The organism is Thalassobacillus cyri, from assembly GCF_900107755.1.
GTDB classification, from domain to species: Bacteria; Bacillota; Bacilli; order Bacillales; family Halobacillaceae; genus Thalassobacillus; species Thalassobacillus cyri.
In genome coordinates this window covers 1-57,671 of record NZ_FNQR01000009.1, presented here as the reverse complement: position 1 = coordinate 57,671, position 57,671 = coordinate 1, and the positions used below count along the sequence as shown (strand labels likewise).

General features: G+C 43.2%; 48 protein-coding genes, 10 tRNA genes and 1 rRNA gene (1 of these 59 running past the window's edge). 14 read left to right on the top strand and 45 right to left on the bottom strand.

The window, feature by feature from the left end; all coding sequences use genetic code 11:
• A protein-coding gene (gene uvsE / locus BLV00_RS11860) for a UV DNA damage repair endonuclease UvsE (protein WP_093045194.1) crosses the window boundary here: on the bottom strand, positions 1 to 701 show its 5' portion. The gene continues 256 nt to the left of window position 1, outside the view; 701 of the gene's 957 nt are visible here — the first part of the coding sequence; the start codon lies at positions 699 to 701; its stop codon lies beyond the left edge, outside the window.
• A 253-nt stretch (positions 702 to 954) separates the two neighbouring features.
• On the opposite strand from uvsE, the gene BLV00_RS11855 reads away from it, so the two are divergent.
• Positions 955 to 2,334, top strand: a complete 1,380-nt coding sequence (locus tag BLV00_RS11855; RefSeq protein WP_093045193.1) for an LVIVD repeat-containing protein — start codon at positions 955 to 957, stop codon at positions 2,332 to 2,334.
• Positions 2,335 to 2,488: 154 nt separating this feature from the next.
• Entirely contained in the window at positions 2,489 to 3,868 is a 1,380-nt protein-coding gene (locus BLV00_RS11850) for a Glu/Leu/Phe/Val family dehydrogenase (protein ID WP_093045192.1), read from the top strand.
• A gap of 173 nt (positions 3,869 to 4,041) precedes the next feature.
• Here BLV00_RS11850 and BLV00_RS11845 read toward each other — a convergent pair whose 3' ends face one another.
• On the bottom strand, positions 4,042 to 5,523 hold the full coding sequence (locus BLV00_RS11845) for a flotillin lipid rafts scaffold protein FloT (RefSeq protein ID WP_281243020.1): 1,482 nt from the start codon (positions 5,521 to 5,523) through the stop codon (positions 4,042 to 4,044).
• Entirely contained in the window at positions 5,507 to 6,031 is a 525-nt protein-coding gene (locus BLV00_RS11840; protein WP_093045190.1) for an NfeD family membrane protein, read from the bottom strand. The genes BLV00_RS11845 and BLV00_RS11840 overlap by 17 nt, the downstream gene beginning before the upstream one ends.
• A 246-nt stretch (positions 6,032 to 6,277) precedes the next feature.
• Here BLV00_RS11840 and BLV00_RS11835 point away from each other — a divergent pair, with 246 nt between their 5' ends.
• From BLV00_RS11835 to BLV00_RS11820, 4 genes are all read left to right on the top strand, one after another.
• Positions 6,278 to 7,927, top strand: a complete 1,650-nt coding sequence (locus BLV00_RS11835; protein ID WP_093045189.1) for an SLC13 family permease — start codon at positions 6,278 to 6,280, stop codon at positions 7,925 to 7,927.
• Between the two features lie 94 nt (positions 7,928 to 8,021).
• Positions 8,022 to 9,416, top strand: a complete 1,395-nt coding sequence (locus BLV00_RS11830) for a tetratricopeptide repeat protein (RefSeq protein ID WP_093045188.1) — start codon at positions 8,022 to 8,024, stop codon at positions 9,414 to 9,416.
• 175 nt (positions 9,417 to 9,591) lie between these two features.
• Complete coding sequence (locus BLV00_RS11825; RefSeq protein WP_093045187.1) at positions 9,592 to 10,512, top strand: c-type cytochrome; 921 nt, start codon at positions 9,592 to 9,594, stop codon at positions 10,510 to 10,512.
• Between the two features lie 150 nt (positions 10,513 to 10,662).
• Positions 10,663 to 11,556: a c-type cytochrome gene (locus BLV00_RS11820; RefSeq protein WP_176791489.1), complete on the top strand. Its 894-nt coding sequence runs from the start codon at positions 10,663 to 10,665 to the stop codon at positions 11,554 to 11,556.
• Positions 11,557 to 11,753: 197 nt separating this feature from the next.
• Here BLV00_RS11820 and BLV00_RS11815 read toward each other — a convergent pair whose 3' ends face one another.
• The 15 genes from BLV00_RS11815 to BLV00_RS11750 all read right to left on the bottom strand — a co-directional run bounded on the left by BLV00_RS11815 (position 11,754) and on the right by BLV00_RS11750 (position 25,122).
• On the bottom strand, positions 11,754 to 12,539 hold the full coding sequence (locus BLV00_RS11815) for a type II secretion system F family protein (RefSeq protein WP_245728955.1): 786 nt from the start codon (positions 12,537 to 12,539) through the stop codon (positions 11,754 to 11,756).
• 135 nt (positions 12,540 to 12,674) lie between these two features.
• Positions 12,675 to 13,604 (bottom strand): type II secretion system F family protein, encoded by a 930-nt coding sequence (locus tag BLV00_RS11810; RefSeq protein WP_245728954.1) that lies wholly within the window; start codon positions 13,602 to 13,604, stop codon positions 12,675 to 12,677.
• Between the two features lie 3 nt (positions 13,605 to 13,607).
• Complete coding sequence (locus BLV00_RS11805; RefSeq protein ID WP_218131900.1) at positions 13,608 to 15,050, bottom strand: TadA family conjugal transfer-associated ATPase; 1,443 nt, start codon at positions 15,048 to 15,050, stop codon at positions 13,608 to 13,610.
• On the bottom strand, positions 15,013 to 15,879 hold the full coding sequence (locus tag BLV00_RS11800; RefSeq protein ID WP_176791487.1) for a CpaE/TadZ family protein: 867 nt from the start codon (positions 15,877 to 15,879) through the stop codon (positions 15,013 to 15,015). Before BLV00_RS11800 ends, BLV00_RS11805 begins: the two co-directional genes overlap by 38 nt.
• A gap of 18 nt (positions 15,880 to 15,897) precedes the next feature.
• The gene (cpaB, locus tag BLV00_RS11795; protein WP_093045183.1) at positions 15,898 to 16,806 is read right to left on the bottom strand and encodes a Flp pilus assembly protein CpaB; all 909 of its coding nucleotides are present in this window, start codon (positions 16,804 to 16,806) and stop codon (positions 15,898 to 15,900) included.
• Positions 16,807 to 16,816: 10 nt separating this feature from the next.
• Complete coding sequence (locus BLV00_RS11790) at positions 16,817 to 17,734, bottom strand: pilus assembly protein TadG-related protein (protein WP_093045182.1); 918 nt, start codon at positions 17,732 to 17,734, stop codon at positions 16,817 to 16,819.
• A 10-nt stretch (positions 17,735 to 17,744) separates the two neighbouring features.
• Positions 17,745 to 18,110: a TadE/TadG family type IV pilus assembly protein gene (locus BLV00_RS11785; RefSeq protein WP_245728965.1), complete on the bottom strand. Its 366-nt coding sequence runs from the start codon at positions 18,108 to 18,110 to the stop codon at positions 17,745 to 17,747.
• A gap of 23 nt (positions 18,111 to 18,133) precedes the next feature.
• Entirely contained in the window at positions 18,134 to 18,643 is a 510-nt protein-coding gene (locus tag BLV00_RS11780) for an A24 family peptidase (RefSeq protein ID WP_093045180.1), read from the bottom strand.
• 79 nt (positions 18,644 to 18,722) lie between these two features.
• Positions 18,723 to 18,914 (bottom strand): Flp family type IVb pilin, encoded by a 192-nt coding sequence (locus BLV00_RS11775; RefSeq protein WP_093045179.1) that lies wholly within the window; start codon positions 18,912 to 18,914, stop codon positions 18,723 to 18,725.
• Positions 18,915 to 18,953: 39 nt separating this feature from the next.
• Complete coding sequence (locus BLV00_RS11770) at positions 18,954 to 19,331, bottom strand: DUF192 domain-containing protein (protein WP_093045178.1); 378 nt, start codon at positions 19,329 to 19,331, stop codon at positions 18,954 to 18,956.
• A gap of 210 nt (positions 19,332 to 19,541) precedes the next feature.
• Positions 19,542 to 21,674 carry a LuxR C-terminal-related transcriptional regulator gene (locus tag BLV00_RS22155; RefSeq protein ID WP_218131899.1) on the bottom strand — a complete coding sequence of 711 codons (2,133 nt, stop codon included), beginning with the start codon at positions 21,672 to 21,674 and terminating at the stop codon, positions 19,542 to 19,544.
• Complete coding sequence (locus BLV00_RS11760) at positions 21,671 to 21,928, bottom strand: hypothetical protein (protein WP_093045177.1); 258 nt, start codon at positions 21,926 to 21,928, stop codon at positions 21,671 to 21,673. Before BLV00_RS11760 ends, BLV00_RS22155 begins: the two co-directional genes overlap by 4 nt.
• A gap of 13 nt (positions 21,929 to 21,941) precedes the next feature.
• Complete coding sequence (locus BLV00_RS11755; RefSeq protein WP_093045176.1) at positions 21,942 to 23,372, bottom strand: ATPase domain-containing protein; 1,431 nt, start codon at positions 23,370 to 23,372, stop codon at positions 21,942 to 21,944.
• Between the two features lie 347 nt (positions 23,373 to 23,719).
• Positions 23,720 to 23,857 carry a hypothetical protein gene (locus tag BLV00_RS21980; RefSeq protein WP_176791485.1) on the bottom strand — a complete coding sequence of 46 codons (138 nt, stop codon included), beginning with the start codon at positions 23,855 to 23,857 and terminating at the stop codon, positions 23,720 to 23,722.
• Complete coding sequence (locus BLV00_RS11750; RefSeq protein ID WP_093045175.1) at positions 23,854 to 25,122, bottom strand: tetratricopeptide repeat protein; 1,269 nt, start codon at positions 25,120 to 25,122, stop codon at positions 23,854 to 23,856. The genes BLV00_RS21980 and BLV00_RS11750 overlap by 4 nt, the downstream gene beginning before the upstream one ends.
• A 277-nt stretch (positions 25,123 to 25,399) precedes the next feature.
• Between BLV00_RS11750 and BLV00_RS11745 the strand changes: the two genes are divergently transcribed.
• Both BLV00_RS11745 and BLV00_RS11740 read left to right on the top strand, forming a co-directional pair.
• Positions 25,400 to 26,608 carry a S8 family peptidase gene (locus BLV00_RS11745; RefSeq protein WP_093045174.1) on the top strand — a complete coding sequence of 403 codons (1,209 nt, stop codon included), beginning with the start codon at positions 25,400 to 25,402 and terminating at the stop codon, positions 26,606 to 26,608.
• Positions 26,609 to 26,742: 134 nt separating this feature from the next.
• Positions 26,743 to 26,970, top strand: coding sequence for a hypothetical protein (locus BLV00_RS11740; RefSeq protein WP_093045173.1), 228 nt, complete (start codon positions 26,743 to 26,745; stop codon positions 26,968 to 26,970).
• A 1-nt stretch (position 26,971) separates the two neighbouring features.
• On the opposite strand, the gene BLV00_RS11735 is transcribed toward BLV00_RS11740, so the two are convergent.
• From BLV00_RS11735 to BLV00_RS11725, 3 genes are all read right to left on the bottom strand, one after another.
• A complete protein-coding gene (locus BLV00_RS11735; RefSeq protein ID WP_093045172.1) occupies positions 26,972 to 27,874 on the bottom strand; it encodes a Gfo/Idh/MocA family protein in 903 nt (300 codons plus the stop codon).
• Positions 27,875 to 28,197: 323 nt separating this feature from the next.
• Positions 28,198 to 29,913, bottom strand: coding sequence for a gamma-glutamyltransferase (ggt, locus tag BLV00_RS11730; protein ID WP_093045319.1), 1,716 nt, complete (start codon positions 29,911 to 29,913; stop codon positions 28,198 to 28,200).
• A gap of 206 nt (positions 29,914 to 30,119) precedes the next feature.
• Positions 30,120 to 31,568: an alanine/glycine:cation symporter family protein gene (locus BLV00_RS11725; protein WP_425441679.1), complete on the bottom strand. Its 1,449-nt coding sequence runs from the start codon at positions 31,566 to 31,568 to the stop codon at positions 30,120 to 30,122.
• Between the two features lie 244 nt (positions 31,569 to 31,812).
• Here BLV00_RS11725 and BLV00_RS11720 point away from each other — a divergent pair, with 244 nt between their 5' ends.
• The 3 genes from BLV00_RS11720 to BLV00_RS11710 all read left to right on the top strand — a co-directional run bounded on the left by BLV00_RS11720 (position 31,813) and on the right by BLV00_RS11710 (position 35,486).
• Positions 31,813 to 32,919, top strand: coding sequence for an oxidoreductase (locus BLV00_RS11720; protein ID WP_093045171.1), 1,107 nt, complete (start codon positions 31,813 to 31,815; stop codon positions 32,917 to 32,919).
• Between the two features lie 209 nt (positions 32,920 to 33,128).
• Positions 33,129 to 33,971 (top strand): glycerophosphodiester phosphodiesterase, encoded by an 843-nt coding sequence (locus tag BLV00_RS11715; RefSeq protein WP_093045170.1) that lies wholly within the window; start codon positions 33,129 to 33,131, stop codon positions 33,969 to 33,971.
• A gap of 453 nt (positions 33,972 to 34,424) precedes the next feature.
• Positions 34,425 to 35,486 carry an NAD(P)/FAD-dependent oxidoreductase gene (locus BLV00_RS11710; protein ID WP_093045169.1) on the top strand — a complete coding sequence of 354 codons (1,062 nt, stop codon included), beginning with the start codon at positions 34,425 to 34,427 and terminating at the stop codon, positions 35,484 to 35,486.
• Positions 35,487 to 35,878: 392 nt separating this feature from the next.
• Here the strand turns inward: BLV00_RS11710 and nadA are convergent, their stop codons facing one another.
• Genes nadA through nadB form a run of 3 tightly spaced genes read right to left on the bottom strand, consistent with a single transcriptional unit; the run spans position 35,879 to position 39,367 of the window.
• Positions 35,879 to 36,985, bottom strand: coding sequence for a quinolinate synthase NadA (gene nadA, locus BLV00_RS11705; RefSeq protein ID WP_093045168.1), 1,107 nt, complete (start codon positions 36,983 to 36,985; stop codon positions 35,879 to 35,881).
• Positions 36,982 to 37,836 carry a carboxylating nicotinate-nucleotide diphosphorylase gene (gene nadC / locus BLV00_RS11700; protein WP_093045167.1) on the bottom strand — a complete coding sequence of 285 codons (855 nt, stop codon included), beginning with the start codon at positions 37,834 to 37,836 and terminating at the stop codon, positions 36,982 to 36,984. The genes nadA and nadC overlap by 4 nt, the downstream gene beginning before the upstream one ends.
• Positions 37,805 to 39,367 (bottom strand): L-aspartate oxidase, encoded by a 1,563-nt coding sequence (nadB, locus tag BLV00_RS11695; protein WP_093045166.1) that lies wholly within the window; start codon positions 39,365 to 39,367, stop codon positions 37,805 to 37,807. The genes nadC and nadB overlap by 32 nt, the downstream gene beginning before the upstream one ends.
• Before the next feature lie 108 nt (positions 39,368 to 39,475).
• Here nadB and BLV00_RS11690 point away from each other — a divergent pair, with 108 nt between their 5' ends.
• Positions 39,476 to 40,618, top strand: coding sequence for an IscS subfamily cysteine desulfurase (locus BLV00_RS11690; RefSeq protein ID WP_093045165.1), 1,143 nt, complete (start codon positions 39,476 to 39,478; stop codon positions 40,616 to 40,618).
• A gap of 56 nt (positions 40,619 to 40,674) precedes the next feature.
• On the top strand, positions 40,675 to 41,637 hold the full coding sequence (locus tag BLV00_RS11685; RefSeq protein ID WP_093045164.1) for a threonine ammonia-lyase: 963 nt from the start codon (positions 40,675 to 40,677) through the stop codon (positions 41,635 to 41,637).
• 333 nt (positions 41,638 to 41,970) lie between these two features.
• On the opposite strand, the gene BLV00_RS11680 is transcribed toward BLV00_RS11685, so the two are convergent.
• From BLV00_RS11680 to sigW, 8 genes are all read right to left on the bottom strand, one after another.
• Positions 41,971 to 42,228: a hypothetical protein gene (locus tag BLV00_RS11680; protein ID WP_093045163.1), complete on the bottom strand. Its 258-nt coding sequence runs from the start codon at positions 42,226 to 42,228 to the stop codon at positions 41,971 to 41,973.
• Between the two features lie 24 nt (positions 42,229 to 42,252).
• Entirely contained in the window at positions 42,253 to 44,058 is a 1,806-nt protein-coding gene (glmS, locus tag BLV00_RS11675; protein WP_093045162.1) for a glutamine--fructose-6-phosphate transaminase (isomerizing), read from the bottom strand.
• 96 nt (positions 44,059 to 44,154) lie between these two features.
• Positions 44,155 to 44,283 (bottom strand): hypothetical protein, encoded by a 129-nt coding sequence (locus tag BLV00_RS22550; protein WP_281243018.1) that lies wholly within the window; start codon positions 44,281 to 44,283, stop codon positions 44,155 to 44,157.
• A gap of 278 nt (positions 44,284 to 44,561) precedes the next feature.
• The gene (gene glmM / locus BLV00_RS11670) at positions 44,562 to 45,911 is read right to left on the bottom strand and encodes a phosphoglucosamine mutase (protein ID WP_093045161.1); all 1,350 of its coding nucleotides are present in this window, start codon (positions 45,909 to 45,911) and stop codon (positions 44,562 to 44,564) included.
• A 41-nt stretch (positions 45,912 to 45,952) separates the two neighbouring features.
• Positions 45,953 to 47,191, bottom strand: a complete 1,239-nt coding sequence (locus BLV00_RS11665; protein ID WP_176791483.1) for a CdaR family protein — start codon at positions 47,189 to 47,191, stop codon at positions 45,953 to 45,955.
• Entirely contained in the window at positions 47,184 to 48,002 is an 819-nt protein-coding gene (gene cdaA, locus BLV00_RS11660; protein ID WP_093045160.1) for a diadenylate cyclase CdaA, read from the bottom strand. Before cdaA ends, BLV00_RS11665 begins: the two co-directional genes overlap by 8 nt.
• A gap of 138 nt (positions 48,003 to 48,140) precedes the next feature.
• The gene (locus tag BLV00_RS11655) at positions 48,141 to 48,794 is read right to left on the bottom strand and encodes an anti-sigma factor family protein (RefSeq protein WP_093045159.1); all 654 of its coding nucleotides are present in this window, start codon (positions 48,792 to 48,794) and stop codon (positions 48,141 to 48,143) included.
• Positions 48,795 to 48,808: 14 nt separating this feature from the next.
• Positions 48,809 to 49,372, bottom strand: coding sequence for an RNA polymerase sigma factor SigW (sigW, locus tag BLV00_RS11650; protein WP_093045158.1), 564 nt, complete (start codon positions 49,370 to 49,372; stop codon positions 48,809 to 48,811).
• A gap of 148 nt (positions 49,373 to 49,520) precedes the next feature.
• On the opposite strand from sigW, the gene BLV00_RS11645 reads away from it, so the two are divergent.
• Positions 49,521 to 49,712, top strand: a complete 192-nt coding sequence (locus tag BLV00_RS11645) for a Spo0E family sporulation regulatory protein-aspartic acid phosphatase (protein ID WP_093045157.1) — start codon at positions 49,521 to 49,523, stop codon at positions 49,710 to 49,712.
• A gap of 50 nt (positions 49,713 to 49,762) precedes the next feature.
• On the opposite strand, the gene rocF is transcribed toward BLV00_RS11645, so the two are convergent.
• The 13 genes from rocF to rrf form a co-directional block, all read right to left on the bottom strand.
• On the bottom strand, positions 49,763 to 50,662 hold the full coding sequence (gene rocF, locus BLV00_RS11640) for an arginase (protein ID WP_093045156.1): 900 nt from the start codon (positions 50,660 to 50,662) through the stop codon (positions 49,763 to 49,765).
• Positions 50,663 to 50,845: 183 nt separating this feature from the next.
• A tRNA-Ala gene (locus BLV00_RS11635) sits at positions 50,846 to 50,921 on the bottom strand.
• A gap of 87 nt (positions 50,922 to 51,008) precedes the next feature.
• Positions 51,009 to 51,083 (bottom strand) — tRNA-Gly (locus BLV00_RS11630).
• Positions 51,084 to 51,099: 16 nt separating this feature from the next.
• Positions 51,100 to 51,172 (bottom strand) — tRNA-Lys (locus BLV00_RS11625).
• Positions 51,173 to 51,216: 44 nt separating this feature from the next.
• Positions 51,217 to 51,291: transfer RNA gene (locus tag BLV00_RS11620), tRNA-Gln, on the bottom strand.
• Between the two features lie 73 nt (positions 51,292 to 51,364).
• Positions 51,365 to 51,450 (bottom strand) — tRNA-Tyr (locus BLV00_RS11615).
• Positions 51,451 to 51,676: 226 nt separating this feature from the next.
• Positions 51,677 to 51,752: transfer RNA gene (locus BLV00_RS11610), tRNA-Thr, on the bottom strand.
• A 298-nt stretch (positions 51,753 to 52,050) separates the two neighbouring features.
• Positions 52,051 to 52,126, bottom strand: a tRNA-Val gene (locus BLV00_RS11605).
• 8 nt (positions 52,127 to 52,134) lie between these two features.
• Positions 52,135 to 52,209: transfer RNA gene (locus BLV00_RS11600), tRNA-Glu, on the bottom strand.
• Between the two features lie 267 nt (positions 52,210 to 52,476).
• Complete coding sequence (locus BLV00_RS11595; protein ID WP_093045155.1) at positions 52,477 to 56,826, bottom strand: S8 family serine peptidase; 4,350 nt, start codon at positions 56,824 to 56,826, stop codon at positions 52,477 to 52,479.
• Between the two features lie 249 nt (positions 56,827 to 57,075).
• Positions 57,076 to 57,147, bottom strand: a tRNA-Thr gene (locus BLV00_RS11590).
• Positions 57,148 to 57,151: 4 nt separating this feature from the next.
• A tRNA-Asn gene (locus BLV00_RS11585) sits at positions 57,152 to 57,226 on the bottom strand.
• A gap of 304 nt (positions 57,227 to 57,530) precedes the next feature.
• Positions 57,531 to 57,644 (bottom strand): 5S ribosomal RNA (gene rrf / locus BLV00_RS11580).
• Positions 57,645 to 57,671 lie beyond the last annotated feature (27 nt).

Genomic DNA, 57,671 nt, shown 5'->3' with positions numbered 1-57,671 from the left:
TCCATAAATTGAAAAAGAATATCATCCAGGATTTCTCCCTCTTCCCGGTTCGCAACGTAATGGTGATAATCGAACATCATCGGTATTCCTTCTTCTTCACAAATAGCCAACGTTTCGCTCGCTGTATAAGTTTTGTCATCATTTTCTAACGTCATTTGCTTTTTGATGTATTCCGGAAGCTGGCGAAGGTTATCATGAAACCTTTTGACAGCTTCTTTTTTATTGCCATAAGCGCCGCCTACATGGATGTTGATTAGTAACTCTTCTTCCAGTCCCATGGCTTCAGCAATCGCGTAATGATACTCCATGTCCCGGACTGCGTTCCGGGTCACGTGAGGTTTATCACTTGTAAACAAGGTAAACTGGTTCGGATGAAAGCTTGACCGAACTCCATGCTTCTTCACAAGTGCCCCTATTTCCTGGTAAAGATCCCTGAATGGGGTTATGTAATCCCATGGTACTTCTTCATGGGTAGCCAGTGGAACGATCGAAGAAGAAAAACGGTATAGTTTGATTTCATGGGCAACATTATAGTGTAGTGCCCGCAAAGTATGAAGCAGATTTTTTCTGGTTATTTCATGAAGCTTGTTAACCCGTTCATTCTCCCCCAGCTGCTTCCACCGGGTGAATGTCATCGTTTTTTGTGGAGAAGCATCCCATAAATTCAATGCGTGGGCAACATACCCAAAGCGAATAATCAAATTCCTCACCTATTCTGTTATTTATTAACCTTTCTGGGTTCAGTTTTCCACTATTATCCCCGGCTAAACACGTGCCCCCCCGTAAACCGTACTATCTTTCATTATATGATTAGGAACATCTGCTTATTTATGCAGGATAATTTTACTGAAAATTCATAATTTATTGTTAATAATATCCAGCTACGCTATACTGAATCTGGAAAAGCCCTCCAACCCGGGAATGGAGATCAATAACATTTGGGAGGTTTCCATCTTGAAGAAGAAGCGATTATTAAACATGACCTTAGCTGGCGCACTCACATTTTCATTGGTTCCAGCCACTGCATTCGCCCACGATGAATTAGGCGGTGGAGGTGAGAAAGGCGAAAACCTGGCAGGTGAAGAATTGTCAGTACCTTTATTAGAAGGTACTAAAAATATGGATCACTGGAAAGAAGTAGCGGCTGTCCAATTGCAGGAAGTAAAAGAAGGAGTGTCCAATACTACCGCTGACGTCTATAGCCATAAAGGCTATGCTTATCTTGGAACACATGCGGCTAATGGTGGCGAAGGCGGTGTCCGTGTGTTCGATATGAAGGATCCCGCTAACCCGAAAGAAGTTACTTCCTTCGCCCACCACGAAGGAACCTGGCAGGAAAAAGTGATTGTAAAATCCGTAAATACACCAAGTTTCAAAGGTGACCTGGCTGCTGTAAGTGTGCAAAAGCTGGACAGGGGGTCTGATGCTACAGGCGGGTTTTTATTATACGATGTAACCAACCCTGAGAATCCAGAAAAATTAGGCTTCTGGGAAGATACCTCTGGTGCACGGGGTACACATGAATTATACCTATTTGTTCAAGACGGTAAACCTTATGTGCTGACAGCCAATAATTATGCGGATTATTATTCCGATGGAGAAAAGATGGATGTACATTTGGTTGATGTCAGTGACCCGTCAGCTCCAGAGTCGATCTATCAATTCAATCCAAGGGATTACATCGATGAGGTTAGTGATGAAAACTATGATGGATATAATTGGACAGACGAAGACGGAGTTAGAAGAGCCTCATTCGCCCATAGTGTTAGGACTGATAAAAATGGTGACACTGCTTACCTTTCTTATTGGGATCTTGGAACCATCATCCTTGATATTCAAAACCCAGAAAACCCTGTCTATTTAGGAAGGACAGACTTTGCCCCGACCGTCCAGGGTGCAGCCCACTCTTCCACTCTTGCAAAGGGCGGGAACATTCTTATTGAAACCAGGGAAGTATTCGGGCCAGTCCGTGAGGGCTTCGAGTCCGCTTACGGTTATACCATGATTTATGATATCCAGGATAAAACAAACCCTAAGCTTCTAAGCTCATTTAAAACAGACTTTACGGAAACTATTCCAGGTGGTGCGACAGTTCATGACCCGAAAGTAAGAGGAAATACCCTTTACTTGTCCCATTACTCAGGAGGCGTACGTGCAGTAGATATTACCGACCCGGCAAACCCTGTGGAAGTTGGAGCTTACATTCCGAGCCAATCTAACATTTGGGGAGTTTATGTAGACCGGAATTATGTACTTGCTTCCGATATGGGCCAAGGGCTTAAGGTGTTGCAAAAAAATCCGAATAATGAGGAAGCACCTCATGAAGATGAATAGAGTATAAAAAGGCGGCCTTAGGGCCGCTTTTTTTGGTATGTTTTTATCTATATTTCATACGACCGTTACCCTAATGTAACTTTAAGATTACTTATTTGTAATAAAGGGGAAGGATAAATATAGCATCTATTTTTTCTGCAGGAGGGTATCTTTTATGGAAAAGAAAACAGAAGATATTATTGAATCATCTTTGAACGCTTTAGCAGAAGACGACTCGTTTTTACCAGACCTGCGAGATGAGTCGAGGCAACAGGCGTTCAAGTCATTAGTATCAATACTTTCAACCCCCAATCATGTTAATAAGTCCTTTCTCAGGATTGCTTTAGAAAATGGCACAGTAGTCCGTATTCCCGCCTTCCGGGTTCAGCACAATAAAACGTTAGGTCCCTATAAAGGCGGAATCCGATTCCATGAATCTGTGAATGAAGATGAAGTTTCTAACCTGGCTAAATTGATGACTTTGAAAAATGCGCTCCACGACGTGCCATTTGGAGGTGCCAAAGGCGGGGTCATTATCGATCCTAGAGAATATACAGACAAGGAATTAAACTTGATTTGCAAAAAATATGTCCAGTATTTCAGTGATATTTTAGGGACGGAAAAAGATATCCCTGCTCCCGATGTAGGCACTAGCGCAAGGGAAATGGATTGGATGATGGCTGAGTACAAAACGATTCATCCAGGTCAGCCCTATCGGGGAAGTTTCACGGGTAAAAGCGTAATTAATGGAGGCTCCCTTGGCAGAAGAGCTGCAACGGGAAAAGGGGTATATTTTACGTTTCGCTATATGATGCATAACTTTATGAAAGAGAATATCACGTGGATGAAAGATAGTGACAATAGATTTGCCAGAACTGCCATAGAGCACTATGACCGTCCATTGACAATTGCCATTCAAGGGTTTGGAAATGTAGGATCTGTCGCAGCCCTTCAAGCTTATCAATGCAACTATCTCCAAAATAAAGTGGTTGCTGTCAGTGACCGTAATGTCACCTTATACAATTCAGACGGTCTCGATATCCACGCTCTTATCAAATATGGTAAAAAACACAAAGGCGACCTGCCAGTTGATGACAAGACGTTAGCCGAATATGAAATCAAGGCAACGGTTCTTAACAGGGACGATTTATTAGAAATGGAAGTCGATGCCTTATTCCTGGCTGCCCTGGAAGACCAAATCCACACTGGAAATTTGGAAAATATAAAAGCCCGCTTAATTGTGGAAGGGGCTAATGCTCCAGTAACAGAAGACGCCGATCAATACTTGAGTGATCAAGGTGTGCTTATTGTGCCTGATATTCTAGCTAACGCAGGCGGTGTAATCGTTTCATACTTTGAATGGATGCAAGGAAGAGAAACACAGTTTGATACGGAGGATCAGATCTATGAAAAGTTATATGATAAAATGCAGGAAACATTAGATACCATTTTACCGCAATTCTTCAAAGATCCTTTCCCATTGCGGCAAAACTGCTATATCCATTCTGTCACAAAACTATCTACCGTGTTATACCGTCAGGGAAAGCTCTATTAACAAAAGCGTAAGCGCCTTGCTAGTAATGACGTTCGACTAAATAAGGCACGTCCTGTGCAGCGAAGCTGGATGCAGCCCACTACAAAAGGTTATCACTCGTAATTAATTTTAAAATTCCCAGATAGGAACAAAGCAGGCCGTCGATTTGGATTTCGACGGCCTGCTTTTTCTTATTATTCAGTTTCAACTGGCTGTTTTTCTTTTTGAGAAAAGCTCTCGTTGATTTTCTTTTCACTGTTGGCAGCTACGTTGTCGAGCATCCCCTTCATATCAAATCCAGAGACATCCTTTAATGTTTCTGGCAATTGACTCATCAAGTTAGTTACATAATGACTCATTCGTGTTGCTCCATCTCCATTTCCTGTGCCATTTCCATTATCCACAATTGTGACTTTATCAATAGAGCTTACTGGTTCCGCAATTTTTCCCGCAAATTCAGGAAGCATTTTTATGATCATTTCCAGGATAGCCGCTTCACCATATTTCTCCATAGCATCTGCCAATTTCTCTTTGGCGGCCGCTTCGGCCAGACCTTTTTGCCTGATAGCAGCAGCTTCTGCTTCCCCGTCCAGTCGGATTTGTTCTGCTTTTGCTTCAGCACGTTTTACCTGCGTCAGCTTATCTGCTTCCGCCTTTTGCTCTGCGGCATAACGTTCCGCTTCTGCTTTTCTGGATATTTCCGCTTCATACTGCCGTTCTTTTCGTCTGACTTCCCGTTCTTCCAAATCTATCAACTTATTTTTCTCGACTAATTGTACTTGCATTTCTTCTTCTTTTATTTGCTGCTGAGACTTCGCTTCCTGTAATTGATAAGCCATGTCTGCTTCTGCTTTGGATGTATCTTGTTCGCGCTTATATGCAGCAATTTTCAACTCTTTATTTTTAGTAGATTCTGCAATTTGTGTTTCACTTTCCAGTTCAGCACGCTTACTTTCCCTTTCGGCACTGGCTTTTTGAATGCGAGCGTCCCGCATCGCATTGGCTTCAGCTATTTGCGCATCACGTTTTACTTCAGCGATACGCGGTTTACCTAAAGCTTCTAAGTAACCATTTTCATCCTGAACATCCTTGATCGTAAAGGATACGATCTGCAACCCCATCTTCTTGAGATCGACAGCTGCCTGGGTTTGTACTTCTTGAGCAAAACGTTCCCGGTTTTTATAAATTTCCTCAACCGTCATTGTTCCTAAAATGGCACGCAGATGCCCTTCCAATACCTCTTGTGCTTCCTTGCGAAGTTCAGAATCATCCTTGCCAAGGAATTGTTCCCCGGCTGTAGCGATTCCCTCGGTTGTGCTTTGAACTTTAATAATCGCAGTGCCATCAGCCATTACTGGGACACCGTTTTCAGTATAAACATTAGGAGTAGAAATATCCAGGCTGTGAGATCGCAAACTGATGAATTCAGCCTGCTGGAAAACCGGCAGTATAAACGCCCCTCCGCCTCTGACAATTTTTATCCCACTGCCATCATCTGCTTTATGTACATTCTTATTTCCTAAAAAACTCCCTGTGATTATCATTGCATCGTCAGCACCAACGGTCTTATAACGGGCAGCGAATAATATCCCGAATGCTACCAATACCGCTATAATGACACCAATTACAACTAAGAAATCCATGCTCAACCCCAACCCCTTAATTAAATTCTTCATTCATTGACGAAACATAAACTATCTGCTCTTTCACCTCTACAACAACGACTTTTTCCCCCTGCTTGATCTCTTCATAATCGAAGCTCTTCGCAATTTCATTTCGACTGCCGTGAGTAGATTCAATAAAGACCTCTCCCATCCCCTCTGCTGGAATGGTAGTAATGACTTCTGCCAGCTTTCCTTCAAGATCCATGACAGATTTCGAAGTAGATGATTCAGCATTAGACATAGGAACAATCATAAAGTGATAGATAAGAAAATAAGCACCAGTCCCTATAAGCAAGCTTGCCAATAAGACATAAACCGCAATCCAATCCGTGTATTTTGTAAGTAATACACCAGCTCCACCTATCACAGAAAGGGTACCAAACAACAAGAGCGGGCTTAAAAATTCATCCAGTCCCTCAAACAGCCCCTCTATTATATCCCCAAAGAAAGTTGCGAGAACAGCTGCCCCAAGGCTGCCCCAGAGAATCCACCAATAAATATCGACTATTTCTATCACCATCACATCCTTTCCCTAGAATTTTCATGGAGCTTAACCGTTAGTAATATGTACGTAATGGTATGTAAAAAGTTTCACTAATTGGGAAAATATCCAATTGTAAGGCAATAGAATTTTACCACTTTTTATATGAGTAAAGTAAGATAACATAGGAAAATTGTCGAAATTTTATGCGTAATCGAATAATAAGTTATTGAATTATGTTATGGTGGTAAATACCAATCATACTGCTTTAAAGGAGGTACAATAATGAACTTAATTAGTGTCGCATCCACGGTTTGGAAACGAATGTGGAATATGCACCATGAAGCGAAAGACCTGCTGCGTTTTTCTGTAAGCGGAAACACAAAGTGGGACACAGAATCAGCAGAAAGCACCCGTCACAAACAGGAAGATGATCAACCACCTTCCGGTTTTGATGCCAGGCAAAAAATCGGCTTGTGGCTGGGACCGCTCTTATTTTTACTGACATTATTATTTGTAAAACCAGAATCACTTTCTCAAGAGGGAGTAGCTATCTTAGCCTCCACCCTTTGGATTGCTACCTGGTGGATCACCGAAGCCATACCTATTCCTGCAACATCCCTATTGCCGATTGTCTTATTCCCATTAACTGGAGGACTGGATATAGACGCGACGGCTTCCTCTTATGGTTCAGATACAATCTTCCTATTCATGGGTGGATTTATCATCGCATTGGCCATGCAGCGCTGGAACTTACATAAACGGATAGCGCTGTGGATCATTTCAATGATAGGAACCAGCACGGAAAAGATCATTTTAGGGTTTATGGTAGCCACCGGTGCTTTATCTATGTGGATTTCTAACACAGCTACCGCTATGATGATGGTGCCAATTGGACTTGCGATCATTTATCAGGTATCAGATTTATTGAAGGATGATGATTCGATTGATACCAGCCCTGAAAATTTCAATTTCGGAAAAGCATTGATGCTTGGGATTGCCTATTCCGCTTCCATCGGTGGACTTGGAACATTAATCGGTACTCCTCCAAATACCATCTTTGCTGGTATTGTCTCAGAATTATATGGAGTCGAAATCTCTTTTGCCCGCTGGATGCTCTTCGGTGTGCCGATCTCCGCCGTATTTTTAGTTATCGCCTGGATTTATTTAGTTAAAGTCGCTTATAAAATGAAATTGGATCAGCTTCCAGGAGGTCAAAAAGTCATTCGGGATGAACAGACTGCTCTAGGCAAAATGGTTTCTGAGGAAAAGGCAGTGATGACTGTATTCACACTGGCGGCCGTCGCCTGGATTACCCGTTCATTCCTATTAAGTGAGTTCATCCCTGGCATCAATGATGCCATCATCGCAATCGCTGCTTCCTTAATTCTCTTTGTAATTCCATCGAAGCGATACCGTGGAGAAGCATTGATGAATTGGGATACAGCTAAACAATTGCCTTGGGGCATCCTCTTGCTGTTCGGTGGCGGTCTTGCTATTGCTGCCGGGTTCAAAGAGTCTGGTTTGGCCGAATGGTTCGGGGAACAATTGACCGTACTTGCAAATGTAAACTTCTTTATAATTTTGCTTGCCGTCATTGGCCTTGTCATTTTCTTAACCGAAATCACGTCAAATACAGCTACAGGAACCATGATGTTCCCAATCATGGCCTCCCTTGCAGCGGCAATCAATGTCCACCCGTACAGTTTGATGATCGGTGCAGGCCTTGCAGCATCCTGTGCTTTTATGCTGCCTGTCGCCACCCCTCCAAACGCCGTTGTTTTCGGCTCTGGATATTTAAGAATTCCGGATATGGCAAAAGCTGGATTCTTCCTTAATATAGTAGCGATATTCATCATTGCGCTCTTCATTTATTTCTTGATGCCGCTTGTATGGGGCATCGATTTAACCAGTTTTCCAGAACAATTCAAATAAGCCTGATTAAAGAGAACCCATACAAGGGTTCTCTTTTTAACGTGTAAATCATTCTCATATTTGTTATAGTCAAGGTAAACCAAGGAGGGATACTATGGAACCCATCACCCTTTCATTAAAAACCAATAATAGCTATGTGCCGCTTAGAGCAGAGCAGTTGGCTGTCTATATTCAAAGCAAGGTGTTAAAAGCTACAGATCCAGAACGAAACATCTATTATCTCATCTATTACAAGGACCAGTTTCTTAATATTGTAAAAGATAAAGGGCTGAGCCCTGACTGTCACATTAAGAAGGCTTTTGAAAAAGGTAATCTGATCGCTTCCCCTCATCCTCTCATACTTACGTTGACTTCCCCGGAAAAGCCAATAAAAAGACAAAGTTTCCAACAGCTGTTCAAATCGCTTAAAAAATCCTATACACCCCAGGAACTTGCTCTGATTGCTACGTATTTTGATTCCGTTATTGAGAAAGAAAAACTTTTCAAATATATTCAAACGCTATATTACCAACATAGACGTGACGGAAAAATGTTCGCCGGTTACCGTATCCTCCAGATACTTTCTGAACAGATGCCCGAAAATGAGTGGGTATGGAAAGCGAAGAACGAAGTAGCTTCTAACCGCTACCACAACCTTTACGATACGCATGATGAAACCTTATTCAAAAAAGACCCCATCTACTATGAAAAAATCTTATTTTCTCAACGCAGCAAAAGCGATGTGTTTCATGAGCTTTTCTCCTTATTAGAATCACAGGGGCGATGGATTGACCAAATCGCTCTCTCCACTATTCACCTAATCTCATCCCCGACCAAAGAAGACTATACTGCTTTCAAACAACAATGTGAATTACATTTCAACGACACAGGAACACTTTCATCGTTAGAGTATCTATATACAAGCATTCCAGAATTCGAACCTTTGCAGCAAGACCTTCTTACCCTTTACCTACAAACGGATAATTTCGTAAAAGTCATGGCTCTTCTTCATAAACATTCCTTGGTGCTTTCAAGCAGCCAAGAAAAAAAGATGATGCGTCTTTTAGAAAATTTCAATCCAGGAAATGAATCAATAAATATCCACCACTTAAACAAATTTTTACTCCCATTATTCCGGACCCACCCAGAGCGGGCAAACACGATTCTTTACCAATGTATTGAAATTTTGATAGTTAACGAGGGGATAAATGGAGTAATCGAATGGTTGCATCCATTGGAAATCATACCCAAAGCAAGACCTGCCATCCAAAAAGCTAAACAAATCAAATCACTGATCAATGATTTAGACAATCAAGACCAGCTTGGAGAGTTATATTACCATTTTCGGTATTTGGATGGAGCTTTAGAGTGCTTCAGCTGGGAAATGGAATTGAAGGAAAACGATCCATCGCCTGTACAGTGGCTAGCTAAAATTTATAACGAAAAAGGAATGGCAGAAGAAGCGAAAGCCTACCAGCAGCTATATGTTAGTCTGACCGCTGATGCATAACTTCTTTGAAAAATCTTACTCCAACACGCTATTTTCATTGATATTTAAATATGTCTGAAAAAGCAAAATGTTATGAAGATTATATGTAGAAATTTCATATCCTATATATTACATCCAAAAATTTATTACAATTATGTCAACACTACCTTAGCAACTAGAGACTAGGAGGTTGAAAATGGTAAATAACAAATGGTTTTTATGGATGCTGCTATTAATTATAGCTACTATTACAGCATGTTCTAACAATGAAATTGTAACAAAAGATTCCCCCTATGAGCGGACACCAGAAGAACCAGAATATAATCCTCCTTCCACGGACGATTTAGATCCGGAGGACCCAATGACTGAATATATTAAGCTTGGGGAAAAAGCCTTTAACGAGACTAATACCGTATTATCCGATGAGGTGGGTAATGAGCTCTCCTGTGCCAGCTGCCATGCTGACGGGGGGACTGGAAAAGGATCCTCTATGGTCGGTGTAGCTACACAGTTCCCCCAATACCGCTCTCGTGAAGGAGATATGTTCACTTTATCTGACCGCATCAACGGTTGTATGATTCGGAGTATGAATGGGGAAAAGCTTGATCGTAGAAGCGATGAATTGCGTGGTATGGTCGCCTACCTTACCTACATATCGGAAGGTATTGACTATGACGCAGATATCCCTTGGCGGATGCAAAATAACATGGAAAAAGTTCCAGAACCTGATGTAGCGAGAGGCGAGGAACTCTATTCCGAGAAGAATTGCATGTCCTGCCATGCACAGGATGGATCAGGAACAGGAGCAACATCCGGACCGGCATTATGGGGTGACAATTCGTTCAATGATGGCGCTGGTATGACGCGCTTATCGAAGATGTCAGGATATTTAAAGCGGAATATGCCACCTGGCGATGGAGAAAATTTGACAGACCAGGAAGCTGCCGACCTTGCCGCTTACATCCTCTCACATGAAAGACCAGTTTGGGAAGGACACGAAAATGACTGGCCAAAAGGCGGTCGTCCTACTGATATCATCACTCAAGATCGACGCGAAAAAATCCGTAACGGCGAATTTGATTGGACAGAAATCGAAAATGTCGTACCAGCAGACTGATGATGCTGAAGAAACTCCATATACATTATTGGAGTTTCTCTCCCCCCAACGACTTTTTTGCATTATTACTAACATATTTTTTGATAAACAATAGTAATGGACATCATTCTAAACGTATACAACTATATGAGAAAGTTAGGAGGCAGTTGCATGTGGAAGAACAAATGGCTGATATTTGCTTTGCTTTTAATAATCGCAGCATTTGCAGCTTGCTCAAGTGAAGAGTCCCAGTTCGATACACCGCAAAATTATGAAAATAAATTATCGGAACTGGACCCGGATGACCCTGCAACCGAAGAAATCCTGTATGGACAAAAATTAATGTACAATACCAACACCATGCTTGCAGATGAAGTCGGAAACGAACTTTCGTGTACAAGCTGCCATGCGAATGGCGGTGTATCCAATACCAATTCCTTTATTGGAGTAGCATCTCAGTTCCCTGTTTACCGTCCCCGCTCTGACACCATCTTCACTTTAGAAGACCGTGTCAATGGCTGTATGCAGCGAAGCATGAATGGCGTGCAATTGGAGCATGATAGTCGCGAAATGCGTGCGATGGTTGCTTACATGACTTTCTTGTCAAAAGGTGCTGCACAAGGAGAAAAATTAGAAAAGATGCAAAAACCTAATCTGGACAAAGTTCCAGAACCTGATGTCGCCCGTGGAGAAGAATTATACGAAACAAAAGGATGTATCACCTGCCACGGTTCAGATGGCGCAGGAAGAAGCGCAAACGCAGGACCACCACTTTGGGGAGATGGCTCTTTTAATGATGGTGCCGGTATGGGCCGTCTCAGTAAAGCTGCTGGTTATATCAAAGCGAATATGCCAAAAGGCGACGAAAATACATTAACGGATCAGGAAGCAGCAGACTTAGCTGCCTATGTCCTGTCCCATGATCGTCCAATCTGGGGAGATCATGAAAATGACTGGCCAAAAGGTGGTCGTCCACCTGATATCATAACCCAGGAACGACGTGAAAAAATCCGCGCTGGCACATTTGACTGGTCTACAATCGAAAACGTTGTACCAAAAGATTGATACACAAAAACCCTGGCTTATATGCCAGGGTTTTCTTATTGAATAGATGGGTTGTCTAGTATTGGTTAAGGGTATCCAGTAAAAGCACCAGCTGCCTATTTAATTCTTGAGATTGTCTAATAAAACCTGGATAGTGTCTAGTTAAACTTCTCAAATGTCTAGTAACTGCACCTTATTTCCAGTATTGCCAATCTCCTCTAAAAAGCATCTAAAAACTGCAGTATAGCTGGACCTAATAGAATAATGAACAAGGTCGGAAAAATAAATAGCACCAGGGGGAACATCATCTTTATCGGTGCCTTCATGGCAGCCTCTTCCGCTTTTTGCTTCCGCTGTTCACGAATGTCTTCCGTTTGGACACGTAATACAGAAACCATTCCAATCCCAAGCTTCTCTGCCTGGACGATGTTATATATCAACGATTTTAATTCTTCTGCTGTCAATCGTTGATTGATTCCGCTCAATGCTTCTTTTCTCGTTTTCCCTAACCGTATTTCTTCTAAGCAAACCTTGAATTCATCAGATAAGATCCCATTTTTCCTTGTGACCACTTTACTTAAAGCCGCATCAAATCCAAGACCTCCCTCTAAACTGATGGTCAGTAAATCCAGAGTATCCGGTAGTTCTTTTACGGCTGATTTACTTCGCTTCTGAGCTCTTAATTTCAAGTAATGGTTAGAGATAACCAATGCTAGTCCAGCACCGAGGGAAGCAAACAACATACTTGCAGCCAGTCCAGTCCCGGTTAGAATCCCGGCTACTCCTCCAACAAGGAAAAAAACTATTACTAGTATAATCTGGAATATCTTGAATTCCACCGGCGTAAACCCAAACGGCTGCCCAGCCTGTAAAAGCCTGATTTCCAACTTGGAAGCTTTTTCTCTTCCGATTCTCTTTTGATAATTACGTTTCAGTTTTTTCCACTCCGGACCTATAACCCGTTTATAAAAAGATAGTTCTTCTTCCTCTGCAAAACCTGACACAGATCCTGCAGGCGTAGTGATAAAATCATGGATCCGCCTTTGTATTATCCATTTCTTTTCCGAGTGTAAACTAACTGACGCGTATGTGAGCAAACTGATAAATATGAAAAAACTGATATAAAATAGCATCCTCGCTTACACCTCAATAGTTGTAATTTTACGGATTAAAAAGAACCCGATGATTCCTCCGAAAACTGCCGCAACCAGCATTCCCTGGCCGATTGGATTTGTAAACAACGTACTCATATATTCAGGATTCATCATGTATATAATTATACCCAAAACGACAGGAAGCAGGCTGATAATGATACCTGACAACCTCCCCTGGGCAGTTAACGTCTTGATTTGGTTTTCAATCTTTGTTCGCTCCCTTATCGTTTCCACAATCTTATCCAGCAGGTAAGCAAGATTACCGCCTACCTGACGTTGAATCAGGATTGCCTCCACAAGGAGAGATAAATCATCACTCGGCATCCTTTTTTTCCACTCTACTAAAGCATCCTCGATACTTGTCCCGTATTGCATGGCCTTCAGGACATGCTGCACTTCTTCTTTAACTGGCGAATAAGACTCTTCTCCCACCATTTGCAACGATTGAGGAAAACTGAAGCCTGCACGAAGGGAGCCGATAATCGAAGTCAACATTCCAGGAAGTCCGGCATTGAACTCTTTAATACGCTTGACCTGTTTCCGATTCAGCCACAGTCCCGGTATTATATATCCCATCATTGCACCGACAATAAGCAAAATGATATCACTGAATATCAAATGAAAAACACCGCCTGCAATTATGACAGCAAACCATTTAAATAGGAGAAACTCCTCTGCTTTCATAGAAATCCCCGCTATACTAAGCTGCTGTTCCAGTCGACTTCTTTTCTTTGTCGCTTTCTTTTTCTTGAGCAGCAGCATCTTTAAGCTGCTATTCGCTCTTTTCAGGGATTCTTTAAACGTGACATGGTTTTTAACTGACCCGCCATTTCCGTCTGCCTGCTTCCACTTCCCAGCCGCCAATAAAGTCAGAAAGATGGTAGAGAATATCGCTATTAATAAAATGCCCTTCATATGCTATTCTCCTTTTTCAATGAAAATAGAAGCCGGCAAATGGATACCTTCATATTCCATCCGTTCATAGAATTTAGGTCGGACACCAGTAGGAATTAATTTCCCTATGATTTTTCCATCTTCATCCACGCCGAATTGTTTGAAAGTAAAAATGTCCTGCAGGACGATAATGTCCCCTTCTAGTCCTTGGACTTCTGTTATGTTGGTGATTCTCCTGGTGCCATCCTTCAGACGTGATTGCTGAATAATGACATCAAGAGCACCGGCAATCTGTTCGCGAATCGCTTTGACCGGCAATTCCATCCCTGCCATTAAAACCATCGTCTCTAAACGTGCTACCATATCACGAGGACTATTCGAGTGTCCGGTTGCAAGGGAACCGTCATGTCCAGTGTTCATTGCCTGCAGCATATCTAGAGCTTCCCCGCTCCGTACTTCCCCGATCACAATTCGATCCGGCCGCATTCGCAATGAGTTTCGGACAAGGTCACGAATCGAAATCGCTCCTTTTCCTTCGATATTAGGAGGACGAGTTTCCAGCGACACAACATGCTCTTGTCCAAGTTGAAGTTCTGCAGCATCTTCAATTGTTACGATACGATCCTTATTGGAAATGAAAGAGGACAGGACATTGAGGGTGGTCGTTTTTCCTGACCCTGTCCCGCCACTGACAAAGATATTCAGCTTCGCTTCGACGCAAGCCTTGGTGAATTCCGCCATTTCTTCGGTCAACGTTCCGAACCGGATCAAATCATGGATGGTAAAAGGATCTTTAGAGAATTTACGAATCGTAATGGTCGGCCCCCCTAACGCTAATGGCGGGATTATGGCATTGACACGGGAGCCGTCCTGAAGCCGTGCATCTACCATCGGACTGCTTTCGTCTACTCTACGCCCTAACGGTGCCACGATTTTCTCGAGCACTGCCATTACATGATCATTGTCCCTGAATGTGACATCCGTGAGCTCTAAACGACCGCTGCGCTCGGCATAGACCTTGTGAGGCCCATTCACCATGACTTCGGTCACTCCGTCGTCAAGCAGCAATGGATTAATTGGTCCGTAACCGGTCAGATCATTGGTCAGATCTTCTTTTAATTTGATAAAATCACTAATTTTCTCAAGGTCCTCATTTTCCTTCAAGACCTCTTCAATAATTGCATCCAAATCTGTAACTATGTCTTCCACATCTTCTTCATGGCGCTCTTTTAAAATATATTTGAAAATGAGGTTCTTCAATTCTTTATGCTCATCAACTGGTGCTGGAGCTTTCATTTTCTCCTTTGGTTTGCTATATTTCTTTACTTCTATAGCAGGAACAGCTGTGCTTTCGACTTTAGGGTTTGTCTGATCAGGTGCGTCCAGTTTTGTCATAGGTACCGCAGCTGATAGAGCAGCATTATCTTCCTTATGATTTTTTGATTGCAGTTTTGCTAATAAACTCATCGTCCTTCCTCCTCCACCCTGTCAATCGGTTGATGAAAGACCTTGGTATGTCTTTACGTGCACCCTGACTTCTCCACTCATCCGGGAAAATATTCCATGCTGCTGCCGTTATTTCTTTAGAAAAGGATATCTTAGGATTCTGAAGGATAATAGGGCACCCTTTATCGAGAGACAAGGGTACATGCTTGTCGTCATGAGGTAAAAAATATGTCTCCTTCACCTGTACAATTTCAGAAATCTCATGAACATCCACTGCTGAAGTACTCGTGGATTTATTTACAATCAAAGATAGCTTTTGTTTCCAACCCAGAGCTGTAAACGTCTCTACCATCAATTTCGTATTTTTTAAAACAGCCATTCCGGGAGTTGTGATTACAAGGATTCGATCTGCTCGTTCCAGCAGGGGAATATTATGGTCTGTCAGCCCGGGTTGGGTATCGACCAATAAAAGTTCTGACCGATCAGCCATCACGTCCAGAATATCAGTTAAATTGTCCGGGGTGACCAGATCAGCAAATTCCGGCCTTGACGGAGCTGATAGCAATTCAATCCCTGTTTGATGATGAAGACAATAGGCTTTGCTATTCAAAATATCTTTATTTTCTATAACCTCCTGCATCGTCATTTCAAGCTTGAGATCTAATGCTAAAGCGGCATCTCCAAATTGCAAGTCACCATCCAGAATGCTCACTTTCTTGTTTTGCTTTGCTGACAGGGATGCGAGATTAACAGTGATAGTCGTTCTTCCCACACCACCGACCGCACTGCAAACAACAATCACTTCCTTATGTGTATCACTTTTTTGATGTTGGCGTTGCTTATTGATCACTGTCAATCCTCCTTATTGTTATTCTGCTTCATATTTGACGATTCTGCTGCTGATCCAGCCTTCCTGTTGATCCGGTGTTTCGACGTTCAACCAAATTCGTCCTTGCTCATCTGTTGAATCTTGTTCTAAATCTCTTAAGATTGTTCCTTGATCTACTACAGTGATCACTGCCTCATCCAATCCAGGACCTGAGCGGATTGCGGATCTTTGCGGAAGAGGATTCAGATTGGAAGATACCTTGTTTGGTTTTATTTCATCAATATCCTTTTCTTCTGAGACTCTTTTACTGTACAGAGACAGCTGGAGTCGTCCTCTTTCACTGGCGTTAATCACTTTGACAGTGTCTTCCTGGGATAATTCCAGTGTGACAGCGTGATACTCTTCCTCCGGTGCATCCTGTTTCTTTTCAACCATCCGTCGTCCTACCGCTAACACCCTTACCTTTTCCTGGATAAGCTCGGTTTTAGTTGCTTCCTCTTTGCCGACACTGAGAACTACATCGACATAATCTTCCGGTTCAACCATATTAGAAACGGACTTCACATAATCGATATTGATGGAAAAAGCACGATGCCCTTCCGTTATCTTGAGGGCAATCACCTCGTCTTCTTCCTCGCCACTCTGCACCCGGTGGGACATGAGTTGTTCTCCTGCTTTTATCTCGGTGGCAGCCAGTTTGCCGACTACCTTTGCCTTATCTTCGACAGATTGAGGGTGCACTTCGTTTTCATCTACTTCGATTACTGTAAGTTGATCTTCCGTTATTTCCTGATTTTGCTGGATATCTTCGCTGGCAGCGATAATACTTACAGTCGCCGCTTCTTCTGCTCCTGAACTGGACCTTGCCTGTTCCATAAATAAGTAGAAAATCACTGTAGTGATAATCCCGGATAACAGTGCCAGCATCAATATTTTTTTAGGTTTCATCTTTGTTCACCTACTCTGTTAGTCGTATCGCATAGGCACCACGATCCGGTGTACCCGCTGCTCCTGCCGTACCGTCTCCCGCTCTGCGAATAAAGATTCCTTTGATGGAATCATCATTAGCGCCCATTCTCTCGGTCACATAAAAATAAGCAAAACCTGTAATTTGAACACTTTTCATTTGATTCGTCGCTTGTTCATAGAGCTTATAAACTATGACCTTCATTATCCTCGGACAGTCACGTTTTTGAATGTCTCCCTCTGGATTTGGGCATTCACCAATCCGGTAATCAATTCCTTTTCGTGTAGCACCCGCGATATTACCAGTTTGTGTATTGATAACATCACCGACCTTCAACGTTTCCTCGAATCCATAAGTCAAGCTTTCTTCATAGGATTTAGCCCCAGGACCTTCTAAAGCGAGCACACCAAAGTTACCTGCCTCAGAGTCTCCGGCGTCTACTTTCAATTGATATATGTCACCGTATTGAAGATCGACCGATTCATCGATTCCCAACGGAACCGCTCCTTTTGTTTCTCCCATTGGATTAAGTCCGGCTTTTGCTTCTACGGCTATAGGTAAATATTCGACCCCGAATAATGAAGAAAAAAATAAGGGCACATCTCGTTTTAGTTTGACATGCACCTGATCGATGGGGTCAAAAGGTTCGACCAAACTTCCACTTTCACCATGGGCTTCCAGTAATTCATCAACCACCTTACGGACTGCAGTTTTATCATTTAAGAGTTCCTGTGCTCCGGATAACGCGGCAGCATTCGCTGTCTTTTGCAGATGGCTTTTCGTCATGAACAAATGGCCGCCGTCGATGACAAGACCTAACAAAGTAATCATTCCGCCCAACGCTAAGGCGACAAGGACAATGACGTTACCTTTTTCCTTTCTGAATATACGCTTAAAAAAATGCTTCATCCATTTCCCCTCACTCGATTCTGATGGTAGAGCTGGTTTTTACGGTATAAGGAATGGAAGCTCCGCCTAAGGGCTGTAATATTTCCTCCGGGTAGCTCATCGTTACCGTCACATAGTTTCCGGACTTCCACTCTCCGGTTGATGTGCCATCACGGGAAGAGACAGTAACCAACACCTCCAGCCCCTCAGGATTGGCCGCCTGAAAATGATTGTGTGCATATTCTTTAACAGCAGTTTCACCCTGCCCAAGCCCGCCCAGTCGAACCGCCTCCTGGGCAACCAGCTCCATTTGCAGGTGGGTGTACAGCACCCTTCCAAAATCGAATATTCCCACAACCAGAAGCAAGAGAACCGGAAGGACAAGTGCAAACTCCACCAAGGACTGCCCTTCCTCTTTTCTTACCATGGGAGCATGTTCCCTTCCATTGCCAATTTGAGTCCCGCACCAAGCGCAATGGCTACCCCATATGGATATGTCGCCGTCAGAGACCCTCTCGAAATTCCACCTGGCAGCTTTACGCCCCCTCTTAAGCTCGCCATATAGTAACCAATCGATTTAAGCATGCCCCGGCGGAAAATGAGGATCATTCCCGCCATCAAAGCACCAATTAGGGCAATATAGAGAAATGATTGAAAAACGAAGGCTCCTCCTTTGATCGCTCCGATCAGCGCAAGTAACTTCACATCCCCCGCTCCCATGCCGCCAAGCATGTATGGGATAAGCAGGATGCTGAAGCCGATCAAAAAACCAAGGAAAGAATGGCTGAGCCCTGTCCACCCGCCAGCAGCGAAATGGAAGATAAAAGTGATCAGTAAGGCAGGGTAAATCACCTTGTTATAGATTTTTCTGTTTTTAATATCCGTGATGACACAGATTGATAGAATGATAAGCAGGAAAATATCCAGCATAACGGCCATCCTTTCATTGGTTTTTTAACTTCATGAAAGGACCCCACCTAAAAGCAGGGCCCTAATAAATTATTTAATATTAAATGGTTCCTCCATCAGCGGTACCACCAGGTATCTTACCTTTTAAATCATTAAATAAATCACTAATGTTTGTACCAAGTAATGTTAAAGCAGCAATTACTGCAACAGCGATAAGCCCCAAAATCAAACCATATTCCGTCATCCCTTGACCTTCTTCTTCGACAAACAAACCTTTGAACATTTCTAACATGTGAATCTCTCCTTTTTTATATAAAAATATAATGACTACCTACTGAACGACTCGTTTGCTCAATTTCCCTTCCATATCGACTATCGTGAGCGTCTGTCCGACGGTCATGCCTGTCTGGGCGACTTTTCCGGCATGCAGCTCGATGACCGAATGTGCATGAGAAAACTTTTTTCCGATTTTGCCGGGCTGCAGATTTTCTTCCATGCCGACGATATTATTCTTTTGGTCCAAGTAGAGGACATCAATCGGAAACTTCATAAAGAAAGTATGGATCGATGTACAAGGTATAAGATGCAGAGCGAAATCCTCTGAAATGCTTTTGATTCCCATCAGCCCTTTAAGCCTTGGCCAAAATGAATCAGCTATTTTGACGTTTTCCGCGATGACCTGGTTGGAAGCCAGATTGATTACTGCCATGCCTATTCACCTCCCAGCTTATGTCAGTTCGTTGAGCTTGGAGCAACAACTTACGAGCTTAATTATGCGATTATTCGACACAAAAACATATCCCCCGACATTCCTGTTCTCGTTTATCTTGTTGTAATAAGAATCCATTCCTATTCCTACCCCCTTCACCATTTCCTATAGGAACAGCAGCACAAAAAAACCTCCCCGTGGGAGGGAGGTTCATGAATTGTTATTCTGATATTTTAATTGATAGACTTTCGAAATGGCGTGGGCCCTGTCCGGAACTTCCAGCTTTTGAAAAATCTTGGTGACATGATTCTTCACGGTGTGGCCGCTGATGTATAACTTTTCAGCAATTTCCCGGTTATTCAAGCCTTTGATGACTAACTCCAGTACTTCTTGTTCTCGTGGCGAAAGGTTCATCTGCTCTTTCACAGCATGGTCAGCGACTACTAAATCCGGTCCGGGTCCTGCCTCATCATTTAAAGTAAATTCTTGTTCAGAGGTCTGACTTTCTTTCAGGAAGTCCCGGAACTCTTTTATGATACTTTCTTCTACCCCGGAAAAATAGGATTCCCAGCCGTTGCGGTCATCGGTGAAGGCAGCAACTAAAGCGAATATCTGACTCCCAATACTTGCCTCATCCCACACTATCCTTTTGTTACCTTCCAGTAATGCCTTTCCCTCTGCTACGAGATTGGGCACCTTGCTGTCCGCCAGCATTTCCTTTAAAAATTCCGCGGAATAGTAGGACAGCTGACAGGAGGTAACAATGTCGTTCACCAATGGCGCAGGGAGACCCATATGACGAGCAAAATCGCCCGCAAGCGCTCCTGATGACTCCACTTTACCGAAAGCTTCTTCATCGAATTGACTGATTGCCTGAAACAAGGCATCTGCCTGACTGGAAATGTTCTCTGCTTCCTGTTCCTGTTTTGCCAACTGTAACGAGACAGCACCAATAATGGCCAACGTGTGTAAAAAGGTCTGATGCTCTTTTAACTGTTGATCTGAGGAATCCCCCACTCCGACACATAAAACACCGAGTAGTTCCTGTCTATGCATCAGCGGACATTCCATTACGGTCGTCCCCCAGCTGGTATTATATAGTTGTGCTTCCGTCACATTCCTCATAGTTGTTGTACCATAGTGGCGCTGGACGACTTCCCTGACATACTCTTTTATTTTGGATGGGACATCTCCCCGGGAAACCAGCTGAACTTTATCACCAGCATTATTCCTTAATATGACCGTTGAAAAAGGCCCTTCAGCCAGGTTCATACTGATATCCACGAGAATGTATAGAATCCGTTTCAAGTCCGGTGTTGCAGCCATCAACTTGCATATTTCCACTAAAGAAGACAGCCGGTTCAGCTGGTGGTTATTCTCCTTTTGCAAATCATGCGTATATAGACTTGCTTCCAGCATAGCTGACAGAAACTCTCCTGTCTCCATTGCTCTAGACGATACCTGGCCATTTGAAAGACTTCCACCAAACAATACAGCCAGGGAACCATCATACCGGTGGATAGGAAAGCAGGTAATCGTTTTTGGGTAAAAGTGATGGCGATGAAAGAAATAGGAACGAGGATTGTTCGCAATATCTTCCCAGTAATCCGCTTCTTTTGTTATGGCTGCTCTGCCGAGAAATCCTTCCCCGAGGGCAAATCTCACGCCTTGTAAATGCCTGGAATCTTCCCCTAGAGCTCTCGTGATTTTATATTGTTCCTCACCTTCTACTTCAGCCAGGCCAAGATAGTCAAATTCTTTTTTATGGGTAAGAAAATAATCAAGCAGCCCATCTATACTAAATTCCTCTGAAAAAATAGATTTTCTGAGCAGCTGTGCCTGCCCCTCCCCTTCTGAATACGTTGTATAGTCCTGAAGACACATATGAATAAGCTGGGATAGCTTATCGCTCCTATGTATCCACCAGCTTTTATTTTCCGGCTTGATGACTGGATTCTTCGTCAGCATGTCTTCCCAACTTGGCTCTGAACCGTATTGCTGGTGCAACTGCTGTTGGGTCAGGCGCTGTGTACCTTCCTCAATCATAGCACCAGCCCATACTAAATAAGGTTTCCCTTGATCATTATTTACCGGTATAACTAAAAAATAGATTCCGGGGAGGATATCATAAAATGTCGGCCTGGTAATATTCCACTCCCAGACCGCCGCTTCCTGAATCTGACACCACAAATCACCATGCTCCAGCAAATAGCTGCACAAATCATTATCACCAGCAATCGAAGATATCCGTTCCCCATTCGCATCCGTAATCATGATGGTAAGCCCCAATCTCTCTGCATACACCTGTTGCAGCTCTTCTAACAGCTCTGTATTTTCTCTCATGGGCTCTCCAACTTATCCGGAATATCCATATCTGTTATGATGACTGGCTCTTTATAGCGGTATAAGGAAGCGGTTCCTTCACCTATTTGCTGGAGTATTCCTTGCTTGACTAATATATTTAAAACCGGCTTCAGATCCTCTTCCTGTCTGCCTAATCGTCTCTCTAATCCAGATATAGATTCTATCATATATGGATTAGCCTGGAATAACATTGTACACTCCATTTGAAGCGGCAATGATTCTTTTTTTTCCATCGTTTTCCCCCCTCTATATCAAGCGGATAAACGGGTGCTCTTTCGTACTCTCAAGTAGATAAGGTTCTGATAGTTGCCCATTAGATGCCTTGGTAACCTGTAGATATTGATTAGACCCATCAACCCATGTTTTAAATACACCATTTGTAGTACGTTCAAGAAATGACGCTACCTGCTCTCCTACTTCTTTGAAATTACATAATACCAATACCGTCATTCCAAGCGATCTAGCAAAAGCAGCTTCTTTTGCAAACGAGCGTAGTACATAGTCGGTGCCCCGCTCACTGATGATAGTGTTCAAATCATAATAGACGAACCATTTTGTTTCGCAAGAGATTTCTGATTGAATCAGCGGGTAACACTTATTTCTTAAAAATTGATCATAGCCTTCATTGTCAAGCCCGTTGACATAATATACTGCTTTTTCCCAGCCGGATGGAACCTGACGATTATAATGTTCAATAAAATGAACGCGTTTTTCGTTGATCACTTTACCCAGTTCAATATTGTGGCGACTCATCAATGTATCTAATTCTTCTACCGTCTGCGTACTGGACAGAACAGTCAACAAATGATCCTGTGAACTCAGCCGTTCTGAGAGGATAGATCCGATCAGAGGCATATAGTTAGCCCTGCTGTTTGTATCAAGCATATAAACAGCCCCACGATCCATCCCTCCATCTAACAGGTGATCCAATTCTTTTATACCAGTAGAAATTTTATCTTTTGCCTCCCGGTGGTGTTCGGCAATCGTTTGAGCAGCATTCAAAGGATAAATTCCCTTGTCCGTAATACGGTAGGTATGCTCACCTTCGATGATACGGGTCCCGCGCATTTTGACCACTTCCAGGATTCGTTTGCGAAAAACATCCAAATGTGGTCGGACACTTAACCGGATTACTCCATCGACAATAAAGTGAGAAAATGGAACATGGCTGACATTCAAGTCAGACTGTTCTTGTAATAATAACGATGTCAGCTTGAATTTACGCAGAATATTGCGTAGCTGGTATAATACCCTGCGTTCTTCGAAATCGTTGGCTGCAGTGAAATAACGGAAAAGGCTGATACTATCAATAACAATCCGTTTACAATCAATTTCATGGATCATTTGCTCGATCAGACCATCCGGTTTCATCATTTGCTCTAAAAGGACATCAGGGGATAACCCCACTACCCTCAGTTTGTTTTCTTTTTCAAGTTGCCGTAAATCCCATCTAAATGATGATTTCATATCACTGTATATTTGCTCAGGAAACTCCTCAAACGTAATCAAAATCCCCGCCTCATCTGCCTGAACAGCACCTTCATACAAAAACTGCACGCCAAGTGTGGTTTTTCCAGTGCCTGGCGCTCCTTCTATAATGATTGCAGAACCATCCGGTATGCCACCGTATAAAATCGCGTCCAGACCCTGGATACCAGTTGATATTTGCTTATGCATCCGCTCACCTACTCCGTCTGTCTCTGTATTTCTGCCCTGTGATCAAATGGAAAGGTGTCCATCTCATATTAACCAAATTATACGGAGTGACATATCCCCTACCATTCTTATTTCTTATAAACTAGGAGCAGATTATAATGCTTATGTAAAATAGCTCGTTCGCCTTTTTTTATTTCTTCTCGATACTATTTAAATACCCTTCACATTCCCTATCAATCGGTGCTTTAGCTTCAAAAAAACCAATACTTTCGACTCATTAATCGTCATGGTTCGTGGTAAAAGTTACAAAATAATACAAAAGAGCTCCTACCTGTACCAGGTATGGAGCTCTATTAAAAAACTAAGTATTAATACTCTGGATGATCTTCATCAGAAAAGTTCGGGTTTACAGAAGCATGCTCAGTATCCTCTACCCCAGGCAAACCATGAACATCTGCTGTACTAACAAACAATAATAAGAGTACTTTCAGTAATCCTGTTTTCAACTGATTTCACCTCCTTGATTTAATATCAACTTATAATAATGATTCGCTTTCTTATAGTAAAAATTATCTTCATAATATAGTGCTGCTTTCTGGGCATACAACTTCACACTTTTTTGGTTATTGATCTTTAGAAAATACGGAAGAGCTGTGTCTTTGATATATTCGTAATAAACAGTATCTTCACCTAGTAACTCCAGCCTTTTCAGTTGGAATTGAATGATAATATCACTTCCATCCAAGCATCCCTTTTCAATCACCTGGTCAATCCACTCCAAAGCCGCTTCCACTTCTCCGAGCTTTTGATGTACATGAATGATACGCAGTACTGTGCTGCAGTAGCTGTCACTGTATACTTCTTTCAAATCCAGGGCCTTATGGTAGTAACTCAGTGCTGTGGTGAAATCCTCTTTTTCTGCGTATAAGAAACCCAGGTTATGATAGGTCTTCCCTGGAAGTTTAGGATCATTGATAGACTGGCTGATTCTCAGTATATCCCTGAAGACCTGCTCTGCATTGTCATACCTTTTTATCCGCAAAAAATTGATTCCCAAAATCACTTGGCAATCAAGGCCCCGATGGATATTCATATTTTGGTCAAAAAACCGTTTCGCTGATTGACTATAATAAATGGCCAGCGAAGAATTATTGATATGGCTATACGTAAGTGCCAGATGGTAGAGAAGTTCAGGGTCATTAACGGAATGATCATTGGCGATTTTTTCTGCATCATGAAGCTTACAAAGTCCCTCTGTGTATGCTTTATTCAGACAATCGATCAAACCAGAGAAGTAAAGGTAATAAAACTTTTGATAGGAGTCAAGCTTATCTAAAGTTCCCGCAAGCTCTTGCTTTATCTTTTCAGCGCTTTTCCCATCTTTTTGATAGATAAAGTAACGGATCGATATCAGCTTGAACCAAATGTTCAGGTCCGGGTAACGATTCAGCTGAAGCTGTTCCAGCTTGATATAGATATTTTCGATATCCTGCATGTTTTTACTTGTGATCGAACTGTACCACTGCTCCAGATCAGCTATTGTTTCTGAAACCAGTGATGTTTGGGAGGTATAATCTATCGCTAATTTTTTAAGGAGAAGAGAAATAGTTTCTGGATTTGGTTCATTGATCCGCTGATTTTCCAATTTACTTAAATACGGCACTGAACATATCCCGCGTGAAAGCTGATCCTGCGTCATCCGTTTTCTTATCCGCTCCAGATAAATAAGCTTGCCATAATCGATTTTTCGATATTTATCCGTTAATTGCACGCTATCCCTCCGATTCTCCTTTTTAATGAGAAACTTGTCTATTTTACTATTATTTCAATTTTACCGTAACCATTGCCAGAAAGAATCAGAAGGTAGACTTATGTTTTTAGGTAAAAATACCTACTAATTTGTTTTATACTTCTAAATTTTGCGAAAATATAGCTGTGAAACAGGAATTAAAACCTTCAAATCCTGATTTTTTCTCAACAAAATTTGGCAGGATTCTATCATCCTCCTCATGAATCTGTATAGTAACCCAAACAAAGGAGGAAATAGAATGAGATTAAAGAAGGTTGCTAGTTTGTCTTTGTCATTAGCACTGTCACTTGCCGTTTTTCCTGCTGTAGGTGAAGCAGCTCCCCAGGCGGATTTGTCAGAATCAAAAGCCTCACCGATGAAACAGGCAGAAAAGGGGACGAGCGATTATGTCAAAGGAGAGGTTATCGTCAAGTTCAAAGCCGATGTGAAGAAATCGGAAAAAAGTAAGGTCCTCCATAATATGAATGCACAAGTGAAGCCGGATGTAGATGCCGTTGAATCCGAATTTGATATATTAGAAGTTGGAAATGTAGAAGCTGTCGCAAAAGCTTTAAGCAGTAATCCGAATGTAGAATACGCGGAGCCTAACTACAAGTTCAATGTAAGCTGGACTCCAAATGACTATTACTATAGTGGTTACCAGTATGGTCCACAAAATACTTATACCGAACAAGCATGGGACATAACTCGAGGAAGCAGCAGCCAGGAAATTGCCGTAGTTGATTCTGGTGTGGATTACACTCACCCTGATTTAGATGGAAAAACCATCCGGGGATATGACTTTGTTGATAATGATTATTACCCAATGGATGAGAACGACCATGGTACACACGTAGCAGGAACAGCCGCTGCAGAGACCAATAATTCAACTGGTGTCGCTGGTATGGCGCCATATACCAAAATACTTGCCGTTCGTGCCCTGGATGCTAATGGAAGCGGGTCTTTGGCCAATATCGCCGATGCAATCCGCTACTCCGCTGATCAGGGGGCGGAGGTAATCAACCTTTCGCTTGGCTGTAACTGCGATACTGCTACATTAGAAAATGCGGTGAATTATGCCTGGAATAAAGGATCAGTCATTATCGCAGCTGCTGGTAACGATGGAGTGTCCACTACATTCGAGCCGGCTTCCTATGCTAATGTCATCGCCGTAGGAGCTGTTGATGAATATGACCGCAGAGCTTCTTTTTCTAACTATGGTACATGGGTAGACGTCACAGCTCCTGGGGTAGACATCGCTTCCACCGTTCCTGGCGGCTATGCGTATATGTCCGGTACTTCGATGGCTTCCCCGCACGTAGCTGGTCTGGCAGGACTGCTCGCTGCGCAAGGGAAGAGCAACTGGCAAATCCGTCAGGACATCGAACAATCCGCCGATGCTATCAGTGGAACTGGCTATTACTTCGAACATGGCCGCATCGATTCTTATGGAGCAGTAAGGAGATAACCCAACAAGAACAAGCCTCCTTCTCGGGAAGGGGGCTTGTTTTATTAAAATTTCCTATTAATAAAAAGGGAATAAAAACCTCTGTAAAGAATAGATTTATAAGGAATTTTCTTACATATTGAAAGGAGAATATTATGCTTCCCTCTGACTTTCTGGCAGCATCTATTGAGGTAACTGAAACCTCTTCGACTTATTACGATTTTTGGACTGCGATTCTGCCAATAACAATAATAACCTTCAACATACTAGCAGTACTGGCTGTCATCTTCGCGGTTTTTTATTTATTCAAACGGCTTAATAAGATTATCAAAAATCAAGAAAAGCTGATTCATTTGCTGCAAGAAACCAAGCGAAACCCCTGACCTACTCACCTATATATTGAACAATTCTTTCAGCAATCAGATGAGGTTCTAAATCTTGGGAATATCCGTACGGAGCTGTTGCTCCCTTTTCAACAGCTTCTAAAAAGGAAGCAGTCACGCTATGGAATCCGCGCTTCATAAGAGTCGGTTCCCAATCATTGTTCCCATGGATCAAAACGTCTTTATCCTTATGCGTTGCGATCTCGCTGACATTCATGACCGACCACGTTTCGCTGGCATTCATCAACTCTACTTTTTCTACATTAGCTCCTGCTTCCCGGTTCATCATTCCGATAGCTGTTCCCTCACTTGCTATCAATTGCAGGATGACATGTTGGAGTTTGCCATCTTTGCTGTTTCCATGGATACGGATATCATCAATTTGGTAGGGGAAAAGGTACAAAAGCGTATCAATCACATGGATAAAATCATCAAAGATGACCTCCCGAACATCACCAGCCTGGCGGCTGCGATTTTTCTCCATGACCATCATATTTGGGTACTTCAGTTCTTTCAGCTTCTGATAAGACGGAGCATACCTGCGATTAAATCCTACTCTCAACAGCAAGCCGTTCTTTTTGGCCTTTTCCATCAACCGGGAGGCTGACTCCCCATCGTTGGTGATTGGCTTATCGACATACACATGGATACCACGATCGAGCAGTTGATCGATGATTGCCTCGTGGGATTCCGTAGCAGAGTGAACAAATGCCGCCTTTATACCACTCTGAAGCCAGGTGTCAATATTTTGATATGTATGACGGATACGATACTTTTCCTTCACTTCTTCCAATACAGCCCCGTTCCTTGTACAGACATGGAGTTCAATACCCGCCGTCTGTGTCAACACCGGTAAATACGCCTTCTTCGCGATACCACCAAGTCCTATCATTCCTACTTTCATCCCAACACCTCTTTCACTTATATAGTTTCATTCTAACCCCGAGACTCTCCGTTAGCCATTAAAAAGACAAGCTACTGACAGTTTAGAGAGTGATAATTGTCTAGTAAACGCCAATGTTTTTAGTAAATGTTCTAAAATGTCGAGTAAATCTTCGAATTTGTCTAGTAAAATTCCGAAATTGTCTAGCTAAAGCCCTTTTTTGTCCAGTAAGGGATGACAGTTGTCGAGTATTCAACTACTTTTTCTAGTAAAAAAACAAGAAACTTGCCCTTCATTCCGACCATAAGAAAGAGGACAACCATCCGGTTGTCCCCTTTGCACCCCTATTTTCCAGCAGTTCGATCAAGACCAATAGCGATCCCTTCCCTTGTAGAGTCAGCTGCTCCGATGAAGCTGCCGTCCTCCATAATTCTTATCGCCTGGACATTACCAAGGTCACGTGAGGTGCTCCGCCATTCATGTCCCCAGTCTTCCATGGTCGCTCTTGTGCTTTCAGGTATCCCTTCCTCCCACAGGATTTCCGGGTAAGAAGAACTATAAATCCTTGGTTCTTCAATCGCATCTTGCAGCCCCATATCATAATCAATGACATTGATGATCGTTTGCATTACCGAAGTAATAATCGTTGGTCCCCCTGGTGAACCTACTGTCATGAATGGTTCGCCATCTTTAAATACAAGTGTAGGGCTCATGCTGCTCATTGGCCGTTTATTTGGCTCTACCTGGTTAGGACCACCCGGCACAGCATCAAAATCAGTCAGCTCATTGTTCAACATAAATCCATATTCTGGCACCATAATACCTGTACCGAATACCTGTTCAATCGTAGTTGTGTAGGACACAAGGTTTCCCCACTTATCAGCTACTGTGAAATGAGTAGTTTCACCGATTTCACGGTCGTCCGGCTGCTCAGCTGCTCCTTGAGGGGTTCCTTCCTGATAGGCCCAAGGGTTCCCTGGTTCTACTTCGTCATTCGCTTCCCAACGTTCAATCAAGGATCTTCTTTCAGCTAAATATTCCTCATTGAGCATTCCTTCCATTGGTACATCGATAAACTGGGTATCACCGATGTAGGTGTTCCGGTCTGCATACGCCAGGTGCATAGCTTCTGCGAGCAGGTGGTATTTTTCTGGTGATTTCACGTCGTAGCTGGAAAGGTCGAATCCTTCCAGCATTTTTAACATCTGTAATATTGTCAATCCGCCTGAACTTGGTGGTGACATGGAAGCTATTTCATAACCTCTATATGTTCCTGTCACTGGTTCATCTATGGATATTTGATAATTCTCCAGATCCTCGCTCGTCATACTGCCGCCAAAATCCTGGACGGTGTCAGCCAGGGCCTGGCCAATTTCTCCTCCATAAAAAGCATCCAGCCCATCTTTACGAATTTGCTTAAAGGTATGTGCCAGGTCTCTTTGGACTAAAAGATCGCCTTCTTGAAGCGGTTCGCCTCCAGGCATGAAAACATCTTCCGCTGCACTTCTCGCCAGTTTATCCTGATTATCAGCGATTGCAGCAGCAAGCACACTATTCACCTCTACCCCGCTATGAGCCAGCTTGATCGCTGGATTGATCAGTTGGCTGAACGGTTTTGTACCCCACTTATCATGAGCAGTCATCAGCCCTTTCAGTGTTCCAGGGACTCCAACAGCATCACCGCTGATATGTCGCTCGGAAAAAGGAATGACATTGCCATCTTCATCCAGAAACATATCAGGAGTTGCACCAGCTGGTGCACGTTCGCGGCTGTCAATAATAGATACATCATCGGCTTCCGCATCATATACCATCATGAAGCCACCGCCGCCAATGCCAGACATCATCGGTTCAGCTACATTAAGGGCAAATTGGATGGCAATGGCAGCATCCATGGCTGTCCCGCCTTTTTTCAGGACATCTGCTCCAATTTTAGAAGCAGCAGGATGAGCTGTAGCCACCATTCCTTCTTCACCATAGGCTACCTTATCTCCGCTTCGATCCGGCGCTTTGGCAAGCAAGCTAGAAGGAAAAGCCATGGCTAACACTAGAGCTAACATGACAAACACAGACAAAAAACGAGTCTTTTTCTTATTCAATTCAGTTTCCTCCTTTCTAGACTATCTTTTATTTTACTGAAAATTCTGAACTTAAAACAACCACGTTAAGACCTATTTAAGTAGTACCAGAGTCTCAAAAACCTACAAAATAGCTACAAATCCTACAAAAAATGAGAAGCCCCTTGGCGGGGCTTCTCATTAATCACTTATTTATCTTTATAGGTATTCTCTTTCCGTTCCCAGGCTTCCAGGTTTTTCACACCAGGAATGCTGTTTTTATAAAAAACAGGTACACGGCCTAATTTACGCTGCCTCTGATAGTCATCGAGTGCAGCAACTGCTAATTTCGTCAATAAGGCGATAGCGATCAAGTTGACTAAAGCCATGGAGCCCATGAACAAATCGGCTAATCCCCAGATAATCTCAATTTCACTCATAGATCCAACCAATACCATGATTAGAAATGCAATTCGGAACACCTGTACATACATTTTGTTTTCCGAAATGAATTGCAGGTTCGTTTCCCCATAATAGTAGTTTCCAAGCAGGGAACTGAAGGCGAAAAAGAAAATGGTAAGGGCTACTAAAGCATCAGCCCAAGGGCCAAGATGGGTGCTCAAGGCAAGCTGTGTCAATTGAATACCGTCCATTTCCCCGACAGTATGAACGTCTGCTAACAGGATGATAAATGCTGTAGAACTACAAATGATCAATGTATCCGTAAACACACCAAGCGTCTGAACAAGTCCTTGTTCAACCGGGTGTTTGACATAGGATGTAGCGGCTGCGTTCGGTGCACTACCCATACCGGCTTCATTCGAGAACAGCCCACGCTGAATTCCATTCATCAGTGCTGCACCGATTCCGCCTCCGGCAATTTCCTTAATCCCTAAAGCGTTGCTTACAATTAGAGAAACAATGCCTGGCAATTGATCGATATTGATTACCATAATTATAAATGCGACGATGATATAGGCAACAGCAAAAATAGGTACAATCACTTCCGCTACCACCGCGATACGCCGAATGCCTCCATAAATTACCACACCGATCATCGCTGCGATAATTGCTCCGATGATTAACGGGTGGATTTCATAAGCTCCTGTAAATGCCATTGCAATCGTATTGGCTTGCACGGCGTTAAAAATGAGCCCGAAACAAAGCGTGATCAGGATAGCAAACAAGACGCCCATCCAGCGCTTACCTAATGCTCTTTCCATATAATACGCTGGTCCGCCGCGGAATCCATTTTTATCTTTCACTTTGTACATCTGGGCAAGTGTACTTTCCACAAACCCTGTCGCTGCTCCAACTAATGCAATCATCCACATCCAGAAGACAGCTCCAGGACCACCTACTGAAATAGCGATCGCCACACCCGCCAGGTTTCCTGTACCAACACGGGCGGCTGTACTGATTGCAAATGCCTGGAAAGGGGTTGTCCCCTTTTTTTCTTTGAAACCAGTATGGTCTGTCCCCTTGATTAAAAGCAATACCATTTCTTTTATCAAACGGAACTGGACAAAATTGGTTTTAACGGTGAACCAGACGCCTAATGCAAGTAGTAAGCCAATCAATATATAAGTCCACAAAAGCGTATTACCTGCATTGACAAGATCACCGAGCCATGTATCCATGGTCAGCCATTTTTCCATCAAATCGCTCCTTTTAAGATTTTTGAAAAAATTTCACGCAATATTCATAATAACAAAAATGAAAATATAAATGAAACGATTACATAAATGTTCCCTGTTCCCCTCCTTAATGGTTTATTTTTACCCTTCCAAAATTCCTCTTAATCCTTTTTTTAACATCCATTCAATGATAAGCACGATGTTTGCTATTTTAGTTTGCGGAATTTAGTATAAGTTTCAACCTTTAAAAGAAAGGAAGTCAGATATGGTAAAACCACTCTTTTCTAATTTAAAAATAGCCAACCGCACTTTTAATAACCGCTTAGTTGTGGCACCAATGACTCGTGTCAGTGCTAATGATAATGGCAGTGCTAATGAACGTATGAAACAGTACTATGAACGTTTTGCGAAAGGCGGATTCGGCGCCATCATTTCGGAAGGCATCTATTTGGATGAAAGCTATAGTCAGGGATATGAAAATCAGCCAGGGATCGCTAACGAAAAACATGTGCAAGCATGGAAGCCTGTCGTAGATGCAGTCCATGATTATGATACTGTGTTCATTGCACAATTGATGCATGCTGGCGGCCAGGGGCAGGGAAATGCCTATGTCAACGGAACGATCGCTCCATCTGATGTACCACCGAAAGGCGAGCAATTAGAATTTTATGGTGGTTCAGGTCCTTTTCCAAAACCGAAACAAATGACAGAACAGGACATCGAATCTGCAAAACGAGCATTTGTAGATGGTGCGCGCTATGCTAAGCAGGCTGGTTTTGATGGGGTCGAAATCCACGGAGCTAATGGCTATCTGTTAGATCAATTTTTAACGGATTATTTGAATAAGCGGGAAGATGCATACGGTGGTTCCCTCGAAAAACGGATGCGCCTGATGCTTGAGGTTATTGAAGAAATTCGTGAGGCTGTAGGGGAAGAATTTATTGTCGGTATCCGGATTTCCCAAATCAAAGTAGCAGACCCTGATCATAAGTGGCCTGGAGGTGAAGAAGATGCATCGTTCATTTTCTCGGAGTTGAGTAAAACTTCTCTTGATTATATTCATGTAACTGATGCCGATGCAACTACGTCAGCTTTTGGCAAAGGGACTAGAACATTAGCAAAAGCAGCTAAAGACTTCAGCAGCCTCCCGGTAATAGCTAATGGTAAACTCGGGGATCCAGGAACAGCAGTTAAAATGATTGATAAAGAAGAAGCAGACCTCATTTCCCTTGGCACCAGTGCTCTGGCAAACCCTGACTTTCCTAATCGGGTCCACCGCGGTAAAGAATTAAGTGACTTCGATTTTGAGAATACACTACTCCCACACGCACACATCAAAGACAGTGAATTGAATAAGGAAATTACAGAATAACAAACAGCCAGGGAGCAAGTCCTCCCTGGTTGTTTGTTATATTAAAGAACCCCACCTATAGTTCTTTCACCCTATACACATTAACATTTTAAGGATATTGGACCTTAATTTTGTAATAATAGCTAAACAAAACTCGAACACCAATTTCATCCATACTCAATATTGCTTCGCTAGACTTATAGGTGAATATAGCGAAGGGAGAGAGGAAGATGAAACAATTTGTATCTTTATTATCAGTTGGGGTATTAGCTGTGTTGATGTTTTTTGCTCCGGGAGAAAACGCCTTTGCAAGTGAGGGCACAGCTACGAAAGCACAGAAGCAAGTACTTAACATTGCTCACCGGGGAGCATCTGGCTATGCACCGGAAAACACGATGGCTGCTTTTGAAAAAGCCGTTGAAATGAAAGCAGATATGTTTGAGCTGGATGTACAAATGAGTAAAGATGGAGAATTGGTGGTTATCCATGACACGACGGTCGACCGCACTACAGACGGAACAGGAAGTGTAAAAGATCTAACACTGGAAGAGATGAAAAGCCTTGATGCTGGGAGCTGGTTTAGTGAAGCATTTGCCGATGAAACTATCCCTACCCTTGGCGAAGTCCTCGATGAATACAAAGGAAAGAGCGGAATTTTGATCGAATTAAAAGCACCTTCCCTCTACCCAGGCATCGAACAAAAAGTTGCCGATGAGCTGACAGCCCACCATTTAGACAAGCCGGAAAACGAAAAAATCATCGTCCAATCATTCGACCATGAATCCGTTCAAAAGTTCCACGATATTCTTCCAGAAGTGCCAGTCGGTGTCCTGCTTGGTTACAACCCGGAAGGCATTTCAGATGAACAGTTGGAAAGTTTTAAAAAATATGCAGACTACGTCAACCCTAGCAAAAGTATGATCGATGCCTCTCTAATAGAAAGAATCCACGACTTCAACATGTTAACGCACCCCTGGACAGTCCGAGACCGTGAATCTGCAAATTTCTTATTAGAAGTTGGTGCTGACGGTATCATTACAGACTATCCAGATTACGTTGATCCACGCCCATAACATAACAAACACTTTCCATTAAAGGCCGGCTCACCAAGAGCCGGTCTTTATTTATAGGTAAAGAGCATCAACTAGAGTTTTAAAGGTAAAACTGAATGTAATGGAGATCCACTTTTCATCAATCAAACGTTTGAACAAGGGAAGCTTTTTTGTCGATTACCACTTAGCAAATGAAAGCTTCTGTCGAAAATGAGAAACTTACGGTCCCCTCCCCTACTGTATGGCAATTTCTGTGTGTTCTGTCCCATTTATCTACTCTATATCGCTCAAGTTCCAGATTTTACCATCGGGGTAAAATTTAATTAACACTAATTGAATGGTTTCTATAGGATTTTTCTAGTCTTAGGACATATTTTTTGATACTCTTTAGGATGGAGAGAAAGAAAGCGGTTTTACATGTGGGGTCCAGGCATTTCATCGGATAGACAGTATAATGTTAAAAGGGGTATAACTATGAAGAGATTAGTCATTTTAGGCGGCGGATACGGCGGGGTTAAAATATTACTGAACCTGATTGATAATGATCTGCCGAAAGACGTCCATATCACCATGATCGATAGGAACCCGTACCACTCCTTGAAAACGGAATTCTACGCGATTGCAGCTGGAACGGAATCGGACAAAAATGTTCGTATCGAATTTCCAGATCATGACCAAGTCGATTATGTATATGGAGAAATAGAAAAAATCGATACGGATCAAGAACAAATCATCGTCCGGGACAATAGAGAACCAGTCGAATATGATTATTTAGTCATTGGACTGGGTTGTGAAGATAATTACCACGGTATTGAAGGCGCAAAGGAATTCACCGAAAGTGTCCAGACATTTGCCAAAGCGCGACACACCGGGATTGCCATAGGTAACTTGAAAGCCTACGGAATGGTGTCGGTAGTCGGCGCCGGCTTAAGCGGAATCGAAGTCGCTTCGGAAATCAGGGAAAGCAGGCCAGACTTGAACATTCGGCTGTTGGATCGCGGGGAAACCGTGTTAAGAGCTTTTGATAAAAAGATTCAGGATTACGTAGAAGAATGGTTCGAAAAGAATGATGTTGAAGTCATCCATAATGCCAACGTCGAATATGTGGAAAAAGACGGAGTATGCAACAATGGAATCTGTTATGTGAATGACGTGACGATTTGGACCGCCGGTGTGCGGCCGAATGTTTTAGTACGGGAGCTTCCGTTTGAAAAGGATGCCCAGGAGAAAGTCATTCTTAATGATTATTATCAGGTCCCTTCACAACCAAACGTGTATGTGGTTGGTGACTGTGCAGCCTCTGAGCATTCACCAAGTGCTCAGCTTGCTGGACAGCAGGGTGAACAAATCGCTGAAGTATTATCAGCGATCCTGAAAGGCAAGGAACCGGATAAACCAGGTGAAATCAAATTGAAAGGCGCCCTTGGTTCGCTTGGTAAATCTGATGGATTCGGAAATATGCTCCAGAAACCTGTAACCGGGCTGTTGCCACGTCTGGCCAAATCAGGCGTCCTATGGTTGAACAAACGACATTAATAGAACAAAAGCGCAAGCGCCTTGTTCACCCCCGACAAGCTTAAGCCAAGCCTCACCGTGACGTTTGTTGTACTTTAATACAGACTAACTTTATTAAGGATCAAAGTATAAGAAAAACACTAGGAAGCGGCGATAAGCCAAGTTTTTCTAATCACAAAGGGGATTGACTTAAGACCTCGAGGGGGGTAGGCGCTGGCCGATGAAAACGCCACGTCCTCAAAAAAGACTTTGTCTTTTCTGCGAAGTACTTTCAAAGAAGTAGTTCTAGTGGGGCGTCATTGGCACTAGCACGTCCTGTGCGTCGGAGCTGGATGCAGCCCGCATGAATCGAAGAAAGCAGCCGATCAGCTTGGTCCTGATCGACTGTTTTTATGGACTTTAATGAAGGAGGATTATGCTCTTGCCAGCATCCGGTCTAATGCTTTCCTGGCATCTTTTGCTATGTCCTTATTCACTTCAATGACATTAGGATGCTCACCTTGCTCTATGGCTTCCAGACACCATGCTAAATGGGGGAGATCAATGCGATTCATCGTAAGGCACGGACACATATTCGGGTTCAAAGAGATAATATGTTTATCCGGGTTCTCCTTAATGAGCCGGTTGACGAGATTCATTTCTGTACCAATCGCCCAGGCACTTCCAACTGGAGCGTTTTTGATTGTTTGAATAATAAAATTGGTCGACCCGGCTTCGTCAGAAAGGTCTACCACTTCCCTCCTGCACTCGGGGTGAACGATGACTTTCATGTTAGGGAATTGTTCACGAACTTGCTTTACGTTAGTAACCGTAAAGTTTTCATGCACAGAACAATGCCCTTTCCATAAAATCACTTTGACTTCTTCCAGCGGACAATCGTGAAACAATCGCTCCAGCATTGGATCCCAAACTGCCATTTGGTTAAGTGGGATTCCTAAATTAAAGGCTGTATTACGCCCTAAATGCTGATCAGGTAGAAATAGGATCCGTTCTTTTTGTTTAAATGCCCAACTTACCATTTTTTCCGCATTGGAAGAGGTGACAGTAGCCCCTTCATGTTTTCCGACAAAAGCTTTGATGGCTGCAGTCGAATTGACATAAGTGAGTGGAAGAATCGTATCCCCAAATAACTCAATCAGCGCTGTCCAGGCTTTTTCCGTCTGGTTCAAATCAGCCATGTCTGCCATCGAGCAACCCGCCCGCATATCAGGAAGGTATACCGTTTGGTCCTGTTTCGTTAAAATATCTGCCGTCTCAGCCATAAAATGAACACCACAAAAAACGATCGCTTCCGCATCCTGATTTTCCGCAGATAGTTGGGCCAGCTTCAACGAATCCCCACGAGCATCGGCGAATTGTATGACTTCATCTTTCTGATAATGGTGTCCGGGTAGAAACAGCCGCTTTCCCATACGCTCCTTCACTGCCTGGACTCGTGCTTCAAGTTCTTCCACAGACATGTTTTTATACCGCGCAGGCACGGTCGGATTTTTTTGCTCTAATGTTTCTAAGACGTTCATTTTACAAGACTCCTTTCTAAGACAGGTACTTTCACACTGATATCAAGAGCAGGTGCCGAATGGGTCAAACATCCGAGGGAGATATAATCCACGCCACAATCACGGAACAATCCTAATTGCTCGACTGCTATGCCGCCGGATGCCTCTGTTTTTATGGAGGAAGGAACGAGTTGGACCAGCTCTTTGATTTCATCCGGGGTACGGTTATCCAACATGATACAGTCGACTTCCGCTCCCACAGCTTCTATCACTTGTTCCCTGGTTTCTGTTTCTACTTCAATTTTGACCATGTGACCCAGTTTTTCTCTAAGCTTCACTACAGCACTGGTAAGCGATCCTGCAAAAGCGATATGATTGTCCTTCAACATCACGGCATCATAAAGGCCGTTGCGATGATTGTATCCTCCTCCAGTCCGAACCGCATACTTTTCCAGCATCCTAAGTCCTGGAGTCGTTTTCCTCGTATCACAAATTCTTGTATGATTACTGTCCAGATTTCTGACCGCTTTCCTTGTCAAAGTAGCAATACCGCTCATCCGCTGCAGAAGGTTTAATAGGACACGTTCTCCTTTAAGAAGACTGGCCATGTTTCCGTATGCTCTGGCAATTGCATCACCTGCATGCACCTCACTGCCATCCTGTTTGAATAACTCTACCTCAACTTTCGGGTCAAGCATTTCAAACCCCGCACGGATGATTTCGATTCCGCACAATACACCTGTCTGTTTGGCAAGGAATCGGACCTCCCCTTCCGTATTCTTATCGAACAATACATCACTTGTAATGTCCTTATCTCCGATATCCTCGATAAAAAACGTTTCAAGTGAACGCCGGAGCATTAATAGATTCATAGATTTCACCCTGCTTTCTATTTTTATGTAACCGAACATGTCTATGTTGCCAATCGGACCTTTCCAACGGGAAATCCTGTCTAAAATGGCCACCTCGGCTCTCTTCCCGTTCCAACGCAGAGGTTGTAATCAACTTTGAAGTGATGACCATGAATACACGGCTGATTTGGCCGATTGTCAGCGTATCCATATTCTCCGGGAGGGAAAACGAATCCAGCCATTCCTGTTGCAGGATCAGTTCGTTTTTATTCCGTATGATGCCAACTCGCTTCATCATTGATTGCTGAATTTCTTCCATAGAAGGGAGTATGACTTCACGGTTTTCCTCCATAGGTCGGGGAGCCTGGAAGCTGATTACCTCTTTCGAATGATGGTTGATATGCTGAGCCAACCTTTTTCCATATACCAGCCCCTCTAATAACGAATTGCTGGCGAGCCGGTTTGCACCATGGACCCCTGTACAAGCTACCTCTCCGATGGCATAAAGTCCCTTCACCGTTGTGCCTCCCACATCGTCTGTCCGAATGCCTCCCATCAAAAAATGACAGCCCGGGGCAACTGGAATTTTCCCCTCTTCTACAGCAATTCCGTGCTTCTCACATAAGCGAGTAACTGTAGGAAACTTCCTGGTAAAATTGTCGATGCAGGTAATATCTAAAAACACCTCTCTCCCTTGCTGGATGTGGTTATAAATAGTCTGTGCCACAATATGACGAGGGGCTAAATCTTCCAAGGGGTGTACTCCTTTCATAACAGGCATACCTTCTTCATCAACCAGGAACGCCCCCTCCCCCCGTACCGCTTCAGAAACCAATCCTTTTATATCTCCATTTATGGATAACAAGGTAGGATGGAATTGGACAAATTCCATGTCTACAAGTTCGGCCCCAGCGAGATATCCAAGGGCAAGTCCATCACCTGTCACGGTTTCGGCGTTGGAAGTGGCATCATAAACTCGCCCACATCCCCCGGTTGCCAGCACAACATGGGGAGCCAGATATGTCTTTTTCGTACCTCCACGATGCTTGCTTTTTACCCCGTAACAACTACCTTGCTCATCAGTGAGCAATTGATAGACAAATTCATGCTCTTTGACTCTTACATTCGGTCCAATCTTTTGTAAAAGGCAATTGATAATCCACTTTCCTGTTTGATCCCCACCTCCATGAACAATTCGATTGCAGGAATGGGAGCCTTCTCTCCCCAACCTCAGTTCCCCCCGATAGTTCCGATCAAAGTCACATCCAGCTTCAAGCAAATCGCCGATGACAGAGGGAGCCTGTTTCGTCAATTGAATCACTGCTTCGTGGTCGTTGATCCCTCTCCCCGCCTCCAGTGTGTCCCTATAATGATCATAAGGGTCATCTTCAGCTCCTACTGATGCTGCAACCCCACCCTGAGCAAGAAAAGAATTGCCGGTCTTTATTTCTGACTTTGTGAGTATAATCACATTAACATCCCTGCGTAAGTTGCCAATCAGCTGTAAAGCAGCGATACCACTTCCGATGATAATTACATCTGCCTGTTCCACCGTGTTATCCCACCTTTTATTTTACATGTGTCTTGACACTTATATTTACACAGAATTACACTTATGACAAGTGCTTTTTTCTGGAATGCCGAAAAAGGAGTGGAGAGCATGAAATATTTTGATTACGCGGCCACCTGTCCAATTGATGACACGTCTTTAGAAGTATATAGTCAAGCAGCCAAAAACTATTTCGGAAACTCAAGCAGCCTGCATGATCAAGGCACTCAAGCAAACTCACTGGTCGAACACTGCCGCAAGACGCTGGCTGATCAATCAGGCGTTCAAAAAAAGGGGATTTATTTTACCAGCGGAGGGACGGAAAGCAACCACATCGGTTTATCCGTATTAGCTAAAGCCGGGGAAGGGAAACACATCATTACTTCTCAGGCAGAGCATTCCTCGGTTCACAATGCCTTAGAAAAACTAGAAAAAGAAGGCTATGAAATTACAAGAATCCCCTTTACGGAAGAAGGCACCATTGACCTCGGAGCATTAGAAGCTGCTATACGAAAGGACACTGTACTGGTTTCCATCCAAACGATGAATGGGGAAATTGGCACCCTGCAACCCGTGGAAGCAATCTATTCCATTTGCCAAAAATGGGGAGCCCTTTTTCACAGTGACTGTGTCCAGGCGTTTGGGAAAGTAGACTTTCGAGCATACACGAAGTACATGGACAGTTTTTCAATATCGAGCCATAAAATTTACGGTCCAAAGGGAGTGGGAGCGTTATACCTTTCTCCGTCCATCTCCATTAGTCCGGACCTTTATAACGGCTCCCATGAAAAAGGAGTTCGTGCAGGTACAGTGAATGTGCCTGGAATAGCAGCCTTTACTACCGCTGCCCAGGAAAATATTAGCCAGATGAAGGACCACCAAAAACATATGGTTGCCTTAAAATCCACTTTTGAACAAGCAATGCTTCCAGTTCAACATAAGCTTCATTTCATCGGCAGGACAGCTGATGATGCTCCTATTATTGGTCTGACCCTTGCTGGTACGGAAGGCCAATGGGCCATGCTGGAAGCCAATCGGAAAGGCTACGCCATATCAACCGGCAGTGCCTGTACAATTCACGACCATGCGCCAGCCAAAACATTGCTGGCTATGGGATATCCGGAGGAAACAGCCAGAACATTTATCCGTATATCTTTTGGCAAACATACGACCGCAGCAGACGTCCAAGGGTTAGCAGACTGCCTGATTGCCATGATGACCGTCAGTAATCCAACCGTAAGAGCCGAAGTCTGAATTTTGAAATCCCTTCTGCTAGAATAATAGTAATGTAATCAGAAAGGGGTATCCTGATGATCAATGTACAAGATATCAAAACAGCACAAGAAAATATTACTGATACCATTCATACTACGCCGATCCTGCAGTCCGCACAGCTCTCCAAGCTGTGTAATAATCAGTTATTTTTGAAATCAGAACACCTGCAAAAGACAGGCTCATTTAAAATCCGCGGTGCAACGAACAAAGTAAAACAAGCAGTCAAAGAAGGCGCAAAATCAATCACCGCCGCTTCTTCCGGCAACCATGGCCAGGCTGTAGCTTATATCGCTAACCAGCTGGACATCCCTGCTACTATTGTAGTGCCTACAGACGCCAACCAATGTAAAACGAATGCTATCCAGGCTTACAATGGCAAAATCGAATCCTGCGGCACAACTTCAGCTGAACGGATACCAAGAGCAAAAGAGCTCGCTGAAGCACAGTCAGGTATCTATATACCGCCCTATGATGATCCTTACATCATGGCTGGTCAGGGGACCGTTGGTCTGGAAATACTTGATCAAGTGAAAGATGTAGACGCAGTTGTCGTACCGGTAGGGGGCGGCGGACTCATTTCCGGTATCCTGACAGCTATAAAAGAAACCAACCCGGCTGTCAAAGTATATGGGGCAGAGCCCGATTCCGCTAATGACACGTTCCTCTCCCTACAGAATAATAAAATCACTGCTATCCCAGCTACCAGAACGATTGCTGATGGACTGCGCACATCACAGCCCGGTGATCTGACATTCCCTGTTTTGCAAAAATATCTTGATGAGCTCGTATTAGTCTCGGAAGAGGAGATCCGCTTCGCCTTCAGCTTTGTCATGGAGCGAATGAAGCAGCTGATTGAACCATCCAGCGCAGTTGCCATTGCGGCGATGATTAATGGTCGTCTGCCTTTGGAAAACAAAAAAATCGTTACCGTGGTGTCAGGAGGGAATGTGGATATAGGAAAAATCGAAGAGCTGATCGTTAATACAAATATTAAATAGAACAAAAGCGCAAGCGCCTTGCTAGTAATGACGTTCGACAAGCTTAAGTCAAGCCTCGTCGTGACGTTTTTTGTACTTTCATTCCAATGCAGTTTAATAAAGGTTTAAAGTATAAGTAAAACTAAGGCTTTCGCCATAAACCATTGGCGATAAGCCGAGTTTTCCTAATCACAGAGAGGATTGACTTATGACCTCGAGGGGGTAGGCGCTGGAGCTGGATGCGGCTCACTACAAAATGTTGCCGACAACCATCATTTTTTATAATTTCCTAGAATAACACAAAAATGAACCCAGTTACTAAATGTAACTGGGTTCATTCGTAATTTTATACGTTTATTTTTCGATAGACTCGTCAAATAAATCGGTTAATTTAGCGACATTCTCATAGGTGAACTCAAAAGCCATCCTTATCTCACCATATCCTGGCTGATAAACATAACCTTGAACCTCATAGCTGTTGTCATTTTCTCTGACTTTTGTAAGGTGGAAATAACGCTGAATGTACTGCGCCATTTCTTCCAGTTTTCTGTTACGGACCTTGATCCATTGTTCCCTAAGTTCTTCTGTCGGAAAATCCGATTCCTTTAGCATGTGTACACTCCTTTTGAGAGTTATTTATTCCACTGTAACACTTTTTGCAAGGTTACGTGGCTTATCTACATCACAATCACGGTGAAGGGCTGCGTAGTAAGAAATCAACTGCAATGGAAGTACAGAAACGATCGGTGTCAGCAGTTCATGTACTTTCGGCAGTACAAAACTGTCGCCGTCTTTTTCCAGTCCTTTCATGCTGATTACACAGGCATTCGCTCCCCGGGCAATGACTTCTTGCACATTTCCGCGGATGGAGTCATTGACAGCCGCTTGAGTAGCAAGGGCGATGACTGGTGTCTCTTCTTCAATTAAGGCGATGGTTCCATGCTTCAATTCCCCGCCGGCAAAACCTTCTGCCTGAATATAGGAAATTTCTTTAAGCTTCAATGCGCCTTCAACACCCACGTAGTAATCGATGCTGCGACCAATAAAGAAGCAGTTGCGTGTGGTTTCCAGGAATTCATGGGCTAAATCTTCAAATACTTCTTTTTGATCGGCCATTGCTTCCATTGCGTTTGCTACAATGGCAAGTTCCTGCATCGGATCGAAGGCTAGATCGATTCCTTTGGCATTTGCTGTATCTACACCGAGGATAGCCAGCACTGCCATTTGAGCTGTATAAGCTTTCGTTGAAGCTACGGCGATTTCTGGGCCTGCATGCAAATGTAAGGTGTAATCCGCTTCACGAGAAAGGGTAGAACCTGGCACATTCGTAATTGTCAATGCCGGGTGTCCCAATTCTTTTGTCTGAACCAGTACGGCACGGCTATCCGCGGTTTCCCCACTTTGAGAAATATAGACGAACAACGGTTTCTCGGACAACAATGGCATGTTGTAGGAGAACTCGCTTGCTACGTGTACTTCCACAGGGATTTTCGCGAACTTTTCAATGAACTGCTTACCAATCAACCCTGCATGGTAGCTGGTACCTGCAGCGATGATATAAATACGGTCACAATCCTTCATAGCCTGGCGCACATCCGGGTCCAGTTTAATTTCATTGTCTTCGTTCTGATATTCTTGGATGATTCGACGGAGCACTAACGGCTGTTCATCAATTTCTTTCAGCATAAAATGAGGGTATGTTCCCTTCTCAATATCTGATTCATTCAGTTCAGCTGTGAATGGCTCACGTTCTTCGACTACAGAGCCATCCAGCTTTAGGATTTCTACAGATTCGCGACGCAATAGGACAGTTTCTTTATCCATCAGTTCAAGATATTGATCTGTTACTTGAAGCATCGCCATCGAGTCACTGGCAACGACATTGAAGCCGTCTCCCAATCCCACTAGAAGGGGGCTCTTATTTTTAGCAATATAGATCGTATCCTCATCTTCTGCATCAATTAATGCAATCGCATAAGAACCTTTCAATAGTTCAACAGCTTTACGGAATGCAGCCGCTACGTCCTTCATTTCATTATACAATACTTCAATCAACTGTACGATGATTTCTGTATCTGTTTGGCTCTTCAATTCAACATTGGAAAGGTATTCATCGCGTACCTCCAGGTAGTTCTCGATAACCCCATTGTGCACAATATTGAAACGGCCGGATTGACTTTGATGCGGGTGAGCATTTTCCTGACTTGGCGGTCCGTGTGTTGCCCAGCGTGTATGCCCGATTCCAAGTGTTGCCTTGACGTTACTATCGACAGCTTCACGAAGCTGTGCGATGCGTCCTTTTACTTTTGATATATACACATCTTTATCGCTCAACGTCGCAATACCCGCAGAGTCATAGCCACGGTATTCCAGCTTTTCCAGTCCTTTTAACAAAATTTCTTTCGAATCATCATATCCAATATATCCTACAATTCCACACATGTCGGTACATCCTCCTTAAATCTCCTCAGAAGGGGCAGAGACCGGCACCCATGAGGGGCAAGCTCTCTGCCCCTTTCTCGTGTTTTAATTCTTGCACTACGCCCAGCTTCGTTGTCCAAAAGAGTCGCCTCTTTGTTTTAAAAACTGAACAAACGGTTGAAGTGCCGCAACCGGGAGGCATCCGCCGAAGTCTCGATGAACCTCCTCCTCGTCAACTATTTTCATTACGAACCGAAAATAGCCCTGGCGCTTTTAAATTTATTAAACTGACATGTCCCTCCTTGTTTTTCTTAAATGCACCCTTACTCCATTAACCTGCATAAGCAACCTTTAAACCTGCCGGCCAAAAAAGCAAGGCTACTAATCATTTTACTCGAGAATGTTTTTAAAGGTCAATCATTATTTTATAACCTTCAAACACAGGTATAATAGCCTTATCAACTGGCCTATAACAAAATATGCACAGCCAGCGGTTCTGTGCTGGCTGTGCATAGTCAAGAATGTTATTCTGTCAAACCCAGTTCTTCCTGGACAACTTCGACCACTTCATCTACATACTTTTCGCATTCCTCTTCTGTTGGTGCTTCAACCATAATTCGCACCAGCGGTTCTGTGCCAGAAGGTCGGACAAGTACACGGCCTTGTGTACCCATTTCTTCTTCTACCGATTTGATTGTTTCCTGGATACGCGGATGAGTCTGAACTGCAGCTTTATCAGTCACTTTGACATTTTTTAAAACTTGCGGGAACTTTTTCATTTCAGCAGCGAGCTCCGATAATGGCTTTCCTGTATCTTTCATAACATTGATCAATTGTAACGCACTCAACATGCCATCACCAGTTGTATTATAATCCAGGAAAATGATGTGACCTGACTGCTCACCACCAAGGTTGTAGCCGCCTTGTCGCATTTCTTCCATTACATATCTATCTCCTACCGCTGTTTTATCACTCTTCATCCCATTAGCTTCAACCGCTTTATAGAAACCAAGGTTACTCATAACAGTGGAAACAACGGTAGAATGATTCAACCTACCGGATTCGTTCATATGCTTTCCACATATGTACATGATATGATCTCCGTCAACAATATTACCCTTTTCGTCTACAGCAATCAGACGATCTCCATCTCCATCAAAAGCTAACCCGATATCGGCACCTTTTTCAAGGACAAGCTTCCTTACAGCTTCTGGGTGGGTGGAACCTACTCCATCATTGATATTCAAGCCATCCGGAGATGAACCGATGGAAGAAATATCTGCTTCTAAATCAGCAAACATATGAGAAGCAAGTGCGGAAGTTGCTCCGTGGGCACAATCCAAAGCAATATGAAGCCCATCGAAATCGTGATCGACTGTCTGTTTCAAATATTGCATATAGCGCTGAGCGCCTTCAAAATAATCGTTTACTTGACCCAGGTCCCCGCCCGTCGGACGCGGAAGGTCGTCTGCCTCTTTATCAAGTAGTGCTTCAATTTGATTCTCCTGGTCATCAGAAAGCTTGAAACCATCCGGACCAAAGAACTTGATTCCGTTATCCTCTACTGGGTTATGGGAAGCGGAAATCATCACTCCTGCTTCTGCCCCTAAAGCTTTAGTCAAGTAAGCGACCCCTGGAGTAGAAATGACGCCGACTCGCATTACTTCTGCTCCAATCGATAGCAATCCTGCAGTCAGTGCGCCTTCAAACATATGACAGGAAATTCTCGTGTCACGTCCTATCAGCACTTTTGGCTTCTGTACACCTTTAGTCACTGTATACCCACCGAAGCGTCCTAATTTAAAAGCTAGTTCCGGGGTTAGATCCTTGTTCGCGACTCCTCGTACTCCATCTGTACCAAAATATTTACCCATGATGTCTTCTCTCTCCTTCATTCATTACAAACATTCTATTATTATCCAATACGTATCGTTGCATTTGGATTAGTGAGTTCAAATGATGTATTTTCTGGTCCGGTGACTTCAATCGGCACTTCATGTTCACCAGCTTCTAATCCTTCGACGTCAATAACTGCCTGAATATCCTCTGATTTAAGATTGTTGATATCCGCTTCATTTCCGTACACGGTTACTGCTATTTGTTGATTATCAGGATTAATAAAACTGACAGAGCCTTCTCCTGGCGGGTTAGCCACCCCGATCTCTACATCTTCAATCACCTGTTCTGCCTGTTCCTCCGCTTCAACAACTTCTACTTCTACCTCTACCGTTTCAGGATCGACTTTCTTAATGCCTTTAGGTACAGGAACTTCTGCTTCTACTGTAGTCGATTCCGTTAAATCACTAACATCTACTTCCACATTTGCAATCCTTCCGATTTGACTGATGGCTTCCAACTGACCATAAATTGTAACTTCTTCCACTTCCGGACTCACCGATTGAATTGCATAGCCTTCCGGGACTTCCCCCTTCGTTTGTACCTCGATCGGCACTTGCTTACTTGGGAGGTTAATAGGTACTGTAACATTAACTATATTCGGTTCCACAAGCACGTCCAATTCATTTCCTTGGGTATCATACACTTTAACAGGTGCCTGGACATTTTCAATTGTGTCCGTAGTGTCTCTGACGTCTACAATCGCCTTGACGAGGGCGACACTATCCACCAGATCCTTCCCACCGGTAACCGTCACTTCAGAAGGTTGGATGGTTGCCTCACCTATTTCATAATTGTTTACGAGTTCCTCGTCATTAATCAAATCGACACCGACCTCGAAGTCCCTCTCCACCTTTTCTTCAACAGTCACTTGAACTGTTTTTGGCTCAATATTGACGTTGAGACGATTGGATATACCACTATGCATAACGTCCACCGTATGGGTTCCCGGCCCGTAACCCTGAAGATCTAAGTATACTTCAAAATTTTTCTGGCGGACAACCGGGGTCATCACACTATTCGGACCTTCTAAGGTTACGGCTACACTTTGAGGTACTCCACTGATCGTATATTTTTCATCGTTGTATTGGACGTCCAATGGAATATTGCTCAGCACTTCAAATTCCTTGGAACCATCATTGATCAGTAAAGCATCACTTTGCGAATTGTCATCTAAATTCACCGTAGTCCACAATAAAATAGCAAGTAATAAGGAGATGACACGAATAAACCAGGGGCTATTAAACCATTTATCCATCTTTCTTCCCCCTCCAGTTCCACGTCTTTGCAGCAGGGGCTTTAACCGGTGCGTTCAATTCTTTATGGAGAATTTCATCCAGCTTTTCCTGATCAAGCTCACGGTGTAATTCACCATTCTTCGTACAGGAAATATTACCTGTTTCTTCAGATACGATAATCGTCAATGCATCTGTCACTTCACTGATTCCCATTGCTGCCCGGTGACGAGTACCTAATTCTTTTGAGATAAAAGGACTCTCTGATAAAGGTAAGTAACAAGCAGCGGCAACTATTTCATCACCACGGATAATTACCGCACCATCGTGTAATGGGGTGTTTGGAATAAAAATATTTGTCAGCAATTCGCTGGTCAGCCGGCCTTCAATATTAATGCCTGTTTCCACGTAATCTCCCATTCCCGTTTCTCTTTCAATCGTAATCAAAGCTCCAATCCGACGTTTAGCCATATAATTACAAGATTTGATGATAGCCTGGATGGATTTTTCTACACCTTGCTCTTCTGAAGTCGATCTGCTGAAAAAACTTCCCCGCCCTAACTGCTCTAATGCACGTCTGAATTCAGGCTGGAATAAGATGATAATTGCCAGAAAACCCCATGTGATCGCTTGTGAGGTCAGCCATCTTAACGTAGAAAGCCCGAATAAGTTGCTAAACAGCCATATTGCCAGGACAACGAAAATCCCTTTTAACAACTGGACAGCTTTCGTTCCCCTGATCAACATGATCAATTTATATACAACAAACCAGACGAGGGCGATATCAATTGCTATAAGTAAATAATCTAATACATCAAGTCCCCCATCAAGCATGTCTACACTTCCTTTTAACAGTAATTACATTTATAAAAACAAAGTACATATAATTATATCATACTTAACATGTACAGTGATAATGCCCTCCCTGTGTTCCTAATAAAAGTAAGGCTGTCTGGCATGACAGCCTTACTTTTATTCCCCGTTCCCTAAAGAAAATACACCTTCTAATGTTTTTTTGGTATGATACCACATCCACTCGAATACTTGATTCACTTCATTTACTTCGCCACTGACGTAGGCCATATATTTTTCCCCCTCTAAAGGAGAATCTTGCACACTATCCTGTTCTAATATGTCACCGTTTATAATTGTAACATCACCATTCACCGCTCCATCTATCCGCAAATCACCATTACGGACTACCAGGTCTCCTTCAACCGTAACATCCTCCGGTACGATGACCACCTGATTCTGTATTACAAGGTTTTCCTGTTTAGAAACAGTGACTTGCTGGTCTTCTGTCCAAGCAGAGAAGACACCACCGAACATCATGAGGAAAAATACTGCTGCCGCTGTGAAAAAAGGATGATTTCTGAACCAACGCATATAATGATTGCGCTTTTTCTGTTGTGGTAAATTAGACATTACATTAGCAGTAAAGTCCCCAGGTGCGGATATAGGACTCGAACTCTTTACGAGACTTATAGTCCGCTTCAATTCATGGAAGTGAGCCTGGCAATCACTACACGACTGCAAATGGAAGCGTAATTTCTTTTCTTCCGGTTGTGTCAAATCGTCATCTAAATATTTATGCATCAAAGCGATAACTTCTTGTTTACAATTCAATCCCTTTCACTCCTTTACACGTGGCGAAGTTTTTTTCGCAACGTTTCCCTCCCACGGTGAATCCTGGTTTTCACGGTACCAACAGGAATCTCCAATACCTCAGCTATTTCCTGTAAGGACAGTTCATCTAAAAACCTCAGCACAATCACACTGCGGTATTTAGGAGGCAAGGCCAAAATTTCTTTATGGATATAAGTCTGTAACTCCAGACTCTCCACTTCTTCCTCGGGCAACGCTTGATCCGCTGCTAGTTGAGAATACATATTCAACCCTTCCGTTCCCTTAACTTCCGCATCCAGAAAATAATCCGGTTTTTTCTTACGAATGCGATCGATAGTGAGGTTCGTAGCAATCCGATATAGCCAGGTTGAAAACTTCCTCCGTTCATCAAACCGGTCAATGTTCGTATAAGCCCGAATAAAGGCTTCTTGTGCAAGATCCTCCGCTTCATGTGCATTACCTATCATGCGGAAGCAAATTTGGTATACTTTATTCTGATAAAAAGATACTACATCTTCAAATGCAGCTTGATCCCCTTTTTTTATCTGTTTAATTTTCTGTTTTATCACGTTTTCCATTGTCTATACCTCCGCTATACTTGCGGTATTACCTCTACGATTCAATTCATCGAAAGGTTTCAAAAAAAATAAAAAAATTATCAAGAAAAAAATCCCAATTAAAGTTTAACATCTTTTCAGCGAGGGTATGGGGTTCAATATAAAATAAATGAACAACACCTCAATATTTTTTGTTATGGAGGACGTAATGGAACAAAAAAAGCTTATTTTGATAGAGATTGAAAAGTGCAGAAAAGAAATGAACGATTTATCCAAGCATTTGGATCTATCGTCAGACGAGGTAGTTAGTATTAGTAGACAATTAGATAAATTGCTTAATCAGTTTGAAAAAGCCAGGTAATAAAAACAGCAACCTATCCTAATAGATAAGCTGCTGTTTATTTTTTCGCTTTATTTTAGTTTTTCACCAAATAAAGATCCCATCAAACCTACCGCGACACTTGCGGTACGATTCTTCTCATCAAGAATCGGGTTAACTTCAACGAATTCTGCTGATGTAATTAATCCAGACTCATGCAGCATTTCCATCGCAAGATGACTTTCACGATAGCTTAAGCCGCCCATAACCGGAGTCCCAACCCCGGGAGCAGTATCCGGATCCAAACCATCCAGATCAAGACTTAAATGCAGCCCATCTGTACGCTCCTTCAAGTAGTCGATAGTTTCCTGCATAACTGCTGACATCCCCATGCGATCCACTTCATGCATGGTATAAACTTTGATCCCCTTTTCTTTGATTAGCTCCCGCTCTCCTGCATCTAACGAACGAGCTCCGATTATCACAATGTTTTCTGGTTTGATTTTTGGCTGGTACCCATGAATGTTGACTAACCTTTCATGGCCAATACCAAGGCTGACGGCGAGTGGCATACCATGAATATTCCCCGAAGGCGAGGTTTCATTATTGTTCAAGTCACCGTGCGCATCATACCATATGACTCCTAAATTTTCATAGTGCTTCGAAACCCCAGCAAGTGTTCCGATTGCTATACTATGATCACCGCCAAGCACCAGCGGAAAACTCCCCTGTTCGATAATTTCATCAACTCTTTGCGCAAGTTTTTCATTTCCTTCCATTACTTCATTTAAATTACGCAAATTATCGACAAGCTCTTTTTGCTCACCCTTTTGCTGGGCAATTTCTATATTGCCTAGATCTTCTATAGCAAGTTCTAATTTTTCCAAACGTTCAAGGACCCCTGCATAACGAATGGCACTAGGTCCCATATCAACGCCACGCCTATTTTGTCCAAGATCCATTGGTACTCCTAAAATTGAAAGCTTCTTCATAACGTCATCCTCCTTTTCTACTCTCTATTATTGTAGACGCTTTCAGATAAATGACTCAACTGGACAAGATTTTGTATATATATACGAGAAAAACTCTACACACGAAAAAAAGCTGACATGGTAGTAGCATGTCAGCTTTCATCTCGTCTGAATTTATGAAGTCGCTAGTAATGGTACAAGAAATGGTGGAGCCTAGCGGGATCGAACCGCTGACCTCCTGCGTGCAAAGCAGGCGCTCTCCCAGCTGAGCTAAGGCCCCGTATAGTAAAAGATTAACTTGGAGCACTTCACAGTACACGATCAATCTTTAGCTCGGAAGTTTACTCGACGTAGCAAAAGATTAAATTGGAGCGGGAGACGGGATTCGAACCCGCGACCCCCACCTTGGCAAGGTGGTGTTCTACCACTGAACTACTCCCGCTTAACAGTAATACAAGTGAGCCATGAAGGATTCGAACCTTCGACCCTCTGATTAAAAGTCAGATGCTCTACCAACTGAGCTAATGGCTCATTATTTTTATAAGTATTACATGACGCAACACTTTTTAAAAAAGTGGCTGGCCCAGCTGGATTCGAACCAGCGCATGACGGAATCAAAATCCGCTGCCTTACCGCTTGGCTATGGGCCATTAAAAAAATAGTACAATCAATAAGTACTATCTGCTTTTTTTATAAAGTTAATTCGTACTTTAATTAAATAAATGGTGGAGGGAGTAGGACTCGAACCTACGAACCCGATGGGAGCGGATTTACAGTCCGCCGCGTTTGGCCAACTTCGCTATCCCTCCAACAAAGTCACTTAAACATTATAACAGAAACACCATCTGTAGTTCAACATTTTCCTACAAGAAATTGCTGGAAAAAGTCGTAAAATGTTTAATGGTGCACTTATCAGCACTACAAATGTTTTCTTTCGATGAAATAATTCAACGTAGTAAGAAAAGTTTGTAGGATGCACTTACAGCACTAGTTTTCCAACAAGAAGTTCATTCGACGTCGTAGGAAAAACATTCATGGTGCCGGCCAGAGGACTTGAACCCCCAACCTACTGATTACAAGTCAGTTGCTCTACCAATTGAGCTAGACCGGCAAATTTATAGTGTAAACAGAAGTTTTATTCAGGTGTGCTCGTCTCGTTGCAAGTTGATTCGGTGAAGTCCGCGCTCCTCGCAAAGCCTACAATGATGTAGTTCTAGGAAGTTTACGGCTTCTCTACCAATTGAGCTAGACCGGCAAATTTATAGTGTATACAGAAGTTTTATTCAGATGTGCTCGTCTCGTTGCAAGTTGATTCGGTGAAGTCCGCGCTCCTCGCAAAGCCTACAATGATGTAGTTCTAGGAAGTTTACGGCTTCTCTACCAATTGAGCTAGACCGGCAAAAACTAAATGGTGGAGGATGCAGGGTTCGAACCTGCGACCCCTTGCTTGTAAGGCAAGTGCTCTCCCAGCTGAGCTAATCCTCCGATTTAAGTGGTGACCCGTACGGGATTCGAACCCGTGTTACCGCCGTGAAAGGGCGGTGTCTTAACCACTTGACCAACGGGCCATTTAAGCAGTTGACAGCCTCTGTGAAGCTTGTCCTCTCAAACTGACAAATATTATTATATACAGGTAGTTAGTGCTTTGTAAAGAGAAAATTTTATTTTTTTCTAATTCATGACTAAACCTGCTTTATGGCAGGGAAAATTGTCCCCTAAAGCCTAACTCAAAGCATTGATTCTATTTAGCTAATAATTAAATTTATATGAATAGTTAAATAACAAAGGCATGATCAAAAAAAGCTGCCCCGTATAGAGGCAGCTCCTGTAATACCTTACTCTTCTGTGTTGATGTATAATTTCCCTTCTGCCATTTCTTCAGCTACATTTCCGTAGTCATCAGCCGCTTTTACAACAATCTCGGCACCTTCTGCTACAAGGTTAGATGTCGCGGTCCAATAGCCTACATAATGTCCTTCTTCCGTCTCCATCATAGGCAATTCAGTAGCCTGGTTCAAGTAATTGGTAAGTGGCATTCTGATATAGAAAGTTGCGTCAAGTCCTGGATCTGCATCAAACTCAATCCGGACTGATTCACCAGCCTGAAGGTACATATCTTCCACCGGCTGCAAGTTTTCAATATCAGTAGCTATAAATTTGGCATCCACAGTGACTGTCTCATCGACACTGTTACCTGCCAAATCTGTTGCCGTTACGACGATTTCATTTTGGCCTTCTGAAAGCATGATGCGTTTGGAGTATGAGCCGTCCTCCTCAACCTCAGCAGTTTGACCGTTTACTTCGACACGATCAAGATTTTCTTCTACGACTTGACCTGCAACTGTAATGACTTCTTTATTTGTTTTATCGCCATTAGTTGGAGTGTCGATAGTTAAAACAGGGTTTTCTTGATCCAGTGTCACTACTACAGGTGCAGATGGATCAGTTGAACCGTTATCCATGGAAGATACCGCTGTTAATTCATTTTCTCCTGTTTCCAGGGTGATATCAACAGCAAAGTTTCCATCCTCTGTAGCTTCTGTAGTGCCTGTTTCCTCACCATCATTGTACACAGTGACTGTTGTCGTTGCTGCAGCACTACCTTCTACTGTGATTAATGATTCATTGCTATATGCTCCATCAGCTGGAGATTCAATCACAGGAGCTTCCGCCGCATAGTCGACTAGTGCCCTGATCATGTAGTTGCCTTCCGCTTCCGGAGATTTGCCCCAGCTTCCACTTACATACTGCCAGCTGCGGTCAGCATAATCTCCGTCTTCATCAGTCCCTAAACCTGGAGCATAAGGGTTAGGATTAGTTTGAATATACACCATATAGAAATCCCCGTTTGCAACAATACCTTTATCGGAAAGATCTACATGTGTCCATTCCCCATTTCTTAAGGCCTCTGCCTCATAAGGACCACCGATTTTTTCACCTGGCGCCCCATCCGGACCTGTAGCATCATAAACTTCTACCTGGAACTCATTGCCCCCCGGTACTGGCCATTCTTCTGTCCAGAAGCGAAACAGTCCACCAGTAACCATTGCGGATTCCTGTCCTTCTTCCAAGGACATTTTGACAGCCCAGCCATTACCTGCATCGTAAAATGCACGTGCATTTTCAGCAGTTCCGTCGTCATAGCCAATTTCACCAGGATAACCGATAAATGGTTCCAAGTCTATTTCTACTGAATTAGTAGCATCTCCTTCAATGGTAACAGGTACATCTGCTCCGTGGTATGAAGGAGCCATTACTCTCAACGTGTAATCTCCTTCATAAGCTTCTAATGTAAATGTACCATCTTCTCCCGTTTCAACTGGAGCCACTGCTGCATCTTCTACAAGCATCAAGGTAGCACCCTCGATGGGTTCTCCGGTTTGTTCATTAGTAACTGTACCTTCCAGCACACCTCTGGCTATTGGGTCTAAGGTAAAATCAGCACTTACAGAACCATCCTCTGGAACCGAAGCCGATTGTTCACTCGGATGGAATCCGTACGCATCAGCGATAAGAGTAAAATCACCAGCAGCATGCATCAACCTATAGCTGCCATCAGCCGGGTCAGTACTGACAGATCTTTCTGATTCCACTACAGTTACTGTTGCATCAAGTGGTAAAGCATTTGGCTGTTTCTTTTTCTTTCCATCGCTTTTATATTGAGGAGCTTTGATATCAATGACTTCTCCTGGAAGTAGCTTCTTAGCGTTAACTGGTTTTTTCATTTTTGCTGAACCTTTATCCACAATTTCTAATTCAGTCTTCTTAGTGGATTTCTTACCAGTTGTAGCGGAGGATCCAGATGATTGATCAGTTAAAGCTACATCATCGATAAACCAGCCTTCTCTGGTAACACTATAGTCTGTATCCACATGGAAACCGACAAAAATACTCTGACCCGAATAACTGGAAAGGTCAACTTCTGACGCTGTCCAGCCATCAGTCGTTCCATTGTACTCAGCCAGCTGCTCCCAGTTTTCCATATCTGTAGATACAACTACATGGCCATAATCATAGTTGTTTTCAAGATTATGCCAGGATTGGAACTGTAGGTAAGTGGACCCTTCAGGAACGTCCACTGGCGGCATCACTAATGTCATGTCACCATTATTATTATAGTCGGCAGTCAGGTTAGTTCCATAAACTTTTTCGCCTGAGGCAGCACTTTCCGGTCCACCCTCAGGTATACCCCATTCCCAACTGTTATTTTCGCCAAATGACAACCAGCCGCTCGGAACATTTTCAAAGTTCTGTTCATACCCAATGGTAACGGCATCTTTAATGGCAACTTCAAAGGTATCTGACTCTACTTCATTACCTCCAAAGTCACTCACCACCCATTTGTAATGCAGCTGGTTTCCGCTTATATTTTCACCGTTAAGAATGATCTGATAGGTTCCCTGCAGATAATCCCCATCTACCAATTCAGCAGTGACTGTCTCCCATGTGCCTCTTTGGTCGATTCGGTAAGAAAGTTCAACTGTGCTTACACTAATATTATCACTTACATCAGCAGCTAAAGTCAGAGGAACTCCCTCATAAGTTTCCGTTGGGGCATCATGGTCAATAGAAGGTGGCTCAGTATCTTCCCCTTCTTCATATACATGGCCCCTGATTTCTCCAATACCGCTCACCACAGCCGATACAGCAGTATAAGCATTCACAATACCATGTCCATAACCTTCATTTGGATCTTCAGGATATTGGTCATTGGTAGTTGTATCTGCAGTTTCAAGCATCAACTCTTCTAAGTCATCTACCGTCAAAGAGTTATCTGCCTGTAATAGCAATGCAGCAGTACCAGCAACATGAGGACCAGCCATTGACGTTCCATTCCAGCCACCTTCATAGCCGCCACCAGGAACAGAAGATCGTACATTGGCACCAGGAGCTGATATATCCGGTTTTATTTCTCCATCATATGGAGATGGACCTCTGGAGGAAAAGCTGGCCAAACCGTCAGTAGCAGTAGTGGCACCTACTGCTAGCGATTCCGGGTAGTTGGAAGGTGCAGCTATAGTCCCGTCACCAGGTCCATCATTCCCAGCTGAAAACACAGGTACAATACCTGCCTCACGCCAGTTTTGGACCATTGGGCGATACCACTCATCAAGTCCAGGACCGCCTCCCCATGAGTTGTTGACGACATCCGGTGCCTGCTCAGGGTGAGGATTCCCGGCGGCATCTTTTGGTGCAAGAATCCATTCACCAGCTTCCAATAGGTCGACGTCTGTCCCTCCAGCTGCAGTAAAGGCTTTAACACCAATCCATTTTGAACCAGGAGCCACACCTACCTTATTGGAACCATCTTCTTCAGCCCCAACCATTGTTCCCATGGTGTGGGTACCGTGACCATGGTCATCATAAGGGGTGCCTTGACCCGCGGTAGCATCAAACCAGTTGAATTCATGGTTTGCAGACTCAGGATTTGCCGGATCAAACCCACGGTATTTTCCCATTAAGGCTGGGTGATCCCACTCCACTCCTGTATCAATGTTGGCTACTACAACACCTGTGCCATCGATGCCGGTTTCAGACCATACTTGAGGAGCTCCAACACGGTCGATGTTCCATTCCGTATTATTCGTTTCTGCTTTGTCAGTTGCTTTAGTAAGAGAAGCTTTCTTTTCAGCTACTCCTTCTACCAGAGGATTCAGCTGTCTCGTACGGTTAGGAAGAATTTTTTCCACCTCTGGTAAAGCAGCGATTTTTTTCATTACTTCTTCATTACTAGTAACCGCCATTGCGTTTACGATATAATAAGATTGAAACGAGGTGACACTGCCTTGTTGTTCCGCTTCTGTCAGCAGCTTCTTTAACTGATGCTGCGTTTCGATTGCCGTCGAACGAAGCTCCGTCACAACAGCGGATGCCTTTACTCGTTTCATTTGCTGCGCTGTAAGGGAAGCATTACTATCCTTTGCCTTGGATACTGCTTCTTGCGCAGCTTTTTTTGCATTACCTTGCTCTTTCATTTTTACAAGGTAAGTGACTTCTTTCTTGTCAGCAAATAAATCAACCAGGTCTTGATTAACCTTATTATTCAATTGTTGATTATCTTTGATGGAGACACTTGGGGAATTCTCAGCTGCGGCACTGTTGTAATTGAAAAAAGGCACGAGCAATACTAAAACCAAAGAGATACTGAGCCATTTCAATAACCTTCTTTTCTTTTGGGTGCCCAATTACAAAAACCCCTTTCTAATTTTAAATTCCAACAAAGACATATCTTTTCTACATCTTTCTACCTACTACCCTCCTTTGTAATTATTTGAATTTTCCGAATTTACTAAGATGTTGATAATAACTTACTAAATTTTTACATACTTTGCTAGATACTTGTTAAAAAAAGGGAAAAAACGCACAGAAAAAACAGGTCAAAAGATACACAAAAAAAGCGATCTCCAAATTAGGAAATCGCTTTTCGTTTGAAGAGCTTCCAGCCGGATTTGAACCGGCGACCCCTTCCTTACCATGGAAGTGCTCTACCACTGAGCTATGGAAGCAGGATGGCTCCACCGGTAGGATTCGAACCTACGACCAATCGGTTAACAGCCGATTGCTCTACCACTGAGCTACGGTGGAATAATGGAAACGTTTAAATCATTGAGCTTCAATCTAGGTTTTGTGCTCGTCATTCAACTCTGTAGTTTGTCTTTCTTGCTGAAATACTACTGTTGAATTCCTCGCAAAGCTTGCTTCGTAGTTTATTCGAAGAGATTAGCTTCGCTACGGTGGAATAATGGGAATGTTTAAATCATTCAGATTCAATCTAAATTTTATGCTCGTCGTTCAACTCTATTGTATCATTTTCTAGCTAACAAAGTAATGTTGTATTCCTCGCAAAGTCAACAGTGGAATGACTAAAGTTAGTGGATATAAAGAAAAAGCCTAGCGGCGTCCTACTCTCACGGGGATAAACCCGACTACCATCGGCGCTGGAGAGCTTAACTGCTGTGTTCGGCATGGGAACAGGTGTGACCTCTCCGCTATCGCCACTAGACCTTGATTATGCAATTGAGGTAAACCC

What these genes read in the sequence shown, in the direction of transcription:
- cpaB (WP_093045183.1), bottom strand. Translation starts at nt 16,806, where the DNA reads ATGAAACCTAAAAAAATATTGATGCTGGCACTGTTATCCGGGATTATC.
- BLV00_RS11685 (WP_093045164.1), top strand. Translation starts at nt 40,675, where the DNA reads ATGATCAATGTACAAGATATCAAAACAGCACAAGAAAATATTACTGAT.
- BLV00_RS11840 (WP_093045190.1), bottom strand. Translation starts at nt 6,031, where the DNA reads ATGGTGATAGAAATAGTCGATATTTATTGGTGGATTCTCTGGGGCAGC.
- BLV00_RS11810 (WP_245728954.1), bottom strand. Translation starts at nt 13,604, where the DNA reads ATGAAGGGCATTTTATTAATAGCGATATTCTCTACCATCTTTCTGACT.
- BLV00_RS11740 (WP_093045173.1), top strand. Translation starts at nt 26,743, where the DNA reads ATGCTTCCCTCTGACTTTCTGGCAGCATCTATTGAGGTAACTGAAACC.
- BLV00_RS11665 (WP_176791483.1), bottom strand. Translation starts at nt 47,191, where the DNA reads ATGGATAAATGGTTTAATAGCCCCTGGTTTATTCGTGTCATCTCCTTA.
- BLV00_RS11745 (WP_093045174.1), top strand. Translation starts at nt 25,400, where the DNA reads ATGAGATTAAAGAAGGTTGCTAGTTTGTCTTTGTCATTAGCACTGTCA.
- BLV00_RS11680 (WP_093045163.1), bottom strand. Translation starts at nt 42,228, where the DNA reads ATGCTAAAGGAATCGGATTTTCCGACAGAAGAACTTAGGGAACAATGG.
- BLV00_RS11825 (WP_093045187.1), top strand. Translation starts at nt 9,592, where the DNA reads ATGGTAAATAACAAATGGTTTTTATGGATGCTGCTATTAATTATAGCT.
- BLV00_RS11820 (WP_176791489.1), top strand. Translation starts at nt 10,663, where the DNA reads ATGTGGAAGAACAAATGGCTGATATTTGCTTTGCTTTTAATAATCGCA.
- BLV00_RS11850 (WP_093045192.1), top strand. Translation starts at nt 2,489, where the DNA reads ATGGAAAAGAAAACAGAAGATATTATTGAATCATCTTTGAACGCTTTA.
- ggt (WP_093045319.1), bottom strand. Translation starts at nt 29,913, where the DNA reads ATGTTAGCTCTAGTGTTAGCCATGGCTTTTCCTTCTAGCTTGCTTGCC.
- glmM (WP_093045161.1), bottom strand. Translation starts at nt 45,911, where the DNA reads ATGGGTAAATATTTTGGTACAGATGGAGTACGAGGAGTCGCGAACAAG.
- BLV00_RS11775 (WP_093045179.1), bottom strand. Translation starts at nt 18,914, where the DNA reads ATGTTAGAAATGTTCAAAGGTTTGTTTGTCGAAGAAGAAGGTCAAGGG.
- glmS (WP_093045162.1), bottom strand. Translation starts at nt 44,058, where the DNA reads ATGTGTGGAATTGTAGGATATATTGGATATGATGATTCGAAAGAAATT.
- BLV00_RS11690 (WP_093045165.1), top strand. Translation starts at nt 39,476, where the DNA reads ATGAAATATTTTGATTACGCGGCCACCTGTCCAATTGATGACACGTCT.
- BLV00_RS11830 (WP_093045188.1), top strand. Translation starts at nt 8,022, where the DNA reads ATGGAACCCATCACCCTTTCATTAAAAACCAATAATAGCTATGTGCCG.
- BLV00_RS11735 (WP_093045172.1), bottom strand. Translation starts at nt 27,874, where the DNA reads ATGAAAGTAGGAATGATAGGACTTGGTGGTATCGCGAAGAAGGCGTAT.
- nadC (WP_093045167.1), bottom strand. Translation starts at nt 37,836, where the DNA reads ATGAATCTATTAATGCTCCGGCGTTCACTTGAAACGTTTTTTATCGAG.
- BLV00_RS11645 (WP_093045157.1), top strand. Translation starts at nt 49,521, where the DNA reads ATGAACAACACCTCAATATTTTTTGTTATGGAGGACGTAATGGAACAA.
- BLV00_RS22155 (WP_218131899.1), bottom strand. Translation starts at nt 21,674, where the DNA reads ATGAGAGAAAATACAGAGCTGTTAGAAGAGCTGCAACAGGTGTATGCA.
- sigW (WP_093045158.1), bottom strand. Translation starts at nt 49,372, where the DNA reads ATGGAAAACGTGATAAAACAGAAAATTAAACAGATAAAAAAAGGGGAT.
- BLV00_RS11725 (WP_425441679.1), bottom strand. Translation starts at nt 31,568, where the DNA reads ATGGAAAAATGGCTGACCATGGATACATGGCTCGGTGATCTTGTCAAT.
- rocF (WP_093045156.1), bottom strand. Translation starts at nt 50,662, where the DNA reads ATGAAGAAGCTTTCAATTTTAGGAGTACCAATGGATCTTGGACAAAAT.
- BLV00_RS11780 (WP_093045180.1), bottom strand. Translation starts at nt 18,643, where the DNA reads ATGCTGGATATTTTCCTGCTTATCATTCTATCAATCTGTGTCATCACG.
- BLV00_RS11835 (WP_093045189.1), top strand. Translation starts at nt 6,278, where the DNA reads ATGAACTTAATTAGTGTCGCATCCACGGTTTGGAAACGAATGTGGAAT.
- BLV00_RS11845 (WP_281243020.1), bottom strand. Translation starts at nt 5,523, where the DNA reads ATGAAGAATTTAATTAAGGGGTTGGGGTTGAGCATGGATTTCTTAGTT.
- BLV00_RS11760 (WP_093045177.1), bottom strand. Translation starts at nt 21,928, where the DNA reads ATGGAAAAAAAAGAATCATTGCCGCTTCAAATGGAGTGTACAATGTTA.
- BLV00_RS11720 (WP_093045171.1), top strand. Translation starts at nt 31,813, where the DNA reads ATGGTAAAACCACTCTTTTCTAATTTAAAAATAGCCAACCGCACTTTT.
- BLV00_RS11755 (WP_093045176.1), bottom strand. Translation starts at nt 23,372, where the DNA reads ATGCATAAGCAAATATCAACTGGTATCCAGGGTCTGGACGCGATTTTA.
- BLV00_RS11770 (WP_093045178.1), bottom strand. Translation starts at nt 19,331, where the DNA reads ATGGCAGTAATCAATCTGGCTTCCAACCAGGTCATCGCGGAAAACGTC.
- BLV00_RS11710 (WP_093045169.1), top strand. Translation starts at nt 34,425, where the DNA reads ATGAAGAGATTAGTCATTTTAGGCGGCGGATACGGCGGGGTTAAAATA.
- BLV00_RS11790 (WP_093045182.1), bottom strand. Translation starts at nt 17,734, where the DNA reads ATGAAGCATTTTTTTAAGCGTATATTCAGAAAGGAAAAAGGTAACGTC.
- BLV00_RS11805 (WP_218131900.1), bottom strand. Translation starts at nt 15,050, where the DNA reads ATGAGTTTATTAGCAAAACTGCAATCAAAAAATCATAAGGAAGATAAT.
- BLV00_RS22550 (WP_281243018.1), bottom strand. Translation starts at nt 44,283, where the DNA reads ATGAAAATAGTTGACGAGGAGGAGGTTCATCGAGACTTCGGCGGATGC.
- cdaA (WP_093045160.1), bottom strand. Translation starts at nt 48,002, where the DNA reads ATGCTTGATGGGGGACTTGATGTATTAGATTATTTACTTATAGCAATT.
- nadA (WP_093045168.1), bottom strand. Translation starts at nt 36,985, where the DNA reads ATGAACGTCTTAGAAACATTAGAGCAAAAAAATCCGACCGTGCCTGCG.
- BLV00_RS11715 (WP_093045170.1), top strand. Translation starts at nt 33,129, where the DNA reads ATGAAACAATTTGTATCTTTATTATCAGTTGGGGTATTAGCTGTGTTG.